The organism is Marinobacter sp. HL-58, assembly GCF_001314605.1.
Classification (GTDB): Bacteria; Pseudomonadota; Gammaproteobacteria; order Pseudomonadales; family Oleiphilaceae; genus Marinobacter.
The window spans coordinates 1-57,671 of record NZ_LIHP01000013.1 but is presented as its reverse complement, the minus strand read 5'-3'; the positions used below and the strand labels follow the sequence as shown (position 1 = coordinate 57,671).

The window sequence follows — 57,671 nt, the reverse complement described above, 5'->3', positions numbered from 1 at the left end:
GAAAGTGACTATGAACCAGAATATTTCAACGATCGGTGGAACTGTCGGCGGCACTGTTGGAGGAACAGTGGGTGGCACGGTTGGCGGTACTGTTGGAGGAACCGTAGGTGGAACAGTCGGCGGTACAGTTGGAGCTTCACTCGGCTCAACCAAGTTGAAAACCAAACTGACCAAGTAATCACCATTGGTACTCGAGGTAGCGTATGTGAATGCGTTACCTCGTTATTTAAAAGCTGGAAATTGGTTAGGTATTGATATGGCTAATAGTCGCTATGCGCTTTCAAAGGATGTCATTTTAAACAAGGTAGGTGATCGCTATGCTGCATACCACAGGCAGCTTGGTGGACTATGCTTTTTGGATGGCAACAGTAAAAAATTACTGGAAAGTTTCTCAGCTCCGAAATATTTATCAAATGACTTCATGGATATAGAAGCAAGTGACCGCTCTGAGGAGTTGATACAGCAACTCATTGCGCGACGGTTGATTGTGAAGAATGGGAGCGAGACTGAAAGTAAAGAAGACGTCTGGCCCGCCGTTGAAAAGAAGATCAACGTTATTCAGCTAATACTCGCTAATGCTTGCAATTTTGGTTGTACCTATTGTTTTGAAGGTGTTCAGGGGAAAGAGCTTTCTGCAGAGGATGATTTTAATCGGGTAGACGAATCCAGAATAATTGCCAGAGAAGGCATAAAAGTAAATATCGAAGACTCCATCTACGCGTCCAAGGAGCGCTTGGAGCATCAGTATGATCCTAAAAATCGAGCAATGAAGCCGGGAGATGGCGTTTCCTATGTGGAATCTTCATTGGCCGTTGCAAAGTCTGCTGGCGTCAGAGAGGTGATGGTCCAATTCTTTGGCGGCGAGCCGCTGTTGAACTGGCGAACAGTGAAGGCGGTTCTTGAGCACTTTGGCAATGGCGAAAATCACGACATAATAATAAATTATTCCACGGTTACTAATGGTTCTCTAATAACAAAAGAAGTTTCGGAAACGTTCTCAAAATATAATGTTGCTGTTTGTGTGAGTTTTGATTCTCCAACGAGTCCGAACCGTCCTCTCAAAAACGGAGATGACAGCACTCCTGTTGTAATGGACGGGTTCAGAATGTTGAGAAAGTACAACAACCGTGTAGCGATCAATTCGGCTTTGACCTCAGACACATGGAATGACTTCAATGAATCAATTGTGGATCTGGCTGTTGACGTTGGGGCACGTGAAATAGGAGTCGTTGTAGACTTTGACCCCACATTTTATTCCGAGTTTGGTACGCAAAATATTGTAGACCGCCTTTGGCGGGTAGTTGAGTACGGACGATCTCGGGGCGTCGTTCTGACAGGGTACTGGCACCAGATCTTCCAGGTGATGCTGGGGTTTGACGTAGTTGCTGACCGAGGGTTTAAAAACTGCTCAGCGAAAGGTGCGCAATTTAGCATTGAGCCAAACGGGTCCGTATTTTCATGTAAGGCGGGCTCCACTCTGCTGGGAAATATATCCGATGAGGAGCGAATTCTGGATTCGGAGGAGTATCTCAGCCACGCACGGTTGCGGCGTAACAACCCCGAGTTTTGTAAAGGCTGTGAAATTGAAGGATTCTGTGGCGGGCTTTGCTTAGGGCCTCTGGAGAAAAAGTACGACGCGGTTGATGTAGTTGAACCTGCTGCCTGTGAGTTTTATAGGGGTATCACCAAGAAACACATCGAGTCATTGAAGCCACACGAGATTGCGACTTTTGATCTTGAAGAAAGGGCAGCGGAGGCCTAATCATGAACATGTCGTTAACCAAGCCTGATTTGAAATTTGCAAATGACCAGTACGTGAATAATGGTTTTTGTGTTGTAAAAACCCCTGCACTGTCTCATGAAATCATAGCCTCTTTTGACGAGCTTCCCAGAGACTGTCACAGCATGGGGCGACTGAGAAAAATAAGATTGTCACAGTATTTTGGATACTTCGAGGAAGGTGAGTGGATATTCGGATTGCTTCCGAAGAGGCGTTACATTCAATCTCCCGAATATATAAAGCTGAAAGAAGCAGGTGGCGTTCTGAGATACAGAGAGCAGTTAACGATAGATCCTTCGCCACTGATGTCTTGCATTATGCAGGAGTTACCCGTGGATACGGGGCAAATCTTCCACCTGAATGTTAATCAGATCCGGGTCATTGCCAATGAGGAGTATCGTGGGGTTACGGTGCCCGAGGGCCCCCATAGAGATGGCCATCAATTTAGCGTGATTGCTGTTGCCGCCAGAGAGAACGTTGTAGGGGGTGAGACTCAAGTAATTAATCCCAACACAGGTAAAGTGGTTTTCAGGCATGAGCTAAAGGAGAACGAAGCGATCATTATTGATGATGAGCAGTACGTTCATTACGCAACAAATATTGAGCCTGAAGAGGGGAGCACCGGTTATCGCGATATCTGGGTTGTCGAAATCAATAAATGGGAAAATCGGGCGTACGGACCTGCTCATGAGAAACGAGCAAGAGGCTTGGAGCTATGCTGAGCGATTGTAGGCCGGGTGGAATGCGTGAGCGTTAGCTGTGAGGGGGCAAAAGGAACACTGGGGGAGCCCCGTGTTCTATCCCGAGTCGTGCCGCCAGCGTTAGCAGTGGCTCCAGTCAGCATGCTGTTTGGTTTTATAGCGAACCAAGCTGACTGGAGCATTCTGGACGTGCTACTTGTAAGCGTACTTGGCTTCTCAGGAAGCGGGCAGTTTGCGGTGTTGCCGCTCTCCCAGTCCGGCTCGGGGTTTTTAACCATGCTCTTCGTCACTGCTTCTATAAACAGCCGTTATTTTCCGATTGCTTACGTCTCCTCTGGCAGACTACCGCATAGAAAAGTGAGCCGATACCTTACGGCTCACATGTTAGGGGATGAAGCCTATGCAACCGAAAGTCCAAAGGACGGCCCTCAGACTGTTTTCTTGATCCGGAGCATCATTTTTATCACATGGGTTCTGTCAGCGTTGCTAGGGGCGGCGTTGGGGCAATCCCTTCATCTTCCCTGGCTTGGGGATAATGTCAATCTGGGGTTTTCGGCCAGCGCAGTGCTGGTATTTCTTTCGGTAAGCCAGCTCAGGTTGCGGATATTTGTCGATGACCGGTTTTCCGCATCCCGGGTGGGAGCAGTAGTCCTCTGTCTGGCTGTTGCTTTGGTGCTGATATATTCGCTGGGACCGGTCTACTTTTGGGTGCCTGGCATCATCGTGACGTCAATCCTGCTCGCCAGGGCCAGGCTATGAATAACGCTGCAACCCTGGCTATTCTCGCGCTGTTTGCAACCAGTTTAATAGTCAGGGTTTTACCGGTGTTACTACGGTTTGAGCTTGCCCCATCCTGGAAGGTTTATGTGGAGCAGGCGGTTCCGTCAGCGGTCTTCATCAATTTTGTTGTCTATATTTTCTACAGCGAATTGGCCCAGGAGCCTCTCGCAGCGACGATTTCTTTAGCCATCGTGGCCACTGTTGCCTTGCTGACGTCAATGGGGCTGCTGATCTCAGCATTGATTGCTGCTGTCAGTTATTACTCGCTTGTTTATTTCATGCCATTTTGAGCCCGACGACGAGCCCTGCTTGAGTTAAATCGGCAGAGCCTCGGGCGTATGGCCTCGCTGATTTGCGCCATAATCCGGTTGATACCTCGCATTGAGAATGTCAGGAAGGAGAATCTGTGGTTTAGCATTGTTCCAACAATCCCAGCATCGCCCGCTTTGGCCAGACACAGCCTTTCACGCCCTTTACCGTGCAGGGCCGCTCCGCCAACCAGGCACCGGTGCTGTGCGGAGCCAGATCGTTGATCGAGAGATTGTCATACCAGATCTGATGCTCCAGATCCTGCTTCATCTGATTCATGGTGGCCTGCACTGATCGGTCGCATTGCGAGTCGCAAACCAGGTGCGAGAGCGCGTTTGCCGCGGCATCCATGTGCGCGCTATCGGCACCGGACTTGAGCAGGATGTTCATCAGAGCATCCTGGAACCACCAGTCCAGCTGCGCGAAATCCGGTTTTGTCAGGCAAGTCGCCAGCACCGGGAAACGAGTGGTGTCATGAACAAACAACACACAGTTGCGGCGCTGAATGGTGACCAGGTTGGCGTGCCAGCCACTAAGAAGGCTCTCGGCCTCATCGTTGGCGGCATACGGGAGTATTGCTTTTCTCTTAAGTCGATCGGAAGGATCCAGGGGCAGTTTTGCCAAGAGCTTTTGAGTGCAGTGGAGGCGGATCATGGATTTCTGGTTTCCAGCTCTGTTGACACCGTTTGGCGACCAGCTTCGATTTGCGATGAAATAAGATAGTTATCATTTTTCATGTGGTTATGAGTCACGGGCCACCGCTTTACAATGAGTGATGAAATGCACTCACAGAGCTATTCGCACTTTCTCAAGAAGAGAATATGGGATACGGTTGAATTGTATCAATGAGTCCTTTGATTCCATGTATTGTGGTCACCACCAAGTAAAAAGGGAATTTCACACCTGTGTCGAGCGTCCAGCTGCCTGAAGTCGAGATAGTCGAGGTTATGCGTCGCTCAGAGCATGGAATGACGCGGCCTTTTATCTGCAGAGGGGATGATGGCAATGTCTATTTCGTCAAAGGCTTTGGCGCGGGCCGGGACAGCCAGATCAAGGAATGGATCGCGGGCAATCTTGCACTGATCTTTGGCATTCCGCTGGCGCCCTTCAGAATTGTGTCTGTCTCCGATGAGTTAGCCGAGTTAATGACGGCAAATGATGCTGCCGATCTCGGCTCAGGCCCTGCGTTTGGGTCGCAAGAGCAGATAGTGACGGAACTGGCGTTTTCGCAGGTGAGTGAAGTACCCGTTGAGCTGCGAACAGCAGTCCTTGTATTTGATTGGTGGATTTTGAATGTGGATCGCATGCTGACTGAGAACAGTGGTAATCCGAATCTCTTTTGGGAGCCGGATGCGCAGCGCCTCGTGGTTATTGATCACAATCAGTCATTTGACCCAGAATTCGATGCTGACGATTTCCTTCGGTACCATGCCTTCAAGGACAGTGCGCCGGTCGTATTCGATGACTTGATCGAGCGGCAGCACTATACTGAAAGGATGGAACAGGCCTTGACGGAGTGGGATAATATCGTCCAGGCCATCCCCGAAGAGTGGTTTTACAGAGATCCGGAAATGACGATGAAGCTGGATTTTGATCCGGATTCATTCCTGAAACACTTACAGCGTTTTCGTAGTGAAAACTTTTGGAACTGGAAATGACCAGGCTAGCTTGCCAATACGCCATCGTGCGGTTTATGCCTTATATCGAGACGGGCGAGTTCGCCAACGTCGGTATTTTACTGTGGGCGCCGAAAACTCGCTACCTGGGCTTTAAACTTCTTCGGAAAAAACATGCCCGTATCACCCAGTTTTTTGAGGAGCTGGACAGAGGGCTATATCTGAAAACCATGGCGAATCTGGAGGTTGAGCTGCACAGAGTGCAGGCGATGCTGAAGGAGCAGATCAGCGAGTTTGGTGACAACGACCGGGAATATGGATTCCATAAAGGCCTGTTTCAGGAGCTGATCCGACCCCGTGAGACCATTGTGCGGTTCAGCGAGCAGCGGGTAGTTCTGGCGGAGAATCCGGAGCATGCCTTAGCTGAACTCTATAAATTTTACGTTGGCAGGAACTTCGTCACCAGGGAGTATCAGGAAACCATTCTTGAGAAGGGTGTAAAGAAACTCCTCGAACAGCGAGATCTGGCTCGGCGTTTTACAAAACGCCGAATCGAAGATCAGCTTTATGGTGTTACCTTCCCATTTGTTGAACAAAAGGATGGTGACGCCATCAAGGTTATCAAGCCGTTGTTCTTGGGACAGACCGATTCTACTGCAATCATTGAACACGGCGACCGGTGGAAGCTGAAAGTCGACCAGTTGCGTAAGCGGCACCTGCTTAAAGGCCCGGTGTTATTCCCGGTGAAAGGCCCGGAACCCGGCCAAGCTCGTGATATTCGACGGGAGGCTTTCGAGGAGACCGTTACTAACCTGGCGGGCGACGGTATTGAGGTAACTCTCCACACTGACGAAGGCAGAATCCTCGACTTTGCCGCTCACTAACTATCCAGCTCGCAACGGGCAGTTAATACACGTTCCGGAATCTCTCAGCCATCTCTCCAACGCGATGCATGACGTTGTTATCCCGAGCGAGTCGATGAGCGTCGGGCTCCAGGATAGCGATCAGCAGATAGTGATCGTCGTTCATTGCTCCCGGACAATAGAGCAAGTGGCAGTCGCTGGTCATCTGGAATTGCATTGCCCTGACAGGCCAATTCGATTCAGCGTCCTTCAGGTGAATGTGCTGAACTTCCTCTTCCCGAACGATCTTGAGCGTTACATCACTGTCGTAGGCTACATCACGTCCAAAATTTTCGGGGCGGCGTCCTGTCGACTTGTATTCCCTGAAGTCTTCCACCAGATCCTTTAGTTGTCCTTCCGGCATCGAATCCTCGATGATTTTGGACGTGAATACCGCTACCACCGGGTGAATTCCTCCAGATCCTCAGGCTTGGCCTCTTCCAGGGCTTTGGCGCCGCGCTTGCAGTACTCAGCCAGCTCGGCCCCGGATGGCCGGAAACGGCCACGAAACGCACGGGCTGCTTCCTTGTCGCCAATCAGCTTCATCATTTCTTCGAAGAGTTCAGCGCCAATCATGTAGCCCGCAGGCTTGTTGTGGTTCAGAACGGCAACCGGTTGATCGCCAAAATACTGCGCAGGATTGTTGCGTAACGCAGAGATGCTTACGGATTTCTCCGCCAGGATGGCGCGAGTTTCCATGACGAACCCTCTCTCAAAATAATTAAGGCAATTTTAATCAAATAAATGCACAAAATATTGTGTTCATTAATAGACACAATAATGCCGAATTTGGGATTTGTCAAAATACGATTAGCGGGCCGAGCTGCGTTTTTCGGTTCGGTTTCACCGGCGTGAAATGTGCTCTATTTTAGAGTGCTTCCGCGACTTCCTGCTCCGCCTCTGGAATCCGCAGTTCGCCGGAGAGGAGTTTGGGGAGGAGGGTGTCTCGCAAGTCCATGAGCGCACGACTTTCATCTCGTAATGATTTACACCGGGCGAAGATGACATCGATATGCACAGCAAACTGGTCTACGGCTCCTTTCGGTGGAACGGTTAATTTTCTCGCGTAAACGACATTCCTATTGACTCCGGGAACAGCAGAATCCGCGCCCATAGATTTAATGTCTACTAGCTGAAAAGCCTGATATACCCAGTGAAGTGGAAGATGTGACTTGTTAACAACATAGAATACGGTATCAATGGGGAAGCAATCCTCTTCCACCCAATACAGCGAGCCGACCGTGCCTTTTCTCCCGACAATAACACTCGGCCCCTAGACTAGATGGGTGTTGTGGTATCCCGATAAACCGCCGGAACCATAAACAGGCACATTTCCTTCCTTACGCTTGGTTGCTGGTAAAGATTTCCCATAGGCGAGTTCGATTAAAGAGCCGATGGGATTTACTTCCCACCCCTCCGGCACCCACCCCATTTCCTCCGTCAGCACAAACCGGTCCGGGAACTGCTGGCGGATGTGGTCGGGCAGGGGCTTGCGCTGGTCGCCGAGGGCGGTTCTGGCGTCGGCGCGGGCTTTGAGTTCCTCGGGGATGGGGTTGCCGGCGGCCAGGGCGTTGTCGATCACCGGGTCGAAGTCCACGAACCAGCTTTTGAACAGGGCCTGGGCCATGGATTCGAGGGTGGTGTTGATTTGGTGGTTCAGGGAGATTTTTTCGTCCAGTCCGCTAAGGAGTGCGGCGATTTGTCTTTGCGAAGTCAAGTCTGGCAGAGGTATAGGGAGAGTCTTCAACGTCGCAATGTTGGTATATCCTTGAACGGATCCCCCCTTGTAGGCTGCGACCGTTCGCTTGAAAGTTTCGCTGGTGATTACGTAGTAGAGAAAATCTGAATCTAGAATATCTGGATTTGGTCGCAGGATGGCAACGGAGCTGGAGATTCCAAAATAATCATCATGCCTATAGCGGTAAGCATTCCCGAATGTTCCGATTATTCCGGTTAGAACATCACCATTGCGCAATCTCCGCTGGGATTTTTTGGTATCAGTGAAGAGTCGATTAAAATCCTCCTGGGAGATGTAATCAGCGTTATCGAGCTTAATTTGTCCTTGGCCGAAATTCTTCGAGGTCAGGTAGAGGACACCTCGTTTTTGTCGCTCAACTTTTGCGTGTGCACCATCAGTGATGTAACAGGTTTTCCCCAGTGATGAAGTTGGCCACTCACTGCCCATAACCCAACTCCTCCAAATTCCCCCGGATCACCTTATCCAACTTCTCCCCCTCAGCCATCTGCCGATACAGCATCTGGCTCAGCTCCGCCATCTTCACCTCAAACGGCACGCCGTCATCCTCAATCTCCGCAGCGCCCACGTAGCGGCCGGGGGTGAGCACATAATCATTGGCCTTGATGTCGTCGAGGGTGACGGCTTTGCAGAAGCCCGGCACGTCCTCGTAGTCGCCATCCTTCGCCTCGCCGCGCCAGGCGTGGTAGGTGCGGGCGACGTGGGCAACATCGTCTGGGGTGAGTTCCTTGTGCACGCGGCTGATCATGCTGCCCATGTTGCGGGCGTCGATGAACAGGGTTTCGCCTTCCCGGTTGCGGTGGTTGCTGTCGCTGTGGCCGGGGATAGTCTGGGCCTTTTTGTTTTTGGTGAGGAACCACAGGCACACGGGTATCTGGGTGGTGTAGAACAACTGGCCGGGCAGGGCGATCATGCAGTCCACCAGGTCGTTCTCGATGATCTTCTGGCGGATGGCGCCTTCGCCCTTGGTGTTGGTGGACATGGAGCCGTTGGCCATCACGAACCCGGCGGTGCCGTGTTCGGACAGTTTGGCAATCATGTGCAGAATCCAGGCGTAGTTGGCGTTGCCGGTGGGCGGTACCTCATAGCCGGCCCAGCGGGGGTCGTCGGTGAGTTCGTCGCTTGCGCGCCACTGGTCCATGTTGAAGGGCGGGTTGGCCATGATGAAGTCCGCCTTCAGGTCCGGGTGCTGGTCCTTGAAGAAGCTGTCTGCGGGCACATCCCCCAGGTTGCCGGCAATGCCACGAATGGCGAGGTTCATCTTGGCCAGTTTGTAGGTGGTGGCGGTGTACTCCTGGCCGTAGATGGAGATGTCTTTCTGGTTGCCCTGGTGGCTTTCCACGAACTTGATGGACTGCACGAACATGCCGCCGGAACCACAACACGGATCGTAGATCTTGCCCTGGAACGGCTCGATCATTTCGGCCAGCAGGTTGACGATGCACTTGGGAGTGTAGAACTCGCCGCCGCCCTTGCCTTCGGTGGCGGCGAACTTGCCGAGGAAGTATTCGTACACCCGGCCGACGACGTCCTGCTCCCGGTCTTCCACCGTGTCGATGTTGTCGATGGAATCAATCAGCGCCGCCAGTTTGCTGGCGTCGATGCCCAGGCGGGAGAAATAGTTGTCCGGCAGGGCACCGCGCAGGGATTTGTTGGTTTTCTCGATGGTGGACAGCGCCGTATCGATCTTCAGGGCGATGTCGTCCTGCTTGGCGTTCTTCTGGATAAAATTCCAGCGCGCTTCCGGCGGCAGGTAGAACACGTTTTTCATGGCGTAGAACTCCACCATGTCCACGTAGCTGCCCTGGCCTTCATCAATCAGCGCCTGTTTGCGCTCCTCGAATTTGTCGCTGACAAATTTCAGGAAGATCAGGCTGAGTACTACGTGCTTGTACTCGGAGGATTCCACCGTGCCGCGCAGTTTGTCGGCGGTATCCCAGAGGGTTTGTTCGAAGCTTTTGGTGGTTTTTTTACTTGGGGCTTTGGCCATGGAGAATACTGCATCCTGTGCCGGCGGTGACACTGCGGGCCGCCGGTTGGTTGATCGGTTTGGAGGGCATTGTTGCGGTTTGGCGGAAGGCATTCAAGAAAAAGCCCCCGGTTTCGGGGGCTGCGTTTTACTCAGTGCGCCAACACCCGGCTCAGGAACGCCTGGGTGCGTTCGTTCTGCGGGTTGTCGAACACATCCGCCGGCTTGCCTTCCTCGACAATCTTGCCTTCGTGGATGTAGATCACCCGGTCGGCCACTTCCCGGGCGAAGCCCATTTCGTGGGTGACCACCATCATGGTCATGCCTTCCTTGGCCAGTTCCCGCATGACGTCCAGCACTTCGCCGATCATTTCCGGGTCCAGGGCGGAGGTGGGTTCGTCGAACAACATCAGCCGCGGTTCCATGGCCAGGGAACGGGCGATGGCCACCCGCTGCTGCTGGCCACCGGACAGCTGGCTGGGGTATTTGTCCGCCTGATTACCGATACCCACGCGGTTAAGCAGCCGTTCGGCGGTAGCGTTGGCGATCACTTCCGGTTCTTGTTTGACCTTCATGGGGGCCAGCATGATGTTCTTTTTCACCGTCAGGTGTGGGAACAGGTTGAACTGCTGGAATACCATTCCCACTTCCTTGCGGATGGTAAACAGAGTCTGCTGGTCAGTGCCGTTGGTGGCCATAGGTTGGCCGTCCACTTCCAGGGTGCCACCCTGAAACGGCTCCAGGCCATTGATGCAGCGAATGAGGGTGGATTTCCCCGAGCCGCTGGCGCCGATAATGACCACTACTTCGCCCTGGGTCACCGTGAGATCGACTTCTTTCAGCACATGGAGGTCGCCGAAGTATTTGTTCAGCCCGGCCATGCGCACAATCGGGGTTTCCGATATTGGGTTTTCTGGGGTTTTTGACATGAGCCTTGCTCTCCTCAGACCGAAACCAGCCCGCGCCGCTCAATAACGCGAAGCAGCAGCGACAGGGACAGGGTTATCATCAGGTAAAGCACCGCAATGGCAAAGTAGACTTCGAAGGCGGTGAAGGTGTTGGCAATGTAGACCTGGCCCTGCCGTACCAGTTCACCCACCCCGATGACGGAGAACAGGGAGGTGTCCTTGATGCTGACAATGGCCTGGTTACCCAGCGGTGGAATCATGCGCCGGAACGCCTGGGGCCAGACAATGCTCCAGAAGGTCTGCCTGCGGGAGAGGCCAAGGGACAGGCCTGCCTCGGTCTGGCCGCGGTCGATGGACTGGACGCCACCCCGGACCACTTCCGAAATATAGGCGCCTGAGTTGAGCGCGATTGCCGCGATGCCGGCCACCAGGGGGTTTACGGAGGTGCCGATGATGTCCGGCAGGCCGTAGAAGATAAACAGTACCTGTACCAGTATGGGGGTGCCGCGGAAAATCTCGATATAGGCGGTGGCCGGCCAGCTCAGAAGGCGGTTTTTGTTGATGCTGAGGAGTCCAAAGATAATGCCCAGGACAAACCCGATGGCGAGGCCGCCGAAGGAGATCATTAGTGTGTAGGGAAGCCCTTCCAGCAGGTGGGGAATCGACTTGAACATCGCTTCCCAGTCAAACTCGAATTCAAACTCCACGGTGGAATCTCCGTTTAAGAAGGACAGAAAAACGCCAGCGAGCGTCTTGACCGCTGGCTGGCGTCGTTGGTTCGGGTAGTGACGGCTTAATCAGCCTTTTCGCCGAACCACTCCTCGTGGATTTCGTCGTAGGTGCCGTCGTCCTTCATCTCCTTGAGGGCTTCGTTGACTTTTTCTACCCATTCGCTGCCCTCCTTGAGTGCGATACCGTACTGTTGGCCCTCGTACAGGTCACCAACGGTTTTCACCCTGCCTTCACCCTTGGTGCTGGCGAAATAGCCGACGTTGGGGGCATCGTAGAACACCGCGTCCACACTGCCGGACATCAGCGCCATGTACATGTCTGAGCTGCCCGGATACGGCGTGACGTCATCATTCTCTTCCAGATTCTTTTTCAGGTAGTCGTAGCTGGTGCTACCGGTCTTGGTGCCGACCTTCTTGCCCTCGAGGTCGTCGAATTCCTTGATGTCGTCATTATCCTTGCTCACCAGGATGCGCAGACCAGAATCGTAGTAGGGGTCGGAGAAATCGACGACTTCCTCGCGCTTCTCGGTGATGGTGATGCCCGCAATGGCCAGGTCGACGTTGCCACTCTGTAGGGCGGGGATGATGCCGTTGAAATCCATGGTCTTGAGGTCGTACTCGAAGCCGGCACGCTCGGCGACCTCTGCCAGGATATCCATGTCAAAACCAACCATTTCCCCTTCGTCATTCTGCATTTCAAACGGAACGAAACTGGGATCGGTGACTGCCTTGAGAGTTTCGGCCTGGAGGCCGGTACTGGCGACAGATACAACGAGAGCGGTACCAAGTGTTTTAAACCATGAGGTTTTCATACAGTCTCCTATACTGTGATTTATACTTGCAACGTCTCTGACTATAGACCATCACGGCATAATTTCATCAAAACGAAATCTTGTCCCGGTTGTCCAGCCCGAGATTGTGCCAGATCCGCAGGCTGGGCTCTGCCTGGTTGAGGGTGTAGAAATGCAGCCCCGGGGCACCAGATGCCAGTAGCCGTTCGCACATTTCAGAGACCACTTCCTCGCCAAATTTCCGGATACTGTCGCTGTCATCGCCGTAGGCTTCCAGCTGTTTGCGGATCCAGCGGGGGATTTCCGCGCCGCACATATCCGAGAAGCGGGTCAGGTTGGAGAAGTTGACGATGGGCATGATGCCCGGCACCACCGGAATGGTAACGCCCATCTTTTCCAGCCGGTCAATAAAGTAGAAGTAGCTGTCCGCATTGAAGAAGTACTGGGTGATGGCGCTGTTGGCGCCGGCTTCCACCTTGCGGGCGAAGTTCTTCAGATCGTCTTCGGCAGTGCGGGCTTGCGGATGAAACTCCGGGTAGGCCGCCACTTCAAGGTTGAAGGTATCGCCGCTGTGCTCGCGGATGAAGCTCACCAACTCATTGGCATAGCGCAGCTCACCGGCGGCCCCCATACCTGAAGGCATGTCCCCCCGCAGGGCAACGATCCGATTGACCCCGTTTTCACGATAAATATCCAGCAGTTCCGCAATGCCGTCGCGGGTGGCTCCCACGCAGGACAGGTGCGGCGCAGTGGATACACCCCGTTTGTGCAGGTCCAGCACCGTCTGCACGGTGCGGTCCCGGGTGGAGCCGCCGGCACCGAAGGTGACCGAGAAAAAATCCGGATCAACCTCCGCCAGCTGATTCCGCACGCCCTGCAACTTCTCCCAGCCCTTGTCGGTCTTGGGCGGGAAAAACTCAAAGCTGAAGCGGCGTTTGAACTGTTTCTGGGTTTCCATTCTGCTACCTGATCAGTACTTGTAGGTTTCAGGTTTGTACGGGCCTTCGACCGGTACACCAATGTATTTCGCCTGCTCCGGGGTCATTTTGGTGATCACGCCACCAAAACCTTCCACCATGGCGCGGGCGACTTCCTCGTCCAGCTCCTTCGGCAGCACCTGAACATAGACACCCTTGGCGCGCGCATCTTCCGGAAGGTCTGCAAACTTGCGCTCGAAAAGATACATCTGCGCCAGCACCTGGTTGGCGAAGGAGCCGTCCATGATCCGTGAGGGGTGGCCGGTGGCGTTACCTAGATTCACCAGGCGGCCTTCGGAGAGCAGGATCAGGTGGTCGTTGGTGGCCTTGTCGCGGTACACCACGTGCACCTGCGGCTTGACCTCGTCCCATTCCCAGTTCTTGCGCATGAAGGCGGTGTCGATTTCGTTATCGAAGTGGCCGATATTGCACACAACGGCACCACTCTTGAGCGCCTTGAGCATGTTGGCGTCACATACATTCATGTTGCCGGTGGTAGTGACCAGCAGGTCGGTGGTCTGCAGCAGCGCCTTGTCGACGCCCGCTTCGGTACCGGTGTTCACGCCGTCGATATAGGGAGACACCACCTCGAAACCGTCCATGCAGGCCTGCATGGCACAGATCGGATCCGCTTCGGTAACCTTCACGATCATGCCTTCCTGGCGCAGGGAAGCCGCAGAGCCCTTGCCCACGTCGCCGTAACCGATGACCAGGGCTTTCTTGCCGGCCATCAGGTGGTCGGTGCCACGCTTGATGGCGTCGTTCAGGCTGTGGCGACAACCATACTTGTTGTCGTTCTTGGCCTTGGTGACGGCATCGTTCACGTTGATGGCCGGAACCTTCAGCTTGCCGTCCCGCAGCATTTCCTGCAGGCGATGCACGCCGGTGGTGGTTTCCTCGGTTACGCCGTGGCAGTTGGCCAGGACTTCCGGATACTTCTCATGGAGCAGCGCCGTCAGGTCGCCGCCGTCATCCAGAATCATGTTGGGTTCCCAGCCGTCCACGTCGGCACCTACGGTGCGTTCCAGACACCAATCGTATTCCTCGTCGGTTTCGCCTTTCCAGGCGAACACGGGAATGCCCTGCGCAGCGATGGCAGCGGCGGCCTGGTCCTGGGTGGAGAAGATGTTGCACGAAGACCAGCGCACGTTGGCGCCCAGTTCGATGAGTGTTTCAATCAGCACGGCGGTCTGTATCGTCATGTGGATACAGCCCATGATGTTGGCGCCTTTCAGGGGCTGCTCGCCCTTGTACTTATCGCGGAGCTTCATCAGCGCGGGCATTTCGCCTTCGGCAATGCTGATTTCCTTGCGGCCCCAGTCAGCGAGTGAAATATCACGGACTTTGTAGTCATCGAAGTTTTTCAGTTTTTCTGCCGGAGTGCTCATGGTGTTCTCCCGTTTTTTGAACTTTCGGCCTGGGAGTTATCGTCCCTTGCCTCTGAATTTTGGTGCGTCGGCGGTGGGGGGATTCTCTCCCCGGAAACGCTACGAGCACATCCATGTGCGCTTGGGGTCGGCCATCCATGGCCTCCCACATTCCGGGGAGAGAATCCCCCCACCGCCTCGTTAAAATTTTGGTGATGGCCGTCTCTTGTACGACCAAGGCCCTTAATTTGGCCTTTAAAAATTGTCTCCATCGAAATCAGTGCCTGGAGACACAAAAGGTCCATTTCGCTTGTTTCGAAAAGCCCGCACCACAATGCGAAGCGGTGGTGAGGTAACCCTTTCATGGACTGTGGGAGGCCAAGGATGGCCGACCCCAAGCGCACACGGACGTGCTTGTAGCGTGTCCATGAAAGGGTTATCTCAGCACCGCCACCCCCAATCGTGGCGGGCTAACCCAAGCCCAAGCCCAAGCCAAGGCCCAAATCAAATACCAGCAGCATCCTTAAGAAGGTCTGCCCGGTCCGTCTTCTCCCATGGGAACGAGGTAAACGTTTTACCGCCAACGGTCATCTCAACCGGCTCGCGGCCGAAGTGGCCGTAGGCCGCAGTAGCCCGGTACATCGGGTGCAGCAGGTCCAGCATGTTGGTGATCGCGTACGGACGCAGGTCGAAATGCTCGCGGACCAGCTGGATGATCTTGTCGTCGCTGATCTTGCCAGTGCCGAACGTGTTCAGAGAAATCGACGTCGGCTGCGCCACGCCGATGGCGTAGGACACCTGGATCTCGCACTTGTCGGCAAGGCCGGCAGCGACGATGTTTTTGGCCACATAACGGCCGGCGTAGGCCGCTGAACGATCAACCTTGGACGGGTCCTTGCCGGAGAATGCACCACCGCCGTGGCGGGCCATGCCGCCGTAGGTGTCGACAATGATCTTGCGGCCGGTCAGGCCACAGTCGCCAACCGGGCCGCCGATGACGAACTTGCCGGTGGGGTTGATGTGGAACTGGGTGTCCTTGTGCAACAGTTCCGCCGGCAGGGCGTGTTTGACAATCAGTTCCATCACCGCTTCTTTCAGGTCCGCCTGGGACACGTCTTCATCATGCTGGGTAGACAGTACCACTGCGTCGATGCCGGAAACCTGGCCGTTCTCGTAGCGGCAGGTGACCTGGCTTTTCGCATCCGGGCGCAGCCAGGGCAGCAGGCCGCTCTTGCGGGCTTCGGCCTGGCGCTGGACTAGGCGGTGCGAAAAGGTGATCGGTGCCGGCATGAGTACGTCGGTTTCGTTGCTGGCGTAGCCGAACATCAGGCCCTGGTCGCCTGCGCCCTGGTCCTCCGGCTTCTGGCGGTCAACGCCCTGGGCAATGTCAACGGATTGCTTGCCGATGATGTTGATAATGCCGCAGGTGTCGCCGTCGTAGCCGACGGTAGAGGAGGTGTAGCCAATGTCCTTGATCACGCCACGAACCAGGTCTTCCAGGTCAACCCAGGCGCTGGTGGTGATTTCACCGCCAACGATGGCAACACCGGTTTTTACCATGGTTTCACAGGCAACCCGCGCATGGGGGTCGTCCACGAGGATGGCATCGAGTACGGCATCGGAAATCTGGTCTGCCAGTTTGTCAGGATGGCCTTCTGAGACCGATTCGGAAGTAAAGATGCTGTAATCAGACATAGGGTTGCTCCTCTGTGAGCGTTGCAAATTCGCGCCAGCGGTGGATCTTCTGTTACGGCCGGCTGTGTTTGTGTGGATATCCTAAATCAGTTTTCCGAGTGTGCATAATTCTATATCAAAAAAAATTGATACAGTTTTGATTTCCGCCTTCAGGCGGGCTCGGGGTTCTTCCAGAATTCTCTTACCTGCACCTGGAACCCGTTACGCAGGCCGATAAACAGGGACTCGCCAGGGGTCAGCCCGGCCTCCGTTGCCCAGTTGGTCAGTTCTTCCGGTTCAAAGCCCAGCCAAAGGTCGCCGCAGTTTTCCTTGGCCCAGTCCTGGTCATGGCTGCACAGGTCGCTGATGACCAGGCAGGCCCCGGTGCTCATCAGGGCCGACGCGTCCAGGAAGATGTCCGCAGGGCTGGGTACGTGGTGCAGAACCATGTTTGCCACCACCAGGTCGAAGTCGTCACCCCGTGCCAGCAGGTTGTCGGTGACCCCTTCTATCAGGTCGACGTTGTTCAGGCGTTCGTCGATGCAGGTGCGTGTGGCCTTGGCCAGCATGTCGCGGGAGTTGTCCAGCGCCACCACGTGCTCACAGATATCCGCGAGTACCGGCAGGAAGGCGCCTTCCCCCGGCCCGATTTCCAGGGCGGTTTTCCAGGTGTGGCGGATCGAGCGGTTGCGGATCAGGTCGGCCACCGGCTCTGCATAGAGTTCAAATGCTGCAATCAGCTCCTGCTGCTCGCGGAATTTCTCGGCGTAGCGGGCGAAAAACGCCTGTGACTGGTCGGCGCGCTGGTTGCGGATGGCCTCGATCTTCACCTGCAGGTGTTCCGGCAGGGGAATGCGGTCCACGGTTTCAAACACCTGCCGGATGGTCTGGTCCGTGAGCTTGTCGCTTTCCAGGTTCAGGGGACGCCGGTAGAAGATGGCGTTGCCCTCGCGCTGGGGTTCCAGCAGCCCGGCCCTGTGCATCACTTTCAGGTGATGGCTCATGCCGGACTGGCGCATATCGAAAAGCTGGCTCAGTTCCAGTACGCCGAAAGTGTCCCGGCGCAACACACGCAATATCTCCAGGCGCAGAGGGTCACCGCTTGCCTTGAAGATCGGTGCCAGTGCGTCCACGGAGGGAAGCTCGTTGGTATGCGTGGTCATGGATGTCATGGGGAGAAGTTTAGGGATCTCCGGTCGCGCAATCAATATCTATATCAAAAAAAATTGATATAGAGTTGGATCTGTTTGAAAAGTCAGGCGAAATAACCGCCATAAAAACCTGTCGCAGGAAACAGGAGAAAAAAGAACGTCGCCGATTTGCCCCGGTGGTCACTAATCGGCGAAAATACGCGCCTTCTTTTTTAGTGTTCACCTTTTTGCCGACCAAAACTGGAGAAAACGTCAATGCCGTCTCGCACAGATCTCGCCAACGCCATTCGCGCGCTGAGCATGGATGCGGTTCAGAAAGCCAAATCCGGCCACCCGGGCGCGCCCATGGGTATGGCGGACATCGCCGAGGTTCTATGGAATGATTTCCTCAGACACAACCCCGCCAACCCCAAGTGGGCCAACCGCGACCGGTTTGTGCTGTCCAATGGCCATGGCTCCATGTTGCAGTATTCCCTGCTGCACCTGAGCGGTTACGACGTTTCCATCGACGACATCAAGAACTTCCGTCAGTTGCACTCCAAAACCCCGGGCCACCCTGAGTACGGTTATACCCCCGGCGTTGAAACCACCACCGGCCCGCTGGGTCAGGGCATCGCCAATGCGGTTGGTTTTGCGCTGGCGGAGAAGACTCTGGCCGAGCAGTTCAACCGTCCCGGTCACAACATTGTTGATCACTACACCTATGCCTTCCTGGGTGATGGCTGCCTGATGGAAGGTATCTCCCACGAAGTGTCCTCCCTTGCCGGCACCCTGGGCCTCGGCAAACTGATCATGTTCTATGACGACAACGGCATTTCCATCGACGGTGAAGTGGACGGCTGGTTCACCGACGATACGCCAAAGCGTTTCGAGTCCTATGGCTGGCAGGTGATTCCGGAAGTGGACGGCCATAACCCGGAAGCCGTGCGCGCAGCAATCGAAGCCGGTCGAGCCAACACCACCCAGCCCACACTGATCTGCTGCAAGACCATTATTGGCTTTGGCTCCCCCAACAAGCAGGGCACCGAAGCCTGCCACGGCGCAGCCCTGGGCGAAGACGAAATTGCACTGACCCGCGAAAAACTGGGCTGGAACCACGGCGCCTTCGAGATTCCGTCAGAAATCTACAGCGCCTGGGATGCTCGCGAAAAAGGCGCTGCTGCGCAGTCCGAATGGGAACAGGCCTTCGCCGCCTACGAGAAAGCCGAGCCGGAGCTTGCGGCAGAGTTCAAACGCCGTATGGCCGGCGAACTGCCGGCGGACTTCTCTGAGAAGGCCCAGGCCTACATCCAGGAGTGCCAGGACAAGGGCGAAACCATTGCCAGCCGCAAGGCCTCCCAGAATACTCTGAATGCCTACGGCCCGATGCTGCCGGAACTGCTTGGCGGCTCCGCCGACCTGGCCGGCTCCAACCTCACCATCTGGAATGGCAGCAAGCCGCTGACCAAAGACGACGCCAGTGGCAACTACGTTTACTACGGTGTTCGCGAATTCGGCATGGCTGCCATCATGAATGGCGTAGCCCTGCACGGTGGCCTCGTGCCCTACGGCGCCACCTTCCTGATCTTCATGGAATACTGCCGTAACGCGGTGCGCATGGCGGCACTGATGAAACAGCGCTCCATCTATGTGTTCACCCACGACTCCATTGGTCTGGGCGAAGACGGCCCTACCCACCAGCCCGTCGAGCAGCTGGCCAGCCTGCGCACCACACCTAACATGAGCACCTGGCGCCCGGCGGATGCCGTGGAATCCGCCGTTGCCTGGAAAGCAGCGCTTGAGCGTACCGATGGCCCCACCGCCCTGGTATTTTCACGTCAGGGTCTGCCTCACCAGCAGCGTGACTCAGAGCAACTGGCCAACATCGCCAGGGGCGGTTACATCCTGTCCGACAGCGATGGCACGCCGGACCTGATCCTCATCGCCACCGGCGGCGAAGTAGGGCTGGCCCAGGACGCAGCCACTGCGTTGCGTGAGAAAGGCAACAAGGTACGTGTTGTTTCCATGCCATCCACCGATACCTTCGATGCCCAGAGCGCTGCCTACAAGCAGGAAGTGCTGCCGCTGGAAGTGACCAATCGCGTTGCCATCGAAGCCGCCATCGAAGACTACTGGTACAAGTACGTCGGCCTGGATGGCCGCGTGGTGGGCATGAGCACCTTCGGTGAATCCGCACCGGCGGGCGACCTGTTCAAGGAGTTCGGCTTCACCGTGGACAACATCATTGCCGTAGCTTCGGAGCTGCTGGAAGCCTGATGAGCACTGCTGCACCGTATCGCATCGCCATCAATGGATACGGCCGTATTGGCCAGTGCGTCCTGCGCGCACTTTACGAGAACGGTTTTCGCGATCACCTGCAGGTGGTCGCGATTAACGAGCTGGCGGATATCGATACCATCGCGCACCTGACCCGGTACGATTCCACCCATGGTCGATTCCAGGGTGAGATAGAAGTACAGGGCGATGCCCTGATCGTGAACGGAGATCGCATCCGCGTGGTTCGCAAGGCGGACCCATCGGAGCTGCCCTGGGGCGAACTTGGTATCGACCTGGTGCTGGAATGCTCCGGCGCCTTCACCGATCGCGCCACGGCAGAGCAGCACCTCAAGTCCGGGGCTCAGCGCCTGCTGTTCTCCCAGCCGGCGGAGTCCGATGTGGACCGCACGGTGGTATTCGGCGTGAACCAGGACCAGCTGATCGAGACCGACCGCATTGTTGCTGCAGCCTCCTGCACCACCAACTGCCTGGTGCCGGTTATACGGGTGCTGGACGAGGCTTTCGGCGTAGAGCAGGGCAGCACCACAACCATCCACGCAGCGATGAACGACCAGCCGGTGATTGACGCTTATCACCACCAGGACCTGCGCCGCACCCGCAGTGCACTGCACAACATCGTCCCGGTGGAAACCGGCCTGGCCAGGGGCATTGAACGGCTGTTGCCGCATATGGAGGGCAGGTTCAGCTCCGTGGCCATGCGTGTGCCCACCATGAACGTATCGGCGATCGATATGGTGGTGAACGTTCGCGAACGCACCTCGGTTGAGGCGGTGAATAAACTGTTAAAAGACGCCGCCCACGGCCCATTGAAACGCATTCTGGGCTACACCGACGAGCTGCTGGCCAGCTCCGATTTCAACCACGACGCCCACTCCGGCATCGTGGACGGGGGCCAGACGCGCGTAACCGGCGGCACCATGGTGAAGGTGCTGTGCTGGTTTGATAACGAGTGGGGGTTTGCCAACCGGATGCTGGATGTCAGCCGTTGCTGGTTGGAAAAAACCAGTGGCTGATTGTCGGATTACGGCTTCGCCTAATCCGACCTACGGTACGTCGATTAGAGCGCAGTTTGTAGGTCGGGTTAGGCGAAGCCGTAACCCGACACCCAGACCCGATTCAAGTGCACAAGATCTGAACAAGGGAAGAATATAATGGCTATCAAACGAATGACCGATCTGAACCTCGCAGGCAAGCGAGTACTGATTCGTGAAGATCTGAACGTACCGGTAAAGAACGGCAAAGTCTCCAGCGACGCCCGCATCCGCGCCTCCCTGCCCACCATCAAGGCAGCCAAGGACGCCGGTGCCAAAGTGATGCTGATGTCACACCTGGGCCGTCCGGAAGAAGGTGTTTATGACGAAGCCTCCTCCATGAAGCCGGTAGCAGACCACCTCAGCAAGGTGCTGGGTGAAGAAGTACGCCTGATTACCGATTATCTGGACGGCGTTGAAGTGGCCGACGGCGAAGTGGTCCTGTTTGAAAACGTACGCTTCAACAAGGGCGAAAAGAAAGACGACGAAGCCCTTTCCAGAAAGTACGCCGCCCTGTGCGATGTGTACGTGATGGACGCCTTCGGCACCGCCCACCGCGCCCAGGCCTCCACCCACGGTGTCGCCCGCTTTGCCCCTGAAGCCTGCGCCGGCCCGCTGCTGGCGGCGGAACTGGAAGCACTCGGCAAGGCACTGGATAACCCGGCCAAGCCGGTGGTCGCCATCGTCGGCGGCTCCAAGGTCTCCACCAAGCTGGACGTTCTGAACGCCCTGGAAAAAGTCTGCGACTCCATCATTGTCGGTGGCGGCATCGCCAACACCTTCCTGGCAGCGGCCGGCCATCCCGTTGGCAAGTCCCTGTGCGAGCACGACCTGATCGAAACCGCCCGGGAAATCGCCTCCCGTGTTGAAATCCCGCTGCCGGTTGATGTGGTCGTTGCCAGTGAGTTTGCGGAAACCGCTGAAGCGACGGTTAAGAACATCGACGACGTCACCGAAGACGACATGATTCTGGATGTGGGCCCTGAAACCGCCTCCAAATTCGCCGGTCTGCTGAAGTCCTCCAAAACCATCCTGTGGAACGGCCCGGTCGGCGTGTTCGAGTTCGATCAGTTTGGCAACGGCACCAAAGCCCTGGCCCATGCCATCGCCGAAAGCGAGGCTTTCTCACTGGCCGGTGGTGGTGATACCGTCGCCGCCGTTGACAAGTACGGTGTGAGTGACAAAATCTCGTACATCTCTACCGGTGGCGGTGCTTTCCTCGAGTTTGTGGAAGGCAAAACACTGCCAGCTGTTGCTGTACTTGAAGAGCGTGGCGCATAGCACACAACTTCGAATCGCAAGGAGGGCCGAGAAGCTCTTCCGGGACCGTAAAAAACATGGATGTTTTTTACGAGCCTACAGGGACGTATTTACGGCGTGTCCCGGAAGAGCTTCTCGGCCCTCCGCAGCAGACTCCAAACACAGAGCCTGCCAAAGACATTAAATAACCAAGGAGACAGACCCCATGGCCCTGATTTCAATGCGGCAGATGCTGGACCACGCCGCGGAGCATGGTTACGGTGTGCCGGCGTTTAACGTGAACAATCTGGAGCAGATGCGCGCGATTATGGAAGCGGCGGACAAAACCGACTCTCCGGTGATTGTCCAGGCCTCCGCCGGTGCCCGCAAATACGCCGGTGCCCCCTTCCTGCGCCACCTGATCCTGGCGGCCATTGAGGAGTTTCCTCATATTCCGGTGGTCATGCACCAGGATCACGGTACCAGTCCGTCCGTATGTCAGCGTTCCATCCAGTTGGGCTTCAGCTCTGTAATGATGGACGGCTCTCTTGGAGAAGATGGCAAAACCCCGACCGACTACGACTACAACGTGGATGTCACCCGTCGCACCGTGGAAATGGCCCATGCCTGTGGTGTGTCGGTTGAAGGCGAACTGGGCTGCCTGGGTTCCCTGGAAACAGGGCAGGCCGGTGAAGAAGATGGCATTGGCGCCGAAGGCACCCTGGACCACAGTCAGATGCTGACCGATCCGGAAGAAGCGGCGGACTTCGTCAAGAAAACCCACGTGGACGCCCTGGCCATCGCCATCGGCACCAGCCACGGCGCCTACAAGTTCACCCGTCCGCCCACCGGTGACATCCTGGCCATCGACCAGATCAAGGCCATCCATGCCCGCATTCCGGACACCCACCTGGTCATGCACGGTTCCAGCTCCGTGCCCCAGGAGTGGCTGGAAATCATCAACCAGTACGGTGGTGAGATTCCGGAAACCTACGGCGTGCCGGTTGAGGAAATCGTGGAAGGTATCAAGCACGGCGTTCGCAAGGTCAACATCGACACCGACCTGCGCCTGGCCAGCACCGGCGCGGTCCGCCGCTTCCTGGCCCAGAACCCGGCCGAGTTCGACCCGCGCAAGTTCCTGAAGGAAACCATGAAGGCGATGACCGACGTGTGCATTGCTCGTTACGAAGCCTTCGGATGTGCCGGCAATGCCAGCAAGATCAAACCGGTTAACCTTGAGCGCATGTTCGAGCGTTATGCCTCTGGTGAGCTGGATCCCAAGGTGAAGTAAGCTTTGGAGTTAGCCCCTCTTTTGTAGCCTACTGGCCTGGCGGGCTTGCACTGGTGGGAGGGACTGCTCAGAAAACGCCCGTAAATACATCCATGTAGGGCTTGGTCGCGCCATCCCTGGCGCTCCACATTTCTGAGCAGTCCCTCCCACCAGTGCTTGAGATACCTCGGTGATATCGCATATCGCCATCTCAGATACTTGCAAAGCCAGAAATATCTGAAGGTTCAGAACAAGCGAAGGCGGGGCACTCTTCCGGGAACGTCAAAAACATGGATGTTTTTGTCGAGCGTACATGGACGTATTTACAGCGTGTCCCGGAAGAGTGCCCCGCCTTTGCGGTACCCGCTGTGCTGACAGGCTAGGTGTCAGGAATCCAGGCAGACTCCTCTCTACGAACTGATACGCATCAATTCTGATACAACCACACCTTGTAATTTGAGCTTCCTCATCAAATATAGAGGTAATAACCGAGCAAAAGCTCAATACTCTGAACAGGTGTGAGGAATAGAATGGACTTCAAAGACTATTACGCCGTACTCGGTGTGAGCGAGTCTGCCTCCCCCGAGGAAATCAAAAAGGCCTACCGCAAGCTGGCCCGGAAATACCATCCGGATGTCAGCAAGGAGACCGACGCATCCGACAAATTCAAAGACGTCGGTGAGGCCTATGAAGTACTGAAAGACCCTGAAAAAAGGGCTGAATACGACCAACTGAGAAAGTATGGCACCCGCAAAGACGGGTCCTTCGAGCCGCCTCCCGGTTGGGAGAGCGCGTCTGGTTTTGGTGGCGGTGGTTACACCGAGGCCGATGCGCGGCAGTTCAGTGACTTCTTTGAGGAAATCTTCGGTGGTGGCCGTCGCGCGGGTGGTGGTTTCGGGTCAGGGTTTGGTGGCCAGCGCCACTCCATGAGAATGCGTGGGGAAGACGTTCACGCCAAAATAGCCCTGTTCCTGGAAGAAGCGTTTCATGGCTGCGAGAAGCAGGTGTCTTTCAACGTCCAGGAGGCAGATGCCAAGGGCCGGATCATTCCGCGCCAGAAAACCCTGAACGTGAAGATACCGGCGGGCATGAAAGAAGGGCAGCACATCCGCCTGAAAGGCCAGGGTGCTCCCGGGATTGGTGGTGCGGAGAACGGCGACCTGTTTATCGAGGTGGAATACGCGCCGCATCCCCTGTTCACTGTTGAAGGCAGGGATATCATTGTCACTGTCCCGATTGCACCCTGGGAAGCCGCTCTCGGCGCTTCGGTTACGGTGCCAACCGTGGGCTCAAAGGTGAATGTGAAAGTGCCCAAGGGCTCCTCCAGTGGCCGCAAGCTGCGGCTCAAAGGCAAGGGGCTGCCTGGCAAGCATCCGGGAGACCAGCTGGTGGTCTTGCAGATCGTGATGCCGGAACGACACTCTGAAGAAGCCGAGGAGCTTTACAGGAAGCTGGCCGAGGCAGAAAAAGGGTTCAATCCACGTAGCAAGCTGCATGTGTGAGCGGGGTGAAGGATGACTGACAAAGACCGGATTCTGAGCGTCGAACTGGTGGAACCAACCGCAACATTCACCTTGCGTGAAGTGTGCGAGCGTGGGGACTGCCATGCCGAATTTGTGATCAAACTGGTGAACTACGGTGTCATTGCGCCGGTGGAGGAGTCGCCGGAGGCGCGGCAATGGCAATTCGATCTGGAAGCCCTGGCCCGTTTGCGCAAAGCTCAACGTTTGCAAAGGGATTTGAAGATGAACCTGCCCGGCCTTGCCATGTCATTGGAGCTGCTTGATGAGGTTCAGGAAATGAGGCGGGAAGTTGATCGGTTAAACCGGCAACTAAGGCAGTTTTTAGGCGAGACATAGTCAGAAGGTCGGCTGGCGCACCCCTGTTCAAAACCGTGGAGCGCCAGGGACGGCGCGACCGAGCCCTACATGGACGTATTTACGGGCGTGTTTTGAACAGGGGTGTGCCAGCCGATCCACCCGCCACGCTAAAAATCTACTCCTTCCCCAGCTTCTGCAGCTCCGCATAAATCTTTTCGGCTTCTTCCATTAGCGTGCCATGGGTGCGCAGGTCGCCGTTGCGCTGGGCATGCAGCGCTTCTTGAAGCTTGGCTTCATACTGTTTCTGTAGCTTTTTCTTCGGATCGCCCTTCAAAAATCCCAGCATTATTTTTCCCCTGTTTTCATTCGTCTGTTCAGTAGCTTACGCCCCTGGGGCGGGAAAGTTCACAAATTATTCATGATCAAAAACTGGACACTTCCCATAAATGGGAATAAATTCCCAATTACAGCCTTGGGAAATTAATCCCAAATCAAAGCGCGGTACATGCCGGCGGGTGTCCGGTGCTGGTGTCACGGAAAGAACAACCCTGGAGAAAGACGATGAAGCGCAATCCTTTAACAACAGCAATCAGACTGGCAATGACAACCGCAGTAGCGGGATCGCTTGTGGCCTGTGGCGGCGGTGGTTCCGGCTCTTCCAGCAGTGACACCACATCCTCGGGAACCAGCGTGGGGCCGGTGTCCGGTTTTGGCAGTGTATATGTCAACGGCACACGGTTTGATACGAACGGCAGTGTTAACAGTGACGACGGCATCGAGCGGGAAACCCAGCTCGAGAAGGGCATGATCCTCAAGGTTCGTGGCCGCTGGGGTGATGATGGCCGCGGGGAGGCGGATCGCCTCGATTACGACGACAGCGTTCGTGGCCTGCTGCAGTCCGCAAGCTGGGATGATCTGGAAGGCATCGGTTCCCTGCAGGTCGCCGGGCAGAATATCCGCATTGATGACCAGACGGTGTTCAAAGGTGCAACACCCGAGACGCTGGCAAGTGCCGGCGCTGATACGTATCGGGTTCGGGTCAGTGCATGGCGCCTGGAAGATGGCAGTTTCCGGGCCAGCTTTGTTGGTGCCAGGCTTGCCGGCGATGATTTTGATGACCAGAACGAAGTTGAGATCGAAGGCGAAATCACCGATCTGGATACCCAGTTACAGACCTTCCGGATTAATGGCATCGAGGTGAATTATCAAAGCGCCGAGTTTGACGATGACCTGGACAGGGATGACCTGGCCAATGGGCTGATTGTCGAGGTTGAGGGCCATATCGAAGGGGGTGTTCTGATCGCCGAAGAAATTGATGACGAGGATGATCTTTTCGATGACGACGACGATGTCGAGATTGCCGGTGCCATTTCCGGTGACTATGACGAATCGGCCCGGCAGTTCCGGCTCAACGGCATCACGGTGCAGGTGAACAGCGGAACCGAGTTCGATGATGGCCTGCGGGAAAGCGATCTGGGCGATGGCCTGCTGGTGAAAGTCGAGGGCGATTTCCGCAACGGCGTTCTGGTTGCTGAAGAAATCGAACCCCGGGACGGTGATGCGGAGCTGGAAGGCGTCATCGAGTCCAGGGACGATAACGAGCTGACAGTCAGTGGCGTACGTGTGGTTCTCACAGGTAACACGTTGATTGAAGACGACGATGATGACGATGACGACGACCGGATTTCCATGAGAATCCAGGATATTGAAAGCCTGCGGACGGGCGATTTTATCGAAGTGGAAGGCATTCAGCGTTCTTCCGACGGCGGTTACCTGGAAGCCATCAAGATCGAGCGTGAAGACGATGATGATGACCAATTCGAAATGGAAGGACGGGTAACGGCTGTTACTTCCGACTCGGTCACGGTTCTTGGCCTTACCCTGTTGCAGGGTGACGAGGATATTTCCGAAATCCGCGTGGGTAACCAGGTGGAAGTGGAGTACTTCCTCAATTCCGGCGGTGACTATGTCATCGAAGAGATCGAGCAAGACGACTGAGCAGGGTTTGCCAGGCTGGCCCGGGTGTTTCCGGGCCTGCTTTCTGGTTTTGACGCCGCTATGGGAATACAATCCCAAATATGAAACATTCCAACAGCAATCCCCTGCACAGGGCGCTGTACCGCATTATGCGCCCCCTGGCACGCCTGCTTTTGCGCAACGGTATCCCGTTTGCCGAGTTCGCAGAGCTGGTCAAGCGCGCCTATGTGGATGCAGCCCTGGAAGACTTCGCCGACGAACGCAGAAAACCGACAGATTCACGCGCTGCGGTGATGACCGGGCTTACACGCAAGGAAGTGAAAAAACAGCGTGAGATTCTGGCTGGTGAACAGGATGGCAGCCGTGGCGCCCGCTATGAAAATCGCGCCTCGCGCGTGGTTTCCGGCTGGGTTCATGATGCCGCGTTCCAGGCCGGTGATGGCGAGCCCGCGGAGTTACCCTTCGATGGCCCGCTTAGCTTCAGCGAACTGGTGAGACGCTATAGCGGCGATATGACACCGCGGGCAGTGCTGGAGGAACTGGAGAGGGTGGGGGTTGTTGAAGCCGAAGCATCGGGCACTCTGGCACTGCGTCAAAGGGCATACGTGCCCGCCGGCGACAGCGAAGAAATGCTCCAGATCTTCGGCGAGGACGTATCAGATCTTATAGCGACCATTGATCATAATCTCACAGGGAGCGAGGGCGACAGCCAACCCCTGTTCCAGAGAACACTGGTATACAACAACATACCTCCGGAAGTCATGGCCCGCTGGCGCCGTTATGCGGCGGAACAGTCCCAGACCATGCTTGAACAGCTCGACAAATGGCTTGGCCCCCATGACAGGGACATAGCCAGCCACGGCAAAGGCAAGGTATCGGGGGATTCAGTGCGAACCGGAGTGGGTATTTTCTACTTTGAAGATCCGGTTCAGCCAGATCCTGAAGGTAAACGGAAATAATAACCGGCTTCCCCAGCTTAATGTTGGCCCGGGTACGGGCAGGGAGAAACAGAAATGAACCCGACATCCATTCAGTCAGTTGCCCGTTTTTCGCTGAGTGCATTGACCATTGGCATTCTGACCGCATGCGGTGGCGGCGGAGGCAGCGATGGTCTTGATATCGCGGATGGTGGCATTCGCGGAACAGGGTCCAGCGTTGGGCCGGTTTCGGGTTTTGGCAGCGTGTTTGTGAATGGGGTCAGGTTTGATACCGATGACATTCCAAATCGCGCTGTGAACAGTGACGATGGTATCGGCTTTGAGTCCGAACTTGATGAGGGCATGATCCTGCGGGTTGATGGAGAGTGGCGGGATGATGGCACTGGTGAGGCTGCTAGCGTTGAGTATGACGACACACTCAGGGGTGAGATCGTTGTTACTCAGCCCTGGGATATCGCAACCAAGACCGCCACGGTCAGCATGTATGGTCTTATTGTGCATGTTGATAAACAGACAGTGGTCAAGGGCAAGCAGGTGACGGAGCTGGCTGATGATGATTTCGCCAGGATAAGTGCCTGGAGGCTGCCAAACGGAGAATTCCGCGCGAGCCTGGTGCGTGTGCGTGACGATGCTGCCTCAGAGGTCTTCGACCCGGAAAACGAGATTGAGCTTGAGGGAGAGATCGCCAATCTGAATCGGGACCTGTGTACGTTTGAAATCGGAAATATCTCTGTCGAGTGTGATTCCGACGGTGACACGAACTTCGATGGTATTGATATTTCTGACCTTGCCGATGGAACTTACATTCAGGTGGAAGGCAATTTCAATGACAATGTGCTCTTCGCCCGTGAAATCAGGGAAGACGATCTTCGCCGGTATCGGAGGGGTGATGACGACGATATTGAATTCGCCGGGCCGGTCAGTCGGGCGTTCGATTCAGGCGACAGGACTTTCGAGATCAATGGCCTGGTCGTTCGTGTCACCAGTGAAACAGAGTTTGATGATGGTCTGTCCGAAGATGATCTGGTTCCCGATCTACTGATCCAGGTTGAAGGTGAGTTTCTGAGCGATGGTACGGTTGAGGCTGATGAAATAGAGCTCCGGGAAGGCGAATCCGAGGTTGAGGGGCGCATCGCGGCCAACAGCGTCAATACGACTGATCAGACCTTCCGTATCGGTGGGGTTCTGGTTCAGGTGACGCCCCTGACGGCCGTCATAGGTGATGACGATCCGAGCATCAGTTTTCAGCAACTTGGTGGACCGGAGGAGGTTGAAGTCAGCGGTATTGAGCGGGTTACGGCCGATGGCAACGTTTACCTCGAAGCATTCAAGATCGAAGTGGATGATGATGTTGCTGATGATCAGTTCGAACTTGTTGGTGGTTTGCGGAGGATGGATAACAACGGAATCGATGTGCTTGGCGTGAGCATCCGGTTCGGTCTAGATACTGAGTTTGATACCAGTCAGAGCGAACTACAGTCGTTGGCCGATCAGGGAGAAATCCCGCTTGTCGAGGTTTCTTACCAGCAAAACAGCAATGGAATTCTGTTCGTCGATGAGATTGAACTCGAAGAAGACGACGATGATTGATCGTTTCCCCACTTGATTGCACCGGCAGCTGGATTGGAGGCCGGTGCAAATCCCGCACCCATAGCTTCAGCCACAGACCCGTGATCGGGCTTGCTGGTATTCCCTGCTCAGTCTTTCTACCAATTCACTGACAGCAACAACGTCCGTGATCTGGCTAACTCCCTGGCCAGCGGACCAGACTGTTTTCCATGCCTTTGCTTCGTCGTCCACCGGTTTCAGTTTCTCGCCATAATCAAGCTTGCCGGGCTGGTTCAGCTTGTCCATCGGGTATCCGGCAGCTTCCAGGCTCTGGCGCATGAAGTTGGCGGGAATGCCTGAAACCGCCGGAGTGTGGATGATATCGCCGGAGACCGCCTCGATAATCATCTTCTGATAGGCGGCCTCGGCCCGGGATTCGGTGGTGTTGATAAACCGGGTGCCCATATAGCAAAGGTCCGCGCCCATGGCCTGGGCGGCGAGGATGTCTTCACCTTTGGAGAGTCCGCCGGCGAGGAGGATCACACCGTCGAATACCTCGCGGATTTCGTGCACCAGCACAAACGGATTAATGGTTCCGGCATGGCCGCCTGCACCGGCTGAAACCGCGATAATGCCATCCACTCCGGCTTCTGCAGCCTTGCGGGCATGCTTCTGGTTGGTCACGTCGTGGAAAACCAGGCCGCCGTAACTGTGCACGGCTTCAGTTACGCGTGTGGCGGCACCGAGGGAAGTAATCACAATGGGAACCCGGTGTTTGACGCACAGCTCCAGATCCGCTTCCCAGCGCGGGTTGGTGCGGTGAACGATCAGGTTAACGGCGTAGGGCGCAATTTTCTGATCCGGGTGGGTCTGACGGAGGTCTTCCAGCCCCTGGTTCATCTGAATCACCCATTTCTCGAAATCTTCGCTGGTGCGCTGGTTCAGTGCAGGAAAACTGCCAACGATTCCCTGTTTGCAACATGCCAGCGCCATTTCCGGGCCGGAGATCAGGAACATGGGGGCCGCCACTAGCGGAAGATGGAGAGACAGCTTCAGTGATTCGGGTAACGCCATGAGAATTCCTTAATTTTAGTTGGAACTTTTGTACGATATAAAGGATCTTAGCGTGCTCACTACCGCCTGAAAATGATCAAGAACGAATAAACAACAAGGAGCTTTACCATGGGCGAAGCGAAAAGAAGAAAAGAAACCGGTGCACCGCCGCCCCAGGGGAAAAAAGGCCGCAAGCCGCTGTACATTGGGCTTGGGGTCGCAGTACTGGTTTTTGTCGCCGCCGCCGTCTTTTTCCTGACCGCCAGCCCCACTCCAACGTCGGATGATTTACCGGTGGCCGACGCGAACGCTGATCCGTTTCCAGCAGAACTTGACCGTTACGGAGTATCCATTGGTGACGAAGACGCCCCGGTGGTTGTTCGGGAGTTCGCAGATTACCAGTGCCCCGCCTGCGCCCGCTTTCTGGATGCCAGCCAGCAATTGAAGCAGGAATACGTTGAATCCGGCCAGGTGCGTTTTGTCTATTTCGACCTGCCACTGCAACAGCACGACAACGCCATGCCAGCCGCCCACGCCGCACGATGTGCCGGCGATCAGGGTGCCTACTGGGAAATGCACGACGAACTGTTCGACATGCAGGCCGAATGGAGCGGTTCCGGCAGCCCGGTCGACACCTTCACCCGCTATGCTGACGATCTGGGGCTGGATGAGCGTCGTTTCCGCCGTTGCATGGACACCGATCTGCACGTGGACGACATCGAGGAAAGCCGCCGGGTGGCCATGCGTCTCAGAGTAACCAGCACGCCCACAGTACTTGTCGACAACATCCGCCTGACCCGTCCCGGATGGGGGCAGCTGTCAGCAGTCGTCGAGCGTGAACTGGCGGATTAAGTACAGTAATTCCCCGTAATACCTTCCTGCGGCCGGATTCGTTAGAATGGCGCCCTCGCGCCCACGGCGATTATTAACCATGCTCCGGATTTACGGTCCGGCCCGCAGGAGAAACCAGACTCATGAGCCAGGATGTTGTTGTCTGCGCACTGTACAAGTTCGCAGTTCTGAATGATTACAAAGCCCTTCGCCAGCCACTGCTGGACCTGATGCTTGAGAAAGACGTGCACGGCACATTGCTGCTTGCGCGCGAGGGCATCAACGGCACCATTGCCGGCAGCCGGGAGGGGGTGGATGCCATCCGCAGCTGGCTGGATGCCGATGAGCGGTTTGAAGGTATCGACTACAAGGAATCCTTTGTGGATATCCAGCCCTTCAAACGCACCAAGGTGAAGCTCAAGAAGGAGATTGTCACCATGGGCGTGGAAGGCATCGATCCGAAGCGGATCGTTGGCACCTATGTCGACCCCGGGGAATGGAATGATCTGATCTCGGACCCGGACGTATTGGTAGTGGATACCCGCAACCAGTACGAGGTGGAGATCGGCACCTTCAGGAACGCCAGGAACCCTGCCACGGATACCTTCCGGGAGTTTCCGGAATACGTGAAGGAAAACCTGGATCCGGCGAAGCACAAAAAGGTTGCCATGTTCTGTACGGGAGGAATCCGTTGCGAAAAATCCACGGCATTCCTGAAAGAACAGGGTTTTGACGAGGTGTACCACCTGAAGGGAGGCATTCTCCGGTACCTGGAAGAAGTGCCGGAATCCCAGAGCCTGTGGCAGGGTGAGTGCTTTGTATTCGATGACAGGGTAACCGTTAACCACAAACTGGAACGGGGGGAGTACGACCAGTGCCATGCGTGTCGCCGGCCAATCACCGAAGAAGACAAGCAGCGCCCCGAGTACGAGCAGGGTGTGAGCTGCCACCGGTGTATTGACTCCCTGACAGACGAGCAGAAAGCCCGGTTTGCCGAACGCGAGCGGCAGATGCGGCTGGCAGAGCAGCGCGGTGAAGCCCACGTCGGTGGTGAAGCCGCGCGCATCATCGCGGAGCGTAAGGCGCGCAAGAAGGCAGAGCGCGAGCAGCAGGCCCGCAAGAGCGCCCTTGGTGAGCGTCGCGCGAAATCCTGACAGCAAAAGCACAAACAAGGAGAATTCATGCAGTTCAGAACAACCCTTGCGATTGTCTCGTTAGCCGTATCACCGATGGTAGTGGGTGATGAATTCGAAGACTGGGAGGGAGAGGCTGAACTCGGCGTTCTGATCACTTCCGGCAATTCCGAGGAAACCGACATCAACAGCCGCCTGGCGCTGGTACATGAGGTGGCTGAATGGCGGAACAGTGGTGAATTTCGTTCGGCGTTTTCCGAGTCCGAGGATGAGACCACCACAGAGAAATACAGGGGCAACCTGCAGTCGGACTATAAATTCGAGGGTAGTCAGTACCTGTTTGTTCGTGGTTCCTACGAGGACGAACGGTTCTCCGGGTATGACTTTCAGTCGTCCCTCACCTCGGGTTATGGTAACCGGGTGTGGCAACGAGGGGAGCGTTCTTTCCTCGATCTGTCGGCCGGTGCCGGTTACCGGTTCAACAAACTGGAAGAGCCGGATGAAGACGGCAATCGGGACGAGGAAGAAGCCATCACCCGCCTGGCTGGCCAGTTCGATTATGCGCTCTCCGAGAATGCCCTGTTTCGCCAGAAGCTGAGCACTGAAATCGGCCTGGACGAGAACAACACGGAGACAGAGTCCGAAACCTCAGTGCAGGCAACGGTTGTTGGCAATCTTTCCATGAAAGCGGCTTACCGCGTACAGCATGTGTCCGACGAGCCCGCAGGCTCGGATGACACCGATACAGAGATTTCCCTATCACTGCTGTACGGCTTCTGAAGCCGGGCGCTAGACCCTGTTCCTGAGCCCCAGCTCGTCCGGGTAGGGGGTCAGGTATTTCTGGGTGTGGAGGTAGTCCACCGGCTCCCGCCGCTGGGCCATCCGCAGTAACGTCATGGGTACCACCAGGGGCACTTCACCCCGGTGGTACGCTTCGACCTGTTCCATCAGTACCTTGCGGTCCTCATCCGCCATGGAATCCCGCAGGTAGCCCATCAGGTGCTGCATGGCGTTCACATGGGAGCCCCGGCTCACCCGCAGGGTCATCGCCTCCATGAACAACGCAATGTAGCGGTCAGCGATGTCCTGCAGCGGTTCCGATTTCAGGTCCCCGAGCATGGGGCCAAGCTGGCGGTAGATTTTCTCGGAGTGAGCCAGCAACTGGAACTTGTGGCGGGTGTGGAATTCGATCAGGGCCCTGGCTGTCAGTTTCTCGCCGGCCACGTTCTGGATCCAGTCGTCGTAGGCGAAAACCCGTTCAATGAAGTTCTCCCGCAGTGTATCGTCGTTCAGGCGGCCTTCTTCCTCCACGGGCATCAGCGGATAGTGGCGCATCAGGGCCTCGGCAAACATGCCCCTGCCATCGCGGCGGGTCACATTGCCATCGGCATTGTGCACCTTGATGCGTTCCATGCCACAACTCGGGGACTTTGCCATCAGGATGTAACCCCTCAGGTCAGCAAGGGTGGGGATCACCTGTTCGATAAAGCCCTGCATGGCGTCGGTGTGGTCTGCGGAGCCTTTGGTTTCGATCAGCTTCAGGCCGTCAGGGTATTCCCGCAGGTGAATGGCTGGCCGGGGCACACCCAGGCCGGCTTCAAGCTCCGGGCAGATGGAGCGGAAGTCGAAGTGCCGTGCAAGCACCTGGGTGCAGAAGCGGGAATGCTTGTGCCCGCCGTCATGGCGGACTTCCTTGCCCAGCAGGCAGGTGCTGATACCAACGGGAATGCCTGTCACTGTCTGTCTCCGGTCTGAAAAAGTACTTATCAAGTACGTTTTTCCAGTCTAAACCGATCATGCCCGGTGATGAAAGTGACGCATTCTGTTGTTCACCGGGAAGCGAATTGCGCCAGGGTCAGGGCGTAGATCTCACGTACATCCTGTGCAAACTGCTCCACCGAATAATCCGCGGCGAATTCCTGGGCATGGGCTGCAAGTTCCCTGCGCAGGGAATCATCTTCCAGCAGTTGCCTGGCACATTCACACCACTGGTCCTGTTTCTCCGGCGTTTTGAACCCGTTGAAGCCGTGCCGCACCACATCATCAATACCGCTGGAGCGCACGGCCACCACGGGCAGGCCTGCCGCCATGGCTTCCAGGATAACCATGCCCTGGGTTTCCGACTTTGAGGCAAACAGGAAGGCATCACCCAGGTGGTACCAGATAGCCATGTCGTCTGGCGGTATGGAACCGACCAGTGTAAAGCAGTCCTGCAGCTCCAGTTCGTCGATGCGCTGCTGCAGACGCTCACGCTGGTGGCCGTCTCCAATCATCAGGAAGCGGAACGGGCGCTCGCTGCGCCGGCGCAGTTCGGCAATCGCATCGATCATGAAATCAATGTTCTTCTCGTTGGACAGCCGCGACACGCTGATAAATACGATTTCATCGCCAATATCCAGGGACTCCCGCAGCTTGCGGACATCCTTCTCATCAACCTCCTGGAGCTGCCGGTATTCAATACCTGTCGGCTGCACGAACACCGGGCTCCTGACGCCGATCATCCGCAGGTACTCCTCGGTGGAGTAGGTGGGCACAATGACACCGTCGCAGCGGTTGGCGAAGCGTTTGACCAGTTCATGGGAGATCAGGTTGCGGAACAGGTTGCCGGGCAGAGGGACGAAATGTGCATAGTGCTCCAGGCGGGTGTGGTAGGTGTAAACCGCCGGCACCTTCAGGCGCCGGGCGATAAACAGCCCCAGCCAGCCGAGCCAGAAGGGGTGGTGAAGGTGGATAATATCTGGCCTGAATGCCCGTACCTGCTTGCGGATTCTGGCCAGGAAAATATTCGCCAGCCGGAACTCCCGTCTCTCACCCATGGCCAGCAGGGAGGGAACCCGGATTACGTGGGTCTCGCCCCCTGGTTGATCCCGGTAGCGTGGAGAAATAATGAGAACGATGTCCCCCAGGGCCTCCAGGCCCTTGCGCAAACGGGCAATAGAGATAGGCACGCCGCCAATGAACGGCAGGTAGTTGTTAGTGAACATGGCAACCCGGAGCGGCAGCGACAGCCAGGGCTGCGGATCCAGGTCGTAGTCCGGGTAGTAGTCCTTCGCCACGAAGATGGCGGTATAGAGCCGGATGCTGATTAGCGCAAACACGCTGACCAGCAGGATAAAGTTCACGTAGCCGACATAGAACAGTGAATAGATAAAGAACCAGAGAGATTCCAGCGTACTCAGTATCGGGTTCTGACCTGCCTCCAGGCGTTCCATCGAGTGGGTGATGTCACCATCTTCGTCCACATCCACCCGCACGTAATGATAAAAGCTGGTGTCGTCGTTCATTACCAGGCCGCCGGCACCGCCGGTGGTGATAAAGCGTGTACTGTTCCGGACCTGGTCTGAATACAGTGCCAGGTTCGCGGAGAAAACCATATCCACATTGTGCCGGTCTATGGCATCAAGCAGGGCGTCCCGGAACTCGGGAGGTTGCAGGAAATCATCCGCCTGCTGGAAAGGAGCCTCATGCTCCGGTTCCAGCGGGGGGTGGCCGACGAACAGAAATTGCAGCCTGTCGGGTTCCTGGCTCAGCAGGTCATCCAACCAGCGAATCTGCCATTGCCAGGGGGTCTTGCCGGTACTGTCGAGGAAGATCAGCCGCGCGTCGCCGGCCCTGATACTGAAGAAATGGGGGCCGAAGTGGTCGTAGAACCGGTAACTGCCGAAGTTATCGTGCTCCTTCGCGCCGAAGGTCAGCAGGTAGGGAATCTCCAGGTGGGAGAGGGTGCCCTGGATGGCGCGGTACTTGTCTTCCCCGCCGCCGCTGACGGCGTTGCCCGCGGAAATCACAAAGTCCAGGCCAGCCTGGTTGAGAACCGGAATCATACGGTCCTCGAAAATGCCCACGGAGTTGTTGATGTTGCCCACCACCGCAAAACTGAAACCATCGGCACCGGACAGTCTGTCACTGATTCGAGCTACCTGTTCCGTGTGCAGAGCCTCGAACTCGGGCTCGAAAAAGTTCAGGTAGCCCTTGTACCCGATCAGCAGCACCACAACCGCGAGATTGATGTAGAACAGGACTTTTAACGGATGACGTCTTGTCATTGGGCTTCCCTTCGCTGCCTTGTCAGCTAGTCTACCTCGTCCGGGCCTGACTGGCAGTGGCTGGATTTCCGGGACGTCAAGAATAAGCAGAAATATGGGAATGAAAGAAAAGACCACCGCAGCCTGGGGGCCGTTGATACTATTGATCAGAAATTCGGGGAATTAACGGCCCGCCGTCAGAGACGGGCAGTGTACTGTTGAGGCAGGGCTGCTTGTCTAGTGGCCATACACCATCATGTTGGTGTTCTTGATGGCAAAGTCCGTGAACTGTACCGAGCCGATGCTGGTGCCGCCGATCTTGAATACCGGCATATCGATATCAGCACGGAAGTCCACCTCGTGAATGGACAGGCCTTCCTTGCCGGAAGCGGCGCTGGTGCCCCGGGAGAGTTTCGCTGTGGCGCTGGCCATGCCGAAATGCCCCAGGGTGTCATCGCCCCGGCGGTTGTGAATCTGCAGCCCCTCAATGCCAACCGCGGCAAAGTTGAACAGCAGGATCACATCGGCTGCATCCCAGTCCAGGCTGCCGTCGGTGATTTCAAAGTGGGTGTCGATCTGCAGTTCCGAGCCAGAGACTTCGTTACCGTTGTCCAGCGTATGGGTGTTGTCACCCTGGTTGCGGATCACCAGGTCGGTAGGGCCGAGATAGCCCTGCAGCATGACATTGGAGAACAGGCTGGCGGTGCCGCCGGAGCCGGAGGCCTCCACACTGTCGACCGCCAGTTCAAAATCCACGGCCTGCAGGTAATCCTCCAGGCTGGTCGGGTCGCCATAATCCGTGGCGCCCAGGTGAATCACCAGGTCCCCGCTGTCGAACTGTTTGCCGTAACCACCACCCACAGCGTAGCGGGCCAGGGCATCGGCCACATCGGGGTTGGAGGTGTCCAGCAGGCCGGCATCGGCACGGCGGGCAATTTCCGAGAAGCCGTGGGTGAGCACTTCGTCCTGCCCGGCGATATCCAGGGTGAACTTGAGGTTGTCCAATACCGTGTCGTCATGGCCGGAGAGGCGGATGCCATCCACGTTCAGTGAACCTTCGTCGGTCCAGCTCAGGCGGTCCATCTCGACCTTGGTCTCCATCTCGATGGTGACACCGGTCTGGCCGGTGGCTTCACCCAGGCTGCTGTCATCCAGAGGCCTGAAATCCGCCATTACAGGCAGTGACAGGCTGGCGGCAAGGCTCAGGGTGAAATACCTGCCCACGGCAGGCATGCAATGTTTCAGGCGCTTGCGGGCGTTTCGACGTGTCATGGTGGCCCCGATCGTTATTGTTATGCCGGTGTTTTGCCCGGTCAGAGTTATCCATTGGCCGCAGGGGACAGCATAACCAGTGCAGCGGGAAAAAAGGTTTGTTACAGAGTGTTACGATAGGCGGGATAGCCACGGGATTCTGTGACTCAACGCACAGACCCGGTCAGGCCGAAGGGGCCAGTGCCTGTTGGATCAGCTCTTTCTGGTGGGCGCCGAACTCTGCAACCAGTACCTCGGATTCATCCGCATCCCTTGCCAGGATGGCCCGGGTCAGGCGGGTAAAGAATAGCCCGGTACGGTCCAGATCCTGCCGGTAGCGATCCGCACTGAGATAGTAAGCCCGGCTCACGGCAGGCTTGAAGTTGGTCAGGGCTTCGGTGAGGTAGGGGTTGCCCACCACCTCGCAGCACACCTCCATTACCCCGAAACTTGCCTCCACAATCGCAGTGATATTGGCGTCCTTCCGCTGCATCTGGCTGGTGACCTTTTCCACAGCCGTCAACAGACTGGCCTTGTCGCTCTCCTGCCAACGTTCACACAACCGCCGCGCCAGCATGATCAGCAGATGCATGTACACGTCGTAAAGCTCGGATGCATGCACCGCATCCAGCCTGGTGGCGGAGGCACCCTTGCGCGGGGTGATCTCGATCAGGTGCCAGCGCTCCAGGGTGTACAACGCCTCCTTCACCGACGCCCGGCTCACCTTCAGCTCGTTGGCGGTAGTGGCCTCATGCAAACGCTCACCAGGCCGGATTTGCCCGGTCATGATGCGCTCGGCGAGGTAGTTGGCGATTTGCTCGGCAAGGGTGTTGGGGACCTGGAAATCCATAAAGGCTCTCTGAACAGGGCGAAGTAAGCGGCCCGATACCGCAACTGGCAAACCGCCAGCGATTGTGGATGTGGTCATGAGTTTATCACAGGCATTTAGTCTTGGATTGTCAGGAAGTTACTGCGAGCCAGACCTGATATTGATCAAAAAATAACGATAACGGGTTGACGACTGCAAGATTGTAGGACAATAATGCAGATAACAAAAAGCGATCACCAAGATCCAATGCAACAGCCAATGAGGGAAGACCCGTGAGTACCAAACCATTGACCCTGGGCACCAAAGCCACACGACGCAAGGTGCTGCTGACACTCAAGAAATACAGCTATCTGATCGCCATGGTGCCCCTGGCGCTGCCGCCTTTATTGCTGGCGGCCGGGCACGCCACCGGCTGGGTAAACCTGTTCGCCTGGGGCGTTCCGGTGGTGGTGTTCGGCATCATCCCCATCCTCGATCTGCTGCTGGGCAAAGACGCTCTCAACCCGGATGAGGAAGTGGACACGCCCCGTATGAACCAAGAAGTGTTCTACAAGTTCATCACCCTGGGCTGGGTGGCTTTGTTTGTAGTGCTGCTGGTGTGGAGCATGTTCGTGCTGGCCTCCGGCATCTTCAATGTGGCCGGCGGCATCGGCTGGATATTCTCCGTCGGTATCGTCGGAGGGCTGGGCATCAACGTCGCCCATGAACTCATCCACAAAGACGGCAAACTGGAAACCTGGGCCGGCGGCCTTCTGCTGTCCCTGGTGTGCTACGCCGGCTTCAAGGTGGAACACCTGCGCGGCCACCACGTGCACGTCTCCACCCCGGAAGACGCCTCTTCCTCCCGCTACAACCAGTCCCTCTACAACTTCCTGCCCCAGGCCTACGCCCGCAACTTCATGAACGCCTGGAAACTGGAAGCCAAACGCCTGCATAAAAAAGGCCACAGCGCCTTCAGCTGGCGCAACGAACTCATCTGGTGGTACAGCATCAGCGCCGTGGCACTGGCAGCCTTCACCATCACCTTCGGCTGGCTCGGCGCCGCCTTCTTCCTGGGCCAGAGCTTCATCGCCCTCAACCTGCTTGAAATCGTCAACTACCTGGAACACTACGGCCTCCACCGCCGCAAACTCGAAAACGGCCGCTACGAACGCACCGGCCCGGAACACAGCTGGAACTCCAACTACTTCCTCACCAACGTGTTCCTGTTCCATCTCCAACGCCACAGCGACCACCACGCCTGGGCCAAACGCCGCTACCAGGTCCTCCGCCACCACGACGTTGCCCCCCAACTCCCGGCCGGTTATGCCGCCATGGTCGTCCTGGCAATGATCCCGCCGCTGTGGAAAAAGGTGATGAATCCGAGGGTGGAAGCCTATTACGAAGGCGAAGAACACCAGTTGGTCTAAAGCAAATTTGCAAAAAACTGAAGGCGTTACCTGAAAAGTCAGATCGGTCCGAGCGGCTATGCCCCTCCCAGACTGTGCGCAGCAGGGATGCTGCGCTCAAGCCCCCATGGATGGGTTCACGGCGTGTCTGGGAGGGGCATAGCCGCTCGGACCAGCCCCCCGGCAAGCAATCAAAAGCAGGCAATAAAAAGTTCCAAAGGCCCCACAGGTTTGTGTCTCTGACTGTGGGGTCTTTTTTTTGGCCCTTGAAATCCCCCCGTAACGCACGCAAGTATATAAGTTGAATCCTGAACCCATAAAAAAGGGAGCCCCCATGCCCAAACACTTCGAACAAGCCCCAGGCCTGCACGAAGCCCCAGTCCCGGAAACCGAAGGCTACGTCTTCAACCAGACCATGATGCGCATCAAAGACCCCGAGCGCTCCATGGACTTCTACACCCGGATCATGGGCATGCGCCTCGTCAGGAAACTCGACTTCCCCGAAATGAAATTCACCCTCTACTTCCTGGCCTACCTCGACGACCGCCAGGCCAACATGGTGCCCAACGACGACGCCCACCGCACCACCTTCATCTTCGGCCGCGAAGCCATGCTGGAGCTGACCCACAACTGGGGCACCGAAAACGACGACGACTTCAGCTACCACAATGGTAACGACGAACCCCAGGGCTTCGGCCACATTGGTATTGCGGTGCCTGATGTCTATTACGCCTGCGACAGGCTGGAAAAGCTGGGCGTGGAATTCGTCAAGAAGCCGGACGACGGCAAGATGAAAGGCCTGGCCTTCATCAAGGACCCGGACGGCTACTGGATCGAAATCCTGCAGCCGAACATGCTTGAAAAGCAGCGCCGGGAAGCAGAAGAAGCATAAGCCGGTTCAGGCAGTGCCGGGTTTTTTCCCGGCACTGCTCTGTGACGCCACGATAACCGCCGCTGTCAGAATCAGCGCCCCTGCCATACCGATAACCCCGAGTTCCTCCCCCAGAATCATCCAGGCCAGCAAGGCCACAAACAGCGGCTCCAGGGTCACAATAATGCTGGAAAGCGTCGCCGGCGTGGTTTTCATACCGGTAAAGAAGCTCAGGTAGCCCAGACATGTGGGCACGACACCGATATAAACCACCATCAGCCAGTGCCTGAATTCAAAGCTTCGCAGGCCCTCGAAACCGGTGCTGATGGCCACCGCCGGCAAAAGGATCAGGGCAGCGGTAAAAAAGCAGATAAAAGCCGTGGTGAATACCGGCGTGCCGGTGGAGGTATGGCGGCTGGTCAGGGTGAAACCAGCATAAACGAAGGCTGCCAGAACCGCCATCAGTATGCCGCCCAGGCGCAGCTTGCCGGCGCTGTCCATGTCACTGATCACCAGCATGGCGGTGCCGGCGATGGCGGCAACCAGCGCCAGTACCGTCACCAGCCCGGGTTTCTCGCCCAGAAGAGGCGCCGCCAGAATGGCCACCAGCACCGGAGCCAGGCACAGGGCAATCAGGGTGGCAATGCCGGCACCGGTCATATCCACCGCCAGCAGGTAGCTGCCCTGGTACACCGCCTGGAAGCATCCCAGGGCCAGTAGCGGAATCAGCACCTTGCGGTTGAGCTTCACAGCCGGTGTGGCGCTTCTGGAAGAAGCACGCTGCTCCCTGCGCATCAGCACAAAGAAGAACGGCAGGGCGACGGCCAGCCGCAGGAAGGCCAGGGTGACCGCCTGCAGTTCGGTGCCGGTGAACAGGAATTTTGCCACAATACCCGTGGTCGCCCAGAGCAGGGCGGCCAGGGCGATCAGTAATGCGCCTCGGATCATTCAATAACCAGTACGATGAGTTCCTTGGGACCATGGACACCGTAAGCGAGGGTCTGCTCGATGTCGGCGGTCTTTGATGGTCCGGAGATTAACAGCGCATTGGTCGGCATGCCAGCCGCCCAGTTCTGGGAGTGCATGGCTTCGTGGAAGGTGGTGTAAAGCTCGCTGGCCTTCAGCACCGCAATATGGATGGGCGGCACCAGGCTCATCAGCCGTGGTTCATCCACTGACGGCCAAAGAATCAGCGACCCGGTTTCAGCGATACCGCCACGGGTGGAGGTAATGCCGGCATCCACTTCCGTGAACAGGGCTTCCTGCCAGCTTTCCACCGGCTCGTCGTACACCAGCAGTTGCGGCAAATCTTCACGGTTCTGCGTGGCGGTTTTCAGGGCCTTGCCGATCTCGTGTTCCTTGGCGATCAACAAAGTCTGGGCGCCACGGGATTGCAGGATTTCTGCCAGCCGGTCGATCCAGCCTGCCTCGGTGGTGCGGTGCACCTCACCGTGGACGGACTCAATGGTGCGTTCGAACATGTCCAGCTTTTCAGCGGTGGTCCAGTCCGGCCGCTTGAGCACGGAGAAATCGCATTCCGGAGCCGTCAGTTCGCCCCCGGTACGGTTGCGAAGGCGCTGGAGGATAGTGTCCCGGGAACTCACTGGCTGCGCTCCTTCATCCGTTCATGGAGGGTTTTGGCGGCCAGCTTCGGCGCCGTGCGATATTGCGTCCAGCCGCCGAGCTTACCCGGCTGTAGCTTGCGGAAGCGGGCGCCCAGGCTGGTGCCCATCCGGTACAGGCCGGGGCGAGCATGCATCCAGCTCCAGCCCTTCCAGATCAGGGCCTCCATAGCGCCGCGTTTGGCACCATGGCCACTAACCTTGGCAGGGTGCAGCTTGTCGCCGTCCACGGACTCCTGCCGCAAACGCACCAGCAGGTCCGGTATGGGGATCTTCACCGGGCAGACTTCGCCACAGGCGCCACATAGGCTCGACGCCGTAGGCAGGTGCCGCCCCTCGTCCAGGCCCACCATGTGGGGCATCAGGATTGCGCCGATGGGGCCGGGGTAGGTGGTGCCATAGGCATGGCCGCCCACGCGGGTATACACCGGACAGTGATTCATACAGGCGCCACAACGGATACAGCGCAGGGTGTCCAGCAATTCGTCGTCCTGGTAGATGGTGGAGCGGCCGTTATCCACCAGCACCACGTGGACCTCTTCCGGCCCGTCCATCTCGTCCGCCTTGCGGGGGCCGGAAATCATGTTGAAGTAGGTGGTGATGTGCTGGCCGGTGGCGGACCGGGTCAGCAGTGCCAGCAGCCCGGTGACGTCTTCCAGGTTGGGCACCACCTTCTCGATGCCGGTCACTGCAATATGGCAGGGGGGCACCGTGGTGGTCATGCGTCCGTTGCCCTCGTTCTCCACCAGGCACAGGGTACCGGTTTCGGCGACGGCGAAATTCACCCCGGATACACCCACATCCGCGTTCATGAACTTCTCCCGCAGCTGCAGGCGGGCGTTGGCAGTCAGGTATTCCACATCGTTGGAGAGATCGGTGCCGGTCTTGTCGTGCAAGAGCTGGGAAATCTCGCTGGTATTCTTGTGGATGGCCGGCATAATGATGTGGGACGGCGTTTCATCCGCCAGTTGCACAATGTACTCGCCCAGATCCGATTCCAGGGCTTCGATGCCGTGTTCCCCGAGGTAATGGTTCAGCTCCATTTCCTCCGACACCATGGACTTGCCTTTGATGACAGTCTTGGCATCACGGGCGATGCAGATATCCCGCACAATCTCGCAGGCCTCGTCGCCGTCGCTGGCCCAGTGCACCTTGATGCCGTTCTCGGTCAGCTTCTGTTCCAGCTGCTCCAGCAGGTCCGGCAGGTTGGCCAGGGCCCGCAGCCGAATGTTGGCGCCCAGGTCCCGCAGGGCTTCCAGGTCCCAGCCCTCGAACGCGGACTTGCGCTTGGTCATCAGGCCGTCCATCGCCTTGCGGAAGTTCTGGCGAATCTGCGGGTTGTGAATGGCCGCCCGTGCCCGCGGGTGGAATTCCTTCACATCGATGTGATGGGCGGATTGCGGAGGGGTGGGCTGTGCTGTCTCGCTCATGGTTTGCTCCTGTTGCCGCCGGTGCGTTCCCAGAGGAAACTCAGAATGTGCTGGCCGTCCATGGGCTTGTGGTTTTTCTCGGCGTAGCCGGCAATGTTCATCAGGCAGCCGCAGTCCGTGGTGACAAAATCCTTGGCGCCGGTATTCACCAGGGTGTCCACTTTTTCACTGACCATGGCGCCGGAAATCTCCGGGTGGCGCACGGCAAAGGTGCCGCCGAAACCACAGCATTCCTCGGCCCGCACCTGTTCCACCAGGTTCACGTTTTTAAGCTGCCCCAGCAGCTTCGGCCCCACTTCCGCCACGCCCATTTCCCGGCGGGCGGAGCAGGAGGTGTGCATGGCCACGGTGGTGGGCTCCCCCAGGTCTTCCAGTTTGATGTGGCAGACGTTCAACAGGAAATCCGTCAGCTCCCATACCCGGCCGGCAATTTCCGCCGCTTTTACATCGTCGGTGGTGTCCTTGAACAGGTCGGGGTAATGCTTGCGCATCATGCCGCCACAGGAGCCTGAGGGCACCACAATCGGGTAGTCCTCCGGAAACAGCCCAAGCTGCGCCCGGGCAACCGCGCGGGCTTCGTCATGGTAGCCGGAGGTATAGGCGGGCTGGCCGCAGCAGGTCTGGTCCTCCGGGTAGATCACCTCAATGCCTTCCCGCTCCAGCAACTGCACGCCGGCCATGCCTGCATCCGGATAGAACATGTCCACCAGGCAGGTGGCGTAGAAGTAGACTTTGGAAGGTTTCGCCGGGTACATCTTGATGGGATCAACCATAGTGCCGCCACTCGAGATTATCGGATGTAACACTCAATGATAGGGTGGCAAACCGGTTGTTACCAGACGACTTTATGGGAAGATATCCGGCATGGAGGGCAGCGGACAGAAGCCGCTGCCCGACGGGCTTACTTGACGGTCAGGCGCTCGGCGTTCTTCTCAACGGTGAGCTCACCAATACCTTTCACTTTGGTCAGTTCTTCGCTGGACTGGAAAGGACCGTTGGCATCGCGGTAGTTGACGATGGCTTCGGCTTTGGCTTCACCAATGCCGTTCAGGCTGGTCAGGGTCTCGATGTCTGCAGTGTTGATATTGATGGTGGCAGGCTCGGCATGGGCAAAACCGGTAAACAGGCTGAACAGCAGGACCATCATGGCCATGAAAGAGGTACGTTTCATTTTGGTTGGCTCCTGAGAGTGGATTTACGTTTCTGATTATTGGTCAGGACGTAAAAGCGACGGAGCTGGCCGGATTCAAGAAGAAGCAAACTGCGAGGATGGAGTAGTGCACGGACAGGAACACATTCCATGTGATCCTGTATCCGTGGCTGACCCCGTGCCTGATCCTTCAGGCTGCGCACCATCCTGTGCGCGTCTTCCCTGTGGTTCGTCCCTGTAGGCCCTGTTCCCTGGGCAATTCCTGATCCGTGGAGTGGTCTTCCCTGAATTCGATTCCCTGAATTCGCATCCCTGAGCCAGCTTTTCCTTGCCGGCTTTTCATCCTTGACGCCGACCATTCTACGTGGGATCGGTTCTCGGCAAATCGGACAATCGCTCCGTGGTCTGTGCGATATCTCTTACAGATTTGTAATCAAATTCATGGCGCTAACAATGAATGTAAGTTCAAGTTTTTGCGGGAGTTTCGCCTGTGTCTCTGAACGCTGACTGATGGGCTTCTGCCGCCTCCCGGATCTTCTCCATGGTGATTTCCCGTACGGCCTTCTGGCTGATGCGGATATGGCGTGTCAACCGGTCCGCCGCCTCCACGGCATGGCCTGCACGAATGGCTTCGAGTATTTCGGCGTGTTCCCGGTAGGTGGCGTCTATGCGGTCGTCCCGGGTGAAGTCCAGCCGGCGGATGATTCGCAGGCGGTCGGTGATTTCCCGGTGGATTCGCGTCATTTCCCGGTTGCCGGCGGCGGCCACCAGGTCACAATGGAAGCTTTCATCCAGTGCCCGCACGGTGCTGCCAACGGCGCGCTCGGAGGGGTGGTCGGGGTTCCAGATGGCGGTGAGGGTTCTTACGGTCTGTGGCATTTCCTGCAACTGGCAGATCTTGTGCATCGCGGCCCGTTCGAGGGTGATGCGCAGGTCGTAGAGTTCTTCCACTTGCTGGAAATCAAACGGTTTCACCTGCCAGCCGCTGCGGAACAGCACTTCCACGAAGCCTTCCCGCTGCAAGCGGTATAGCGCCTCCCGTACGGGTGTCCGGCTGGCATTCAGGCGCGTTCCCACATCGCCCTCGCTGAATTTGTCGCCGGGGATCAGCCGAAACTCAAAGATGTCGTCCTTCAGGGCTTCGTAAACCCTGTCTGCCATGGACTCTTTTCTTTTGGTTTTTGTTGCCATGCTCTTTCCTTTATATGCGGGGCCTCTTGGTGCGGTGCATGGCCGCTGGGCCGGCTGGCGGGGTGAGGGTTTCAAAAGACGTCGTGAACCCATCCATGGGGACTTGAGCGCAGCATCCTTGCTGCGCACACTTTTGAAACCCTCACCCCGCCATCCGTCCCGACTCCCGTGGCCTGCAAGAAATCCTAGTCGCAGGTTTGGGGGTAGTCGTTTGTTCAGTGCAGCCTTGATTACGAACAAACACTTGGTTTTTCTCAAACAGCATTCACCAAACTCCGAGAAGCCGGTGGGGGAAGGGGTGTCCCAGACTGTGCGCAGCAGGGATGCTGCGCTCAAGCCCCCATGGATGGGTTCACGGCGTGTCTGGGACACCCCTTCCCCCATCGGCGCTACTCCGAAGTCAGAGACCAGCGGAGAAAAGCACCAAAGTCAGACCTTGATACTCAACAAAGGCTCCCCGGGAGTCACAGCCTTGCCAGGCTCAACGTGCAGGGCGCTGATCTCGCCGCTGTGGGTGGCGTTGATTTCGAACTCCATTTTCATGGCCTCCACAATGACCAGCGGATCACCCTCCGATACCGTATCACCGGTTTTCACCAGGCACTTCCAGATGTTACCGGCAATCTCAGCGCTTACCAGCTCACCGAACTTCGCCAGGTCAGACACATCCGCCTTCGGCGGTGCCTTGGCCAGTTTGTCCAGCTCCTCGGCTTCGCTGTCTTTCCACAGGGCCACCTCTTTGGCGTAGGCCGCCTGCTGCAGTTTGCGGAATTCGGCGATGGAGTCCGCGTTGGCGTCCAGGAAGGCCTGGTGGGATTTGAGGTCGAAGGTTTCTTCCTCGATTTTCACCGTTAACTGGCCGGCGCGGAACTGGTCGCGCATTTCGTCCAGTTCGGCTTCGGTCACCGGGTAGTAGCACACCTGGTCAAAGAACCGCAGCAGCCAGGGGGCGCCTTCGGCGAACTGGGGGTTCTTCAGGTATTTGTTCCAGATCGGCAGGGTGCGGCCGACGAGCTGGTAGCCGCCGGGGGAGTCCATGCCGTAGATGCACATGTACACGCCGCCGATGCCCACGGTGCCCTCGGCGGTGTAGGTGCGGGCCGGGTTGTACTTTGAGGTGAGCATCCGGTGCCGTGGGTCCAGGGGCACAGCGCAGGGTGCGCCCAGGTAGACGTCACCCAGGCCCAGTACCAGGTATCTGGCGGAGAACAGGATGTCCCGGACAGCTTCCCGGCTGGGCAGGCCGTTGATGCGTTGCATGAAGTCCACGTTGTTGGGCAGCCAGGGGGCGGTATCGCGGACCGACTGGCGGTATTTGTCCACCGCTTCCAGGGTGGCGCTGTCCTCGAAGGCCATGGGCAGATGAATCACCCGGCTGCGGACTTTCAGTTCGTCCGTGGGTGGCAGGGTGGCTTCCAGGTCGAGCAGGTATTCCATCAGCGCCTGCTGGGTAAGAATCCGTGCGTCATAACGAAGCTGCAGGGAACGCACGCCCGGTGACAGCTCCAGCAGGCCTGCCGGTTGCACGTCGGCGATGGCTTCCATCAGGGCATGGATGCGCATTCGCACGCCCAGGTCCATCACGTTGGGGCCGTATTCCAGCAGGATGTACTGGTCGCCGGCCTGGCGGTACGCCACTTCCGGGCGGCCGTCGGTTTCTTCCAGGTGGGCGAGGATGGTGGCGGAGATGCCGTTCAGCGGTGCCAGGTCCGGTGCCACCAGCTTCACCTGTGGCGGTGCCATCAAACTCTTGATGGCCAGTTCCTGGCGCTCCGAGAGTTTCACCGCGGTGTCGTTATCAATGGCCACAAAGCGGATGGTGTCGCCGGGTTTGACCTGGCCGACTTTCCACAGCTCGGCTTTGGCAATGGTCACCGGGCATACGAATCCGCCCAGGCTGGGGCCATCTTTTGTCAGGATGACCGGCATATCCCCGGTGAAGTTGATGGAGCCGATGGCGTATTCACAGTCGTGAATGTTGGACGGATGCAGGCCCGCCTCGCCGCCGTCGGCGCGGGTAAACTCCGGCTTGGGGCCGTTCAGGCGGATGCCCAGGCGGTTGGAGTTGTAGTGCACTTCCCAGTCCTGCTCGAAGAATTTTTCGATGGACTTTTCCGTGAAGAAATCCGGGGCACCGTGGGGGCCATAGAGTACGCCGATTTCCCAGTGGTCCGGGTAGTCCGGGATCAGGTCCGGGTCTGCCGGTGCGGGATCGTGTGTCGGTGCCGTGGTGGTGCAGGCGGGCAGGCTGATCTGGCTGATGCCCAGCATGTCACCGGGGCGCAGGGGCCGGCCGCCGTGGCCGCCGAACTGGCCCAGGGCGAAGGTGGCACGGCTGCCCAGGTACACCGGTACATCGAAGCCGCCACGCACCGCCAGGTAGGTTCGGCAGCCCTTGATGGCCTTGCCCACGGCCAAAACCTGGCCGGCTTTTACGGTGATGGGTTTCCAGAACTCAATCGCCTTGTCGTCCAGTGTGGCTTCGGTCAGCGCACCGGTCAGAGCCACTACCGAATCCTTGTGGAACTTCAGGCTCGGGCCGATCAGCGTGGCTTCCAGCCCCGCCGCTTCGTGGTGGTTGCCCACGATTCGGTTGGCGATGCGGAAGGCGTAGTCATCCATAGGGCCGGAAGGCGGCACGCCGATATTCCAGTAGCCCACGCGGCCGGGATAATCCTGCACCGTGGTGTAGGTGCCGGGTTTGATCACTTCCGCCACAGAGGGCCTGAACTCGAAGCTTTCCAGCGCACGGGTGGAGACAATGCCATCGGCAAAGCTCTGCTGGGCGACCACCTGGCGCAGATAGTCCAGGTTGGTGGCAATGCCCATCAGCCGGGTTTCCGCCAGGGCGGCTTTGAGCTTGGCCAGGGCATCGGCGCGATCCTTGCCGTGGACGATCAGCTTGGCGATCATCGGGTCGTAGTGAGCAGAGACTTCACTGCCATCTTCCACCCAGGTGTCCACGCGCACGCCTTCTTCCGGCCAGTGCACGTCGGTCAGTTCACCCGGGGAGGGCTGGAAATCCTTCAAAGGATCTTCTGCGTAGATACGCACTTCCATGGAAGCGCCGTTCAGCTCCGGCTGGAAATTGGCCAGGTCCGGGCTCTCGCCGGCGGCGATCCCGAGCATCCACTCGATCAGGTCCAGACCAGTGACAGACTCGGTTACCGGGTGCTCAACCTGTAAGCGGGTATTCACTTCCAGGAAGTAGAATTCATCCCGGTCCGCGTCGTAGATGTATTCCACGGTGCCGGCGGAACGGTAGTTCACCGACTGGCCGAGGGAGACGGCGGCATCCAGCATTTTCTGGCGGGTAGCGGCCGGCAGATTCGGCGCGGGGGTTTCCTCCACCACCTTCTGGTTGCGGCGCTGGAGGGAACAATCCCGCTCACCCAGGGCCACCACATTACCCTCGCCATCACCGAACATCTGCACTTCCACATGGCGGGCCCTGGCGATGAAACGCTCCAGGAATACACCACTGTCGTTAAAGAAGCTCTGGCCCTGGCGGCGCACGGTTTCGAAGGCCTCCCGCAGTTCCGCTTCGCTGTTGCAGCGGGTCAGGCCGATGCCGCCACCACCGGCGGTGCTTTTCAGCATCACCGGGTAGCCGAGTTTGTTGGCTACGGTTACGGCTTCATCAAGACTGTCCAGCAGCCCGCTGCCCGGCGCCAGGGGCACGCCGGCGGCTTCCGCCAGTTCCCGCGCCCGGTGCTTCAGGCCGAACTCGCGCATCTGGTCGGGCGTGGGGCCGATAAAGGCAATGCCATCGGCCTCGCAGGCCTCGGCAAAGTCGGCGTTCTCGGACAGAAAGCCATACCCCGGAATAATCGCCTCGGCGCCGGTGTGTTTGGCGGCGGACAGAATCTGGGCCTTGTCCAGATAGGTTTCACTGGCGCCATTGCCGGTCAGGGCTACCGATTCATCTGCCAGGGCAACGTGCAGGCTGTGGCGGTCCTGGTGGGAATAGACGGCCACACTGCCAACGCCCATGGCCTTGAGGGTGCGAATGGTGCGGACCGCGATTTCGCCTCGGTTGGCGATTAGTACTTTGGTGAACATTTTCCGATATCTCCTTTTAATGGAGTAGGTGGGGTCAGACCCGCCGGGTCTGACCCCGATGCGATACTTTTGCGGCGGACTCCGGGGTCTGACCCTGCGGGTCTGACCCCAAACGTGCTGACCAGGCCGCGTATACCCCTAGCTTGCTCATGCCCCCGAGGTCTGAACTCGGAGGTAGGCTCGTCTTGGTCAATTTCTATGGGGTCAGACCCGCAGGGTCAGACCCCGGCAGACCCCGCAGAACCAACAAAAGCCCGCCAACCCCCAAACTCGGTCACATCCCGGGCCCCCTCGAACCCGTACCCCTCGCAGATAAACCCGTTAACCCAGCGCCCATCCGCAAGCTCCACATTGCCTATGCCCAGCGGCGCCGGGATCAGGTCCACGAAGGAGCCGAAGGCGGCGGCGGGCATTTGCCAGACTTCCACGATGATTTGCTCACCTTCGCCCGGTGCGACCCGCTTCAGCCCGGGCTTGGGCGGGGTGGTGTTGGGCAGGGCATAGAGGCGGTAGTTGGCGGAGGTGGTGGTCTGCTCGACCAACACCGAAGATCGCTCGGTAAGCTGGGTGTTCAGGGGCATGCCGCTGAGGTGGGCGCCGACGACCGCCACCTGAATGGTGGGTGTGGATATTTCCGCGCCGGGCGTTTCTTCCGGGCGGGGTTTGTCCGTGGCGCCCAAAGGAGTGGGATGGGCGTTCAGCCACTGGCAGGCCAGGTGTTGCAGCTCGGTATCTTTCCAGGCGCCGCTGATCAGGGTGACGCCGAAGGGCAGGCCGTCGTCCCGGAAGCCGGCGGGAATGGCCAGGGCGCTGAAGTCCGCCAGGTTCACAAAATTGGTATAGGTGCCCAACTGACTGTTGAGGGTGATCGGGTCGGCGTTCACCGCGTCGATCGTCGGCGCCGTGGGTGCGGTAGGCACCAGCAGTGCGTCCACATCGGCCAGTAATTCATCGATCTGGCGCAGCAGTTCTTCCTTGCGGTACTGGGCCCCGAAGGTATCGGTGGCGGTGAACTTGCCGGCGTTGGCGATAATGCCTCTGACCACCGGGTTCATATCGTCGCCATGGCTGGCCATGAAGGACTCCACGGCAGCGTGGCGCTCGGCCACCCAGGGGCCTTCATACAGCAGGGCAGCCAGTTCCAGCATGGGGCTGAAGTCCAGCGGCACCAGCTCCACATCCTGCTGACGCCAAAGGCTGACGGCGGTATTCCAGGCCGCCTCCGCCTGCTGGTCACCAAACCATTGCGGGTGCTCGGGAATGGCCAGGCGTTTGATCGGGCCGGGGCGGCGAATGGCCGGACCATCAAGAGGCAGCGCATAGGGCGCCCTGCGGGAAAAGGCATCGTCGGCATCGAACCCGGCCATGGCATCGGCCACCAGACCGGCGTCGTTAACCGTCAGAGCAAAAACGGACACGCAATCCAGGGACCGACATGCCGGCACCACGCCGTGGATACTGAACAGCCCCTTGGTAGGCTTCAGCCCGACCAGATTGTTAAGCCCCGCAGGTACCCGGCCGGAGCCGGCGGTGTCTGTACCCAGTGCAAAGGGCACCAGGCCGCGGGCAACCACAGACGCGGAACCGGAACTGGAACCACCGCTGACCACCTCCGGCTTGAAGGCATTGGCCACCGCCCCATAAGGAGAGCGTGTGCCCACCAACCCGGTAGCAAACTGGTCGAGGTTGGTCTTGCCTATCAACACGGCACCGGCGGCCTTAAGCCGGGCAATAACGGTGGCGTCTTCCTCTGGCGAATAGGCATAGGCCGGGCAGCCGGCGGTGGTTTCAAATCCGTGGGCGTCAATATTGTCCTTCGCCGCAAACGGAACACCATAAAGCGGCAGGCGGCTGATATCGCCGCCGATCTTGTTAAGCGTCCCCTCCAGGTCGAACAGCGCCGCCTGCAACTCTGTGCTACCTGATAGTGCAATCCAGGCGTTGTCGGTTTTATCCAGGCCGGCGACCAGTTCGCCAAGCAGTTCTTCCGGCCTGGCGCCGGATTGATAGGCTTTCCGCCAGTCCTCAATGGTCCATCCGAGTGTTGCGGGCATGGTTCTTCCTCATGTGCGTTGTCAACTTGTATACATGAGCAATGGCAATGCCCGTGCCATTCGGGAATGGTTTTAGAAATACCTTTGAAAACAGTTTGTTAAAAAGGTGTGGAGAGAAAGGCGGTATTTTAAAGGTGCACTATTGATGGGCGAACGCACCAGAAAAAGGCCTGGAAACCGGGAATTTATGCGCCCGAAAACCCGCACAGGGCATGTGCGGATAGCTTGTATACTAGATAAATTGCTGTTTTGTAATGGAATTGGTGAAAGCTGGAACGGCTGATGCAGTGCAGGGGATGCGTTTACTCAAAGCAACTGGCACGAATCAACCTGTAAACAAGGACGCACAACATGACCATTAGAAAATACGTGAAACTTGGCCTTTCAGCGCTGGCCCTCTCTATATCCCTCTCGGCCGTTGCCGAGGAAGATCCCATCAAGGTCGGTATCCTTCACTCCCTCTCCGGCACCATGGCGATCAGTGAAACGGTCCTGAAAGACACCGTTGAAATGCTGATTGAAAAGCAGAACGCCGAAGGTGGTGTCCTGGGCCGCAAGATGGAAGCCGTAGTCGTTGACCCTGCCTCTGACTGGCCCCTGTTTGCTGAGAAAGCCCGAGAGCTGCTGGCCCAGGAAGAAGTGGACGTGATCTTCGGCAACTGGACCTCGGTTTCCCGCAAGTCCGTGCTGCCGGTGGTGGAAGAGCTGAATGGCCTGCTGTTCTATCCGGTTCAGTACGAAGGTGAAGAATCTTCCGAGAACGTGTTCTACACCGGTGCTGCGCCCAACCAGCAGGCGATTCCGGCGGTGAACTACCTGATGAATGAAATCGGCGTCGAGCGCTGGGTACTGGCCGGCACCGACTACGTCTACCCGCGCACCACCAACAAGATCCTCGAGACCTACCTGATGGATCAGGGCGTGGCGAAAGAAGACATCATGATCAACTACACGCCCTTCGGCCATTCCGACTGGCAGAACATCGTTTCTGACATCAAGGACTTCGGCTCCGCCGGCAAGAAAACCGCCGTGGTATCCACCATCAATGGCGACGCCAACGTGCCTTTCTACCGCGAGCTGGGCAATCAGGGCATCTCTGCTTCCGACATCCCGGTGGTTGCCTTCTCCGTGGGTGAGCAGGAGCTCTCCGGTATCGACACCGGCCCGCTGGTTGGCCACCTGGCTGCCTGGAACTACTTCATGAGCGTGGACAGCGACGCCAACTACGACTTCATCGACGAGTGGATCGAGCATACCGGTGATGACGAAGCCGTCACCAACGACCCCATGGAAGCCCACTACATCGGCTTCAACATGTATGTGGAAGCGGTGAAAAAAGCCGGCACCACCGACGTGGATGCGGTGAAGGACGCCATCATCGGCGTGAGCGTACCCAACCTGACCGGTGGCTACGCCGCCATGATGCCCAACCACCACATCACCAAGCCGGTGCTGATTGGCGAGATCCAGGACAACGGCCAGTTCTCCGTCGTCTGGGAGACCCCGTCCACCGTGGCCGGCGATGCCTGGTCTGACTTCCTGCCCGGCTCCCGCGACATGATCGCTGACTGGCGCAAGCCCCTGTTCTGCGGAACCTTCAACACCAAAACCGGCAAGTGCGGTGCCTCTGCCGGCGAAATGGCCGCTGAAGACGCTGAATAAGGCCTGAAAACGGGGGTGGCCATGCCGCCCCCGACGTTTTCCCCCGCACCATTTCAATAAAACAGGATGGAACCATGAGCATCATCCGATCGCTCACGCTACTGCTTATCGCCATCACAATGACGGTCTTCCCGGCTGTCCATGCCCAGGACAATGACCCGGGCCAGACATTGCTGGGCAACCTGGCAGACGCGCGGCCGGCCCAGATCGAGGACGCCATCAATGCCATCGCCACCAGTGGTGATGTGCGCGCCAGAAGCTGGCTGGACGCCTACGGCAACAACCGCCTGAGCCAGGTAAAGGACACCGGCCGGATCGTGGTTGTGCTGAACAATCGCGGCCTGGACTGGACCATTTCCGACGCGCTGACCGGGGAAGACCTTGGCGAGATTTCCCGCCGCGAGCTTGACCGGATTCCCGTGAACAACCTTATCCGGGGTCAGCTTGATGGCATCAAAGCCATGCTGGACCTGGACGCCGAAGACCGCGACATACGCCTGGCCTCGGCAGAGAGCATGATGGGCAAGGTTGAAGCCCCCATCGTGGCGCCCCTGGAAGAACGCCTGGAACTGGAAGAAGACCCGAAGGTGCGCGAGCGCATCGAAGCGGCACTGGCCATTTACCGGGTGGGAGAAGGCGACATTGAAGCGGTGGACGTGCTCGCCGGCAGCCTCCACAGCCGTGCCCGCGCCGCCCTGAACAACGCCGCCGACAGCGACGATCCGGAGCTGGCCACCAAGGCAAAGGCCGCCCTGGAAACCATCGAACAGAAACTCAAACTGAACAAAGCCGCCGAGACCCTCTATTTCGGTTTAAGCCTCGGCTCGGTGCTGGTGCTGGCGGCCATCGGCCTGGCCATCACCTTCGGCGTGATGGGCGTGATCAACATGGCCCACGGGGAGCTGATCATGCTGGGTGCCTACACCACCTGGGGCATGCAGCAAATGTTACCCGACCAGCCCGGCCTGGCGTTGATCCTGTCCATACCCGCCGGCTTCATGGTGGCGGCCACCGCCGGCATCATCATCGAACGCAGCGTGATCCAGTTTCTCAAGGGCCGTCCCCTGGAAACCCTGCTGGCCACCTTCGGCATCAGCCTGATCCTGCAGCAGCTGGTGCGCACGGTGATTTCACCCCAGAACCGCACCGTGGTCACGCCGGAATGGATGAGCGGTTCCATCGTCGTCAACGACGCCTTGTCCCTGACCCTCAACCGCATGTACGTGCTGGGCTTTGCCCTGGTGGTCTTCGCCGCGCTGATGCTGATCATGCGCAGAACCCGCCTGGGCCTGGAAGTGCGCGCCGTCACCCAGAATCGCAACATGGCCCGCTCCATGGGCATCCGCGCGACCCGGGTAGACATCATGACCTTCGCCCTCGGCTCCGGCGTTGCCGGCCTGGCAGGTGTGGCGCTGTCCCAGCTCACCAACGTGGGCCCCAACCTGGGCCAGAACTACATCATCGACTCCTTCATGGTGGTGGTGTTCGGCGGCGTGGGTAACCTCTGGGGCACGCTGATTGCCGGGCTGTCACTGGGCACCATCAACCAGCTGCTGGAACCCTGGGCCGGTGCCGTACTCGCGAAGATCATCGTGCTGGTCTTCATCATCCTGTTCATCCAGAAACGCCCGCGCGGACTCTTCCCGCAAAAGGGCCGTGCAGCGGAGGGTTAAGGTATGTGGTTAACAAGACCCTTGCGTGAACGCTCCACGCAGATCTTCCTGGGCGTTCTCTTTGCGGCCATGGTTGTTGTGACGGTATTGCACGTCGCCATGCCCCAGGACAGCGCCCTGCATGTCAGCGCCTACACCGTCACCCTGCTGGGCAAGTACCTGTGCTATGCACTGCTGGCGGTGGCGGTGGACCTGGTGTGGGGTTACCTCGGTATCCTCAGCCTGGGCCACGGCGCCTTCTTTGCTCTCGGCGGCTACGCCATGGGTATGTACCTGATGCGCCAGATCGGCGACCGCGGCACCTATGGCGACCCGGTACTGCCGGACTTCATGGTGTTCCTGAACTGGGACGAACTGCCCTGGTACTGGCTGGGCTTCGACATGGCCTGGTTCGCCTTCATCATGGTGCTGCTGGCACCGGGCCTGCTGGCGCTGGTATTCGGTTTCCTGGCCTTCCGCTCACGGGTGACCGGGGTGTACCTGTCCATCATCACCCAGGCACTGACCTTTGCCCTGATGCTCGCCTTCTTCCGTAACGAGATGGGCTTCGGCGGCAACAACGGCCTGACCGACTTCCGCGATATCCTCGGCTTCAATCTGCGCACGGACGCCACCCGGCTGGGGCTGTTCATCGCCACCGGCATCGCCCTGGCCATCGGCTATGTGATCTGCCGGGGCATCGTGGCCAGCAAACTGGGCCGGGTAAGCATCGCCTGTCGCGACGCCGAGGCCCGCACCCGCTTCCTGGGTTACCGGGTGGAACGGGTGCAACTGTTCGTGTTCGTGGTGTCCGCCATGCTGGCGGGCGTGGCCGGGGCCCTGTACGTACCGCAAGTGGGCATCATCAACCCCAGCGAATTCTCGCCGCTGTTCTCCATCGAAATCGTGGTGTGGGTAGCCCTGGGCGGCCGTGCAACCCTCTACGGGGCCGTCATCGGCGCCATCCTGGTGAACTACGCCAAAACCGTGTTCACCGGCGTGATGCCGGACGCCTGGCTGTTCGCCCTGGGTGGCCTGTTTGTGCTGGTAACCGTGTTCCTGCCCAAAGGCATTGCCGGCCTGCTGGCCAGCCGCCGTAAACGCAAGGATGACGGCTCTGACGGAAGCGACAGCAGCGATCCCGAACCTACACCCGCCAGGGAGGCCACCGCATGAGCATTATCGAGGAGATTTCCAACCGCGATCGCGTCTTCAACTTCCTGACCCCGGTGGCGTCCCCGGTGGACGTCCGCCATGGGCCCATCCTGTACCTGGAAGATGTAAACGTGAGCTTTGACGGCTTTAAGGCCATCAACAACCTGAACCTGACCGTGGACGACGGTGAACTGCGCTGCATCATCGGCCCCAACGGCGCGGGCAAAACCACCATGATGGACATCATCACCGGGAAAACCACGCCGGACACCGGCTCGGTATGGTTCGGCAGCCGCCACAACCTGCTCACCATGAACGAGCCGGACATTGCCAGCCTGGGCATCGGCCGCAAGTTCCAGAAGCCCACGGTGTTCGAAGCACTCACCGTGTTCGAAAACCTGGAACTGGCCATGGCCACCGACAAACGCATCCTGCCCACCCTGACCGCCATCATGAAACACGAATACCGGGACGGCATCGACGAAGTGCTGGAAACCGTCGGCCTGCATCAACTGCGGGACAAACCGGCGGGCATCCTCTCCCACGGCCAGAAACAGTGGCTGGAAATCGGCATGCTGCTGATGCAGAAACCCCGGCTGCTGCTGGTGGACGAACCCGTAGCGGGCATGACCGAACAGGAAATGGAACGCACCGCCGAACTGCTCACCAGCCTGGCCGGCAAACAGTCCGTGGTGGTGGTGGAGCACGACATGGGCTTCGTGCGCTCCATCGCCCGCAAAGTCACCGTGCTGCACCAGGGCAGCGTACTGGCCGAAGGCACCATGGACCAGGTCTCCAAC

The 57,671-nt window shown here is 57.7% G+C and carries 51 protein-coding genes; 25 read left to right on the top strand and 26 right to left on the bottom strand.

Translation table 11 applies throughout. From position 1 onward, the window contains the following. Positions 1-10 precede the first annotated feature (10 nt). From HLUCCO03_RS12025 to HLUCCO03_RS12005, 5 genes are read left to right on the top strand one after another with little or no spacing between them, the layout of a single operon-like run. Positions 11-178: a hypothetical protein gene (locus HLUCCO03_RS12025; RefSeq protein WP_197025691.1), complete on the top strand. Its 168-nt coding sequence runs from the start codon at positions 11-13 to the stop codon at positions 176-178. Positions 179-205: 27 nt separating this feature from the next. Next, positions 206-1,762, top strand: a complete 1,557-nt coding sequence (locus HLUCCO03_RS12020; RefSeq protein WP_155939991.1) for a radical SAM protein — start codon at positions 206-208, stop codon at positions 1,760-1,762. Positions 1,763-1,764: 2 nt separating this feature from the next. Next, on the top strand, positions 1,765-2,502 hold the full coding sequence (locus tag HLUCCO03_RS12015; RefSeq protein ID WP_051603925.1) for a 2OG-Fe dioxygenase family protein: 738 nt from the start codon (positions 1,765-1,767) through the stop codon (positions 2,500-2,502). 15 nt (positions 2,503-2,517) lie between these two features. Further along, entirely contained in the window at positions 2,518-3,240 is a 723-nt protein-coding gene (locus HLUCCO03_RS12010) for an AzlC family ABC transporter permease (RefSeq protein WP_367142358.1), read from the top strand. Further along, positions 3,237-3,551 (top strand): AzlD domain-containing protein, encoded by a 315-nt coding sequence (locus tag HLUCCO03_RS12005; RefSeq protein WP_027833029.1) that lies wholly within the window; start codon positions 3,237-3,239, stop codon positions 3,549-3,551. The genes HLUCCO03_RS12010 and HLUCCO03_RS12005 overlap by 4 nt, the downstream gene beginning before the upstream one ends. A 121-nt stretch (positions 3,552-3,672) precedes the next feature. Here the strand turns inward: HLUCCO03_RS12005 and HLUCCO03_RS12000 are convergent, their stop codons facing one another. Further along, positions 3,673-4,224: a hypothetical protein gene (locus HLUCCO03_RS12000; RefSeq protein WP_027833028.1), complete on the bottom strand. Its 552-nt coding sequence runs from the start codon at positions 4,222-4,224 to the stop codon at positions 3,673-3,675. Positions 4,225-4,517: 293 nt separating this feature from the next. On the opposite strand from HLUCCO03_RS12000, the gene HLUCCO03_RS11995 reads away from it, so the two are divergent. After that, a complete protein-coding gene (locus HLUCCO03_RS11995) occupies positions 4,518-5,228 on the top strand; it encodes a HipA family kinase (protein ID WP_051603924.1) in 711 nt (236 codons plus the stop codon). Next, positions 5,225-6,070 (top strand): DUF3037 domain-containing protein, encoded by an 846-nt coding sequence (locus tag HLUCCO03_RS11990; protein ID WP_036197682.1) that lies wholly within the window; start codon positions 5,225-5,227, stop codon positions 6,068-6,070. The genes HLUCCO03_RS11995 and HLUCCO03_RS11990 overlap by 4 nt, the downstream gene beginning before the upstream one ends. 22 nt (positions 6,071-6,092) lie before the next feature. On the opposite strand, the gene HLUCCO03_RS11985 is transcribed toward HLUCCO03_RS11990, so the two are convergent. The 11 genes from HLUCCO03_RS11985 to HLUCCO03_RS11935 form a co-directional block, all read right to left on the bottom strand. Then, complete coding sequence (locus HLUCCO03_RS11985; protein ID WP_027833025.1) at positions 6,093-6,491, bottom strand: type II toxin-antitoxin system YafO family toxin; 399 nt, start codon at positions 6,489-6,491, stop codon at positions 6,093-6,095. Next, positions 6,485-6,787, bottom strand: coding sequence for a type I toxin-antitoxin system antitoxin YafN (gene yafN / locus HLUCCO03_RS11980; protein WP_027833024.1), 303 nt, complete (start codon positions 6,785-6,787; stop codon positions 6,485-6,487). The genes HLUCCO03_RS11985 and yafN overlap by 7 nt, the downstream gene beginning before the upstream one ends. 574 nt (positions 6,788-7,361) lie before the next feature. Beyond that, complete coding sequence (locus HLUCCO03_RS11975; protein WP_051603921.1) at positions 7,362-8,273, bottom strand: restriction endonuclease subunit S; 912 nt, start codon at positions 8,271-8,273, stop codon at positions 7,362-7,364. Further along, the gene (locus HLUCCO03_RS11970; RefSeq protein WP_027833023.1) at positions 8,263-9,834 is read right to left on the bottom strand and encodes a class I SAM-dependent DNA methyltransferase; all 1,572 of its coding nucleotides are present in this window, start codon (positions 9,832-9,834) and stop codon (positions 8,263-8,265) included. Before HLUCCO03_RS11970 ends, HLUCCO03_RS11975 begins: the two co-directional genes overlap by 11 nt. A gap of 131 nt (positions 9,835-9,965) precedes the next feature. Continuing rightward, entirely contained in the window at positions 9,966-10,742 is a 777-nt protein-coding gene (locus HLUCCO03_RS11965; protein WP_036197680.1) for an amino acid ABC transporter ATP-binding protein, read from the bottom strand. Between the two features lie 14 nt (positions 10,743-10,756). After that, positions 10,757-11,428, bottom strand: coding sequence for an amino acid ABC transporter permease (locus HLUCCO03_RS11960; RefSeq protein WP_027833021.1), 672 nt, complete (start codon positions 11,426-11,428; stop codon positions 10,757-10,759). Positions 11,429-11,514: 86 nt separating this feature from the next. Beyond that, positions 11,515-12,264 (bottom strand): transporter substrate-binding domain-containing protein, encoded by a 750-nt coding sequence (locus HLUCCO03_RS11955; protein WP_027833020.1) that lies wholly within the window; start codon positions 12,262-12,264, stop codon positions 11,515-11,517. A gap of 67 nt (positions 12,265-12,331) precedes the next feature. Further along, positions 12,332-13,201, bottom strand: coding sequence for a methylenetetrahydrofolate reductase [NAD(P)H] (gene metF / locus HLUCCO03_RS11950; RefSeq protein ID WP_027833019.1), 870 nt, complete (start codon positions 13,199-13,201; stop codon positions 12,332-12,334). Between the two features lie 12 nt (positions 13,202-13,213). Beyond that, on the bottom strand, positions 13,214-14,608 hold the full coding sequence (gene ahcY, locus HLUCCO03_RS11945; protein ID WP_027833018.1) for an adenosylhomocysteinase: 1,395 nt from the start codon (positions 14,606-14,608) through the stop codon (positions 13,214-13,216). A 483-nt stretch (positions 14,609-15,091) separates the two neighbouring features. Next, positions 15,092-16,282 (bottom strand): methionine adenosyltransferase, encoded by a 1,191-nt coding sequence (metK, locus tag HLUCCO03_RS11940; RefSeq protein WP_027833017.1) that lies wholly within the window; start codon positions 16,280-16,282, stop codon positions 15,092-15,094. Between the two features lie 149 nt (positions 16,283-16,431). After that, a complete protein-coding gene (locus tag HLUCCO03_RS11935; RefSeq protein WP_027833016.1) occupies positions 16,432-17,433 on the bottom strand; it encodes a metalloregulator ArsR/SmtB family transcription factor in 1,002 nt (333 codons plus the stop codon). Between the two features lie 234 nt (positions 17,434-17,667). Here HLUCCO03_RS11935 and tkt point away from each other — a divergent pair, with 234 nt between their 5' ends. From tkt to HLUCCO03_RS11905, 6 genes are all read left to right on the top strand, one after another. Continuing rightward, the gene (gene tkt, locus HLUCCO03_RS11930; RefSeq protein ID WP_027833015.1) at positions 17,668-19,668 is read left to right on the top strand and encodes a transketolase; all 2,001 of its coding nucleotides are present in this window, start codon (positions 17,668-17,670) and stop codon (positions 19,666-19,668) included. Further along, positions 19,668-20,702 carry a type I glyceraldehyde-3-phosphate dehydrogenase gene (gene gap / locus HLUCCO03_RS11925; protein ID WP_027833014.1) on the top strand — a complete coding sequence of 345 codons (1,035 nt, stop codon included), beginning with the start codon at positions 19,668-19,670 and terminating at the stop codon, positions 20,700-20,702. The genes tkt and gap overlap by 1 nt, the downstream gene beginning before the upstream one ends. 138 nt (positions 20,703-20,840) lie before the next feature. Further along, the gene (locus HLUCCO03_RS11920) at positions 20,841-22,001 is read left to right on the top strand and encodes a phosphoglycerate kinase (RefSeq protein WP_027833013.1); all 1,161 of its coding nucleotides are present in this window, start codon (positions 20,841-20,843) and stop codon (positions 21,999-22,001) included. A gap of 184 nt (positions 22,002-22,185) precedes the next feature. Further along, a complete protein-coding gene (gene fba / locus HLUCCO03_RS11915; protein ID WP_027833012.1) occupies positions 22,186-23,250 on the top strand; it encodes a class II fructose-bisphosphate aldolase in 1,065 nt (354 codons plus the stop codon). 509 nt (positions 23,251-23,759) lie between these two features. Continuing rightward, positions 23,760-24,731 (top strand): DnaJ C-terminal domain-containing protein, encoded by a 972-nt coding sequence (locus HLUCCO03_RS11910; RefSeq protein ID WP_027833011.1) that lies wholly within the window; start codon positions 23,760-23,762, stop codon positions 24,729-24,731. Positions 24,732-24,743: 12 nt separating this feature from the next. After that, positions 24,744-25,088 (top strand): chaperone modulator CbpM, encoded by a 345-nt coding sequence (locus tag HLUCCO03_RS11905; protein ID WP_027833010.1) that lies wholly within the window; start codon positions 24,744-24,746, stop codon positions 25,086-25,088. Between the two features lie 136 nt (positions 25,089-25,224). On the opposite strand, the gene HLUCCO03_RS11900 is transcribed toward HLUCCO03_RS11905, so the two are convergent. Beyond that, positions 25,225-25,395, bottom strand: coding sequence for a DUF6435 family protein (locus tag HLUCCO03_RS11900; RefSeq protein WP_155939989.1), 171 nt, complete (start codon positions 25,393-25,395; stop codon positions 25,225-25,227). Positions 25,396-25,649: 254 nt separating this feature from the next. Between HLUCCO03_RS11900 and HLUCCO03_RS11895 the strand changes: the two genes are divergently transcribed. The 3 genes from HLUCCO03_RS11895 (at position 25,650) to HLUCCO03_RS11885 (ending at position 29,554) form a co-directional block, all read left to right on the top strand. After that, the gene (locus HLUCCO03_RS11895) at positions 25,650-27,047 is read left to right on the top strand and encodes a DUF5666 domain-containing protein (protein ID WP_292016706.1); all 1,398 of its coding nucleotides are present in this window, start codon (positions 25,650-25,652) and stop codon (positions 27,045-27,047) included. Between the two features lie 80 nt (positions 27,048-27,127). Then, positions 27,128-27,985, top strand: a complete 858-nt coding sequence (locus tag HLUCCO03_RS11890; protein WP_027833008.1) for a DUF6502 family protein — start codon at positions 27,128-27,130, stop codon at positions 27,983-27,985. Positions 27,986-28,039: 54 nt separating this feature from the next. Next, positions 28,040-29,554, top strand: a complete 1,515-nt coding sequence (locus HLUCCO03_RS11885; RefSeq protein WP_027833007.1) for a DUF5666 domain-containing protein — start codon at positions 28,040-28,042, stop codon at positions 29,552-29,554. Between the two features lie 66 nt (positions 29,555-29,620). On the opposite strand, the gene HLUCCO03_RS11880 is transcribed toward HLUCCO03_RS11885, so the two are convergent. Then, a complete protein-coding gene (locus HLUCCO03_RS11880) occupies positions 29,621-30,586 on the bottom strand; it encodes a nitronate monooxygenase family protein (RefSeq protein WP_027833006.1) in 966 nt (321 codons plus the stop codon). A gap of 108 nt (positions 30,587-30,694) precedes the next feature. Between HLUCCO03_RS11880 and HLUCCO03_RS11875 the strand changes: the two genes are divergently transcribed. The 3 genes from HLUCCO03_RS11875 to HLUCCO03_RS11865 all read left to right on the top strand — a co-directional run bounded on the left by HLUCCO03_RS11875 (position 30,695) and on the right by HLUCCO03_RS11865 (position 33,309). After that, complete coding sequence (locus tag HLUCCO03_RS11875; RefSeq protein ID WP_027833005.1) at positions 30,695-31,417, top strand: thioredoxin domain-containing protein; 723 nt, start codon at positions 30,695-30,697, stop codon at positions 31,415-31,417. 122 nt (positions 31,418-31,539) lie between these two features. Further along, entirely contained in the window at positions 31,540-32,550 is a 1,011-nt protein-coding gene (locus HLUCCO03_RS11870) for a rhodanese-related sulfurtransferase (RefSeq protein WP_027833004.1), read from the top strand. 27 nt (positions 32,551-32,577) lie between these two features. Beyond that, the gene (locus HLUCCO03_RS11865; protein WP_027833003.1) at positions 32,578-33,309 is read left to right on the top strand and encodes a YdiY family protein; all 732 of its coding nucleotides are present in this window, start codon (positions 32,578-32,580) and stop codon (positions 33,307-33,309) included. A 9-nt stretch (positions 33,310-33,318) separates the two neighbouring features. On the opposite strand, the gene HLUCCO03_RS11860 is transcribed toward HLUCCO03_RS11865, so the two are convergent. The 4 genes from HLUCCO03_RS11860 to HLUCCO03_RS11845 all read right to left on the bottom strand — a co-directional run bounded on the left by HLUCCO03_RS11860 (position 33,319) and on the right by HLUCCO03_RS11845 (position 38,655). Continuing rightward, a complete protein-coding gene (locus HLUCCO03_RS11860) occupies positions 33,319-34,266 on the bottom strand; it encodes a DUF523 and DUF1722 domain-containing protein (RefSeq protein ID WP_027833002.1) in 948 nt (315 codons plus the stop codon). A gap of 92 nt (positions 34,267-34,358) precedes the next feature. Continuing rightward, the gene (locus HLUCCO03_RS11855) at positions 34,359-36,575 is read right to left on the bottom strand and encodes a glycosyltransferase (RefSeq protein ID WP_027833001.1); all 2,217 of its coding nucleotides are present in this window, start codon (positions 36,573-36,575) and stop codon (positions 34,359-34,361) included. Positions 36,576-36,791: 216 nt separating this feature from the next. Further along, positions 36,792-37,826: a DUF6160 family protein gene (locus HLUCCO03_RS11850; RefSeq protein ID WP_292016705.1), complete on the bottom strand. Its 1,035-nt coding sequence runs from the start codon at positions 37,824-37,826 to the stop codon at positions 36,792-36,794. A gap of 163 nt (positions 37,827-37,989) precedes the next feature. Continuing rightward, entirely contained in the window at positions 37,990-38,655 is a 666-nt protein-coding gene (locus tag HLUCCO03_RS11845; RefSeq protein ID WP_027832999.1) for a GntR family transcriptional regulator, read from the bottom strand. A 251-nt stretch (positions 38,656-38,906) separates the two neighbouring features. Here HLUCCO03_RS11845 and HLUCCO03_RS11840 point away from each other — a divergent pair, with 251 nt between their 5' ends. Together HLUCCO03_RS11840 and gloA are read left to right on the top strand one after the other, a co-directional pair. Then, a complete protein-coding gene (locus HLUCCO03_RS11840) occupies positions 38,907-40,043 on the top strand; it encodes an alkane 1-monooxygenase (RefSeq protein WP_081813590.1) in 1,137 nt (378 codons plus the stop codon). Positions 40,044-40,356: 313 nt separating this feature from the next. Beyond that, entirely contained in the window at positions 40,357-40,914 is a 558-nt protein-coding gene (gene gloA, locus HLUCCO03_RS11835; RefSeq protein WP_027832997.1) for a lactoylglutathione lyase, read from the top strand. 6 nt (positions 40,915-40,920) lie between these two features. Here gloA and HLUCCO03_RS11830 read toward each other — a convergent pair whose 3' ends face one another. The 8 genes from HLUCCO03_RS11830 to atzF form a co-directional block, all read right to left on the bottom strand. After that, entirely contained in the window at positions 40,921-41,841 is a 921-nt protein-coding gene (locus HLUCCO03_RS11830) for an EamA family transporter (protein ID WP_027832996.1), read from the bottom strand. Beyond that, positions 41,838-42,497, bottom strand: coding sequence for a lactate utilization protein (locus HLUCCO03_RS11825; RefSeq protein ID WP_027832995.1), 660 nt, complete (start codon positions 42,495-42,497; stop codon positions 41,838-41,840). The genes HLUCCO03_RS11830 and HLUCCO03_RS11825 overlap by 4 nt, the downstream gene beginning before the upstream one ends. Beyond that, positions 42,494-43,945 carry a LutB/LldF family L-lactate oxidation iron-sulfur protein gene (locus HLUCCO03_RS11820; protein ID WP_027832994.1) on the bottom strand — a complete coding sequence of 484 codons (1,452 nt, stop codon included), beginning with the start codon at positions 43,943-43,945 and terminating at the stop codon, positions 42,494-42,496. Before HLUCCO03_RS11820 ends, HLUCCO03_RS11825 begins: the two co-directional genes overlap by 4 nt. Then, on the bottom strand, positions 43,942-44,718 hold the full coding sequence (locus HLUCCO03_RS11815; RefSeq protein ID WP_027832993.1) for a (Fe-S)-binding protein: 777 nt from the start codon (positions 44,716-44,718) through the stop codon (positions 43,942-43,944). Before HLUCCO03_RS11815 ends, HLUCCO03_RS11820 begins: the two co-directional genes overlap by 4 nt. 128 nt (positions 44,719-44,846) lie before the next feature. After that, entirely contained in the window at positions 44,847-45,116 is a 270-nt protein-coding gene (locus tag HLUCCO03_RS11810) for a ComEA family DNA-binding protein (RefSeq protein ID WP_027832992.1), read from the bottom strand. 444 nt (positions 45,117-45,560) lie between these two features. Further along, complete coding sequence (locus tag HLUCCO03_RS11805) at positions 45,561-46,286, bottom strand: GntR family transcriptional regulator (protein WP_036197677.1); 726 nt, start codon at positions 46,284-46,286, stop codon at positions 45,561-45,563. A 429-nt stretch (positions 46,287-46,715) separates the two neighbouring features. Next, the gene (gene uca, locus HLUCCO03_RS11800) at positions 46,716-50,348 is read right to left on the bottom strand and encodes an urea carboxylase (protein ID WP_027832991.1); all 3,633 of its coding nucleotides are present in this window, start codon (positions 50,346-50,348) and stop codon (positions 46,716-46,718) included. A gap of 218 nt (positions 50,349-50,566) precedes the next feature. After that, on the bottom strand, positions 50,567-52,402 hold the full coding sequence (gene atzF / locus HLUCCO03_RS11795) for an allophanate hydrolase (protein ID WP_027832990.1): 1,836 nt from the start codon (positions 52,400-52,402) through the stop codon (positions 50,567-50,569). A 351-nt stretch (positions 52,403-52,753) separates the two neighbouring features. Here atzF and urtA point away from each other — a divergent pair, with 351 nt between their 5' ends. The 4 genes from urtA to urtD all read left to right on the top strand — a co-directional run. Next, a complete protein-coding gene (urtA, locus tag HLUCCO03_RS11790; RefSeq protein WP_027832989.1) occupies positions 52,754-54,064 on the top strand; it encodes an urea ABC transporter substrate-binding protein in 1,311 nt (436 codons plus the stop codon). A 74-nt stretch (positions 54,065-54,138) separates the two neighbouring features. After that, complete coding sequence (gene urtB, locus HLUCCO03_RS11785; RefSeq protein ID WP_027832988.1) at positions 54,139-55,737, top strand: urea ABC transporter permease subunit UrtB; 1,599 nt, start codon at positions 54,139-54,141, stop codon at positions 55,735-55,737. A gap of 3 nt (positions 55,738-55,740) precedes the next feature. Beyond that, positions 55,741-56,892 carry an urea ABC transporter permease subunit UrtC gene (urtC, locus tag HLUCCO03_RS11780; RefSeq protein ID WP_292016704.1) on the top strand — a complete coding sequence of 384 codons (1,152 nt, stop codon included), beginning with the start codon at positions 55,741-55,743 and terminating at the stop codon, positions 56,890-56,892. Next, positions 56,889-57,671: urea ABC transporter ATP-binding protein UrtD (gene urtD, locus HLUCCO03_RS11775; protein ID WP_292016703.1), on the top strand; the 783-nt coding region annotated here is incomplete at its 3' end. The genes urtC and urtD, both read left to right, overlap by 4 nt.

What these genes read in the sequence shown, in the direction of transcription:
- HLUCCO03_RS11975 (WP_051603921.1), bottom strand. Translation starts at nt 8,273, where the DNA reads ATGGGCAGTGAGTGGCCAACTTCATCACTGGGGAAAACCTGTTACATC.
- HLUCCO03_RS12025 (WP_197025691.1), top strand. Translation starts at nt 11, where the DNA reads ATGAACCAGAATATTTCAACGATCGGTGGAACTGTCGGCGGCACTGTT.
- HLUCCO03_RS11935 (WP_027833016.1), bottom strand. Translation starts at nt 17,433, where the DNA reads ATGACATCCATGACCACGCATACCAACGAGCTTCCCTCCGTGGACGCA.
- metF (WP_027833019.1), bottom strand. Translation starts at nt 13,201, where the DNA reads ATGGAAACCCAGAAACAGTTCAAACGCCGCTTCAGCTTTGAGTTTTTC.
- HLUCCO03_RS11995 (WP_051603924.1), top strand. Translation starts at nt 4,518, where the DNA reads ATGCGTCGCTCAGAGCATGGAATGACGCGGCCTTTTATCTGCAGAGGG.
- HLUCCO03_RS12000 (WP_027833028.1), bottom strand. Translation starts at nt 4,224, where the DNA reads ATGATCCGCCTCCACTGCACTCAAAAGCTCTTGGCAAAACTGCCCCTG.
- HLUCCO03_RS11910 (WP_027833011.1), top strand. Translation starts at nt 23,760, where the DNA reads ATGGACTTCAAAGACTATTACGCCGTACTCGGTGTGAGCGAGTCTGCC.
- HLUCCO03_RS11970 (WP_027833023.1), bottom strand. Translation starts at nt 9,834, where the DNA reads ATGGCCAAAGCCCCAAGTAAAAAAACCACCAAAAGCTTCGAACAAACC.
- HLUCCO03_RS11845 (WP_027832999.1), bottom strand. Translation starts at nt 38,655, where the DNA reads ATGGATTTCCAGGTCCCCAACACCCTTGCCGAGCAAATCGCCAACTAC.
- urtB (WP_027832988.1), top strand. Translation starts at nt 54,139, where the DNA reads ATGAGCATCATCCGATCGCTCACGCTACTGCTTATCGCCATCACAATG.
- metK (WP_027833017.1), bottom strand. Translation starts at nt 16,282, where the DNA reads ATGTCTGATTACAGCATCTTTACTTCCGAATCGGTCTCAGAAGGCCAT.
- HLUCCO03_RS12015 (WP_051603925.1), top strand. Translation starts at nt 1,765, where the DNA reads ATGAACATGTCGTTAACCAAGCCTGATTTGAAATTTGCAAATGACCAG.
- HLUCCO03_RS11870 (WP_027833004.1), top strand. Translation starts at nt 31,540, where the DNA reads ATGAGCCAGGATGTTGTTGTCTGCGCACTGTACAAGTTCGCAGTTCTG.
- HLUCCO03_RS11895 (WP_292016706.1), top strand. Translation starts at nt 25,650, where the DNA reads ATGACAACCGCAGTAGCGGGATCGCTTGTGGCCTGTGGCGGCGGTGGT.
- HLUCCO03_RS11830 (WP_027832996.1), bottom strand. Translation starts at nt 41,841, where the DNA reads ATGATCCGAGGCGCATTACTGATCGCCCTGGCCGCCCTGCTCTGGGCG.
- urtC (WP_292016704.1), top strand. Translation starts at nt 55,741, where the DNA reads ATGTGGTTAACAAGACCCTTGCGTGAACGCTCCACGCAGATCTTCCTG.
- fba (WP_027833012.1), top strand. Translation starts at nt 22,186, where the DNA reads ATGGCCCTGATTTCAATGCGGCAGATGCTGGACCACGCCGCGGAGCAT.
- ahcY (WP_027833018.1), bottom strand. Translation starts at nt 14,608, where the DNA reads ATGAGCACTCCGGCAGAAAAACTGAAAAACTTCGATGACTACAAAGTC.
- tkt (WP_027833015.1), top strand. Translation starts at nt 17,668, where the DNA reads ATGCCGTCTCGCACAGATCTCGCCAACGCCATTCGCGCGCTGAGCATG.
- HLUCCO03_RS11905 (WP_027833010.1), top strand. Translation starts at nt 24,744, where the DNA reads ATGACTGACAAAGACCGGATTCTGAGCGTCGAACTGGTGGAACCAACC.
- HLUCCO03_RS11880 (WP_027833006.1), bottom strand. Translation starts at nt 30,586, where the DNA reads ATGGCGTTACCCGAATCACTGAAGCTGTCTCTCCATCTTCCGCTAGTG.
- HLUCCO03_RS11890 (WP_027833008.1), top strand. Translation starts at nt 27,128, where the DNA reads ATGAAACATTCCAACAGCAATCCCCTGCACAGGGCGCTGTACCGCATT.
- HLUCCO03_RS11955 (WP_027833020.1), bottom strand. Translation starts at nt 12,264, where the DNA reads ATGAAAACCTCATGGTTTAAAACACTTGGTACCGCTCTCGTTGTATCT.
- HLUCCO03_RS11865 (WP_027833003.1), top strand. Translation starts at nt 32,578, where the DNA reads ATGCAGTTCAGAACAACCCTTGCGATTGTCTCGTTAGCCGTATCACCG.
- HLUCCO03_RS12005 (WP_027833029.1), top strand. Translation starts at nt 3,237, where the DNA reads ATGAATAACGCTGCAACCCTGGCTATTCTCGCGCTGTTTGCAACCAGT.
- urtA (WP_027832989.1), top strand. Translation starts at nt 52,754, where the DNA reads ATGACCATTAGAAAATACGTGAAACTTGGCCTTTCAGCGCTGGCCCTC.
- HLUCCO03_RS11810 (WP_027832992.1), bottom strand. Translation starts at nt 45,116, where the DNA reads ATGAAACGTACCTCTTTCATGGCCATGATGGTCCTGCTGTTCAGCCTG.
- gloA (WP_027832997.1), top strand. Translation starts at nt 40,357, where the DNA reads ATGCCCAAACACTTCGAACAAGCCCCAGGCCTGCACGAAGCCCCAGTC.
- HLUCCO03_RS11875 (WP_027833005.1), top strand. Translation starts at nt 30,695, where the DNA reads ATGGGCGAAGCGAAAAGAAGAAAAGAAACCGGTGCACCGCCGCCCCAG.
- HLUCCO03_RS11885 (WP_027833007.1), top strand. Translation starts at nt 28,040, where the DNA reads ATGAACCCGACATCCATTCAGTCAGTTGCCCGTTTTTCGCTGAGTGCA.
- HLUCCO03_RS11990 (WP_036197682.1), top strand. Translation starts at nt 5,225, where the DNA reads ATGACCAGGCTAGCTTGCCAATACGCCATCGTGCGGTTTATGCCTTAT.
- HLUCCO03_RS11850 (WP_292016705.1), bottom strand. Translation starts at nt 37,826, where the DNA reads ATGACACGTCGAAACGCCCGCAAGCGCCTGAAACATTGCATGCCTGCC.
- atzF (WP_027832990.1), bottom strand. Translation starts at nt 52,402, where the DNA reads ATGCCCGCAACACTCGGATGGACCATTGAGGACTGGCGGAAAGCCTAT.
- HLUCCO03_RS11805 (WP_036197677.1), bottom strand. Translation starts at nt 46,286, where the DNA reads ATGGCAACAAAAACCAAAAGAAAAGAGTCCATGGCAGACAGGGTTTAC.
- HLUCCO03_RS11965 (WP_036197680.1), bottom strand. Translation starts at nt 10,742, where the DNA reads ATGTCAAAAACCCCAGAAAACCCAATATCGGAAACCCCGATTGTGCGC.
- yafN (WP_027833024.1), bottom strand. Translation starts at nt 6,787, where the DNA reads ATGGAAACTCGCGCCATCCTGGCGGAGAAATCCGTAAGCATCTCTGCG.
- HLUCCO03_RS11920 (WP_027833013.1), top strand. Translation starts at nt 20,841, where the DNA reads ATGGCTATCAAACGAATGACCGATCTGAACCTCGCAGGCAAGCGAGTA.
- HLUCCO03_RS11815 (WP_027832993.1), bottom strand. Translation starts at nt 44,718, where the DNA reads ATGGTTGATCCCATCAAGATGTACCCGGCGAAACCTTCCAAAGTCTAC.
- HLUCCO03_RS11820 (WP_027832994.1), bottom strand. Translation starts at nt 43,945, where the DNA reads ATGAGCGAGACAGCACAGCCCACCCCTCCGCAATCCGCCCATCACATC.
- gap (WP_027833014.1), top strand. Translation starts at nt 19,668, where the DNA reads ATGAGCACTGCTGCACCGTATCGCATCGCCATCAATGGATACGGCCGT.
- uca (WP_027832991.1), bottom strand. Translation starts at nt 50,348, where the DNA reads ATGTTCACCAAAGTACTAATCGCCAACCGAGGCGAAATCGCGGTCCGC.
- HLUCCO03_RS11855 (WP_027833001.1), bottom strand. Translation starts at nt 36,575, where the DNA reads ATGACAAGACGTCATCCGTTAAAAGTCCTGTTCTACATCAATCTCGCG.
- HLUCCO03_RS11900 (WP_155939989.1), bottom strand. Translation starts at nt 25,395, where the DNA reads ATGCTGGGATTTTTGAAGGGCGATCCGAAGAAAAAGCTACAGAAACAG.